The organism is Nonomuraea sp. NPDC054003 (genome assembly GCF_055585125.1).
Genome location: NZ_JBVJKR010000012.1, coordinates 230,172 through 285,529 on the forward strand (window position 1 = coordinate 230,172; position 55,358 = coordinate 285,529).

Annotated in this window: 52 protein-coding genes (2 of these 52 cut by a window edge); 36 read left to right on the plus strand and 16 right to left on the minus strand. The window is 71.2% G+C overall.

Annotated elements, in window-relative coordinates; translation table 11 throughout:
- The 3 genes in view from ACZ6YG_RS30035 to ACZ6YG_RS30045 are tightly spaced (at most 27 nt apart) and all read left to right on the plus strand, a layout consistent with a single transcriptional unit that may run on beyond the window.
- On the plus strand, positions 1–612 hold the 3' portion of the coding sequence (locus tag ACZ6YG_RS30035) for an ABC transporter ATP-binding protein (RefSeq protein ID WP_466019843.1). Its footprint begins 294 nt before the window's first position; 612 of the gene's 906 nt are visible here — the last part of the coding sequence; the start codon falls outside the window, past its left edge; its stop codon occupies positions 610–612.
- 27 nt (positions 613–639) lie between these two features.
- Complete coding sequence (locus ACZ6YG_RS30040; protein ID WP_466019844.1) at positions 640–1,425, plus strand: ABC transporter permease; 786 nt, start codon at positions 640–642, stop codon at positions 1,423–1,425.
- The gene (locus tag ACZ6YG_RS30045) at positions 1,422–1,979 is read left to right on the plus strand and encodes a TetR/AcrR family transcriptional regulator (protein WP_466019845.1); all 558 of its coding nucleotides are present in this window, start codon (positions 1,422–1,424) and stop codon (positions 1,977–1,979) included. The genes ACZ6YG_RS30040 and ACZ6YG_RS30045 overlap by 4 nt, the downstream gene beginning before the upstream one ends.
- 373 nt (positions 1,980–2,352) lie before the next feature.
- On the opposite strand, the gene ACZ6YG_RS30050 is transcribed toward ACZ6YG_RS30045, so the two are convergent.
- The 5 genes from ACZ6YG_RS30050 to ACZ6YG_RS30070 form a co-directional block, all read right to left on the minus strand.
- Complete coding sequence (locus tag ACZ6YG_RS30050; protein WP_466019846.1) at positions 2,353–3,948, minus strand: ATP-binding protein; 1,596 nt, start codon at positions 3,946–3,948, stop codon at positions 2,353–2,355.
- A gap of 186 nt (positions 3,949–4,134) precedes the next feature.
- A complete protein-coding gene (locus tag ACZ6YG_RS30055; protein ID WP_466019847.1) occupies positions 4,135–4,470 on the minus strand; it encodes a hypothetical protein in 336 nt (111 codons plus the stop codon).
- A complete protein-coding gene (locus ACZ6YG_RS30060) occupies positions 4,470–5,516 on the minus strand; it encodes an MFS transporter (RefSeq protein WP_466019848.1) in 1,047 nt (348 codons plus the stop codon). Before ACZ6YG_RS30060 ends, ACZ6YG_RS30055 begins: the two co-directional genes overlap by 1 nt.
- A 14-nt stretch (positions 5,517–5,530) precedes the next feature.
- Positions 5,531–6,211: an esterase/lipase family protein gene (locus ACZ6YG_RS30065; protein WP_466019849.1), complete on the minus strand. Its 681-nt coding sequence runs from the start codon at positions 6,209–6,211 to the stop codon at positions 5,531–5,533.
- 157 nt (positions 6,212–6,368) lie between these two features.
- A complete protein-coding gene (locus ACZ6YG_RS30070) occupies positions 6,369–7,022 on the minus strand; it encodes a TetR/AcrR family transcriptional regulator (protein WP_466019850.1) in 654 nt (217 codons plus the stop codon).
- 46 nt (positions 7,023–7,068) lie between these two features.
- Between ACZ6YG_RS30070 and ACZ6YG_RS30075 the strand changes: the two genes are divergently transcribed.
- The 3 genes from ACZ6YG_RS30075 to ACZ6YG_RS30085 all read left to right on the plus strand — a co-directional run bounded on the left by ACZ6YG_RS30075 (position 7,069) and on the right by ACZ6YG_RS30085 (position 9,955).
- Positions 7,069–8,166: a DUF1214 domain-containing protein gene (locus tag ACZ6YG_RS30075; RefSeq protein ID WP_466019851.1), complete on the plus strand. Its 1,098-nt coding sequence runs from the start codon at positions 7,069–7,071 to the stop codon at positions 8,164–8,166.
- Positions 8,163–9,482 carry a DUF1254 domain-containing protein gene (locus ACZ6YG_RS30080; protein ID WP_187281283.1) on the plus strand — a complete coding sequence of 440 codons (1,320 nt, stop codon included), beginning with the start codon at positions 8,163–8,165 and terminating at the stop codon, positions 9,480–9,482. Before ACZ6YG_RS30075 ends, ACZ6YG_RS30080 begins: the two co-directional genes overlap by 4 nt.
- 119 nt (positions 9,483–9,601) lie before the next feature.
- Positions 9,602–9,955: a hypothetical protein gene (locus tag ACZ6YG_RS30085; protein WP_148033030.1), complete on the plus strand. Its 354-nt coding sequence runs from the start codon at positions 9,602–9,604 to the stop codon at positions 9,953–9,955.
- Positions 9,956–10,010: 55 nt separating this feature from the next.
- Here ACZ6YG_RS30085 and ACZ6YG_RS30090 read toward each other — a convergent pair whose 3' ends face one another.
- Together ACZ6YG_RS30090 and ACZ6YG_RS30095 are read right to left on the minus strand one after the other, a co-directional pair.
- Positions 10,011–10,385 (minus strand): helix-turn-helix transcriptional regulator, encoded by a 375-nt coding sequence (locus tag ACZ6YG_RS30090; RefSeq protein WP_396989693.1) that lies wholly within the window; start codon positions 10,383–10,385, stop codon positions 10,011–10,013.
- A 76-nt stretch (positions 10,386–10,461) separates the two neighbouring features.
- Positions 10,462–11,415 carry a TerC family protein gene (locus tag ACZ6YG_RS30095; protein WP_466019852.1) on the minus strand — a complete coding sequence of 318 codons (954 nt, stop codon included), beginning with the start codon at positions 11,413–11,415 and terminating at the stop codon, positions 10,462–10,464.
- Positions 11,416–11,850: 435 nt separating this feature from the next.
- Between ACZ6YG_RS30095 and ACZ6YG_RS30100 the strand changes: the two genes are divergently transcribed.
- Positions 11,851–12,423 carry a helix-turn-helix domain-containing protein gene (locus ACZ6YG_RS30100; protein WP_187281282.1) on the plus strand — a complete coding sequence of 191 codons (573 nt, stop codon included), beginning with the start codon at positions 11,851–11,853 and terminating at the stop codon, positions 12,421–12,423.
- Between the two features lie 14 nt (positions 12,424–12,437).
- Here ACZ6YG_RS30100 and ACZ6YG_RS30105 read toward each other — a convergent pair whose 3' ends face one another.
- Together ACZ6YG_RS30105 and ACZ6YG_RS30110 are read right to left on the minus strand one after the other, a co-directional pair.
- On the minus strand, positions 12,438–13,463 hold the full coding sequence (locus tag ACZ6YG_RS30105; RefSeq protein ID WP_466019853.1) for a RidA family protein: 1,026 nt from the start codon (positions 13,461–13,463) through the stop codon (positions 12,438–12,440).
- Positions 13,464–13,507: 44 nt separating this feature from the next.
- A complete protein-coding gene (locus tag ACZ6YG_RS30110) occupies positions 13,508–15,133 on the minus strand; it encodes an amidohydrolase (protein WP_148033025.1) in 1,626 nt (541 codons plus the stop codon).
- Positions 15,134–15,224: 91 nt separating this feature from the next.
- Between ACZ6YG_RS30110 and ACZ6YG_RS30115 the strand changes: the two genes are divergently transcribed.
- From ACZ6YG_RS30115 to ACZ6YG_RS30145, 7 genes are all read left to right on the plus strand, one after another.
- A complete protein-coding gene (locus ACZ6YG_RS30115) occupies positions 15,225–16,742 on the plus strand; it encodes a PucR family transcriptional regulator ligand-binding domain-containing protein (protein ID WP_466019854.1) in 1,518 nt (505 codons plus the stop codon).
- 249 nt (positions 16,743–16,991) lie between these two features.
- Complete coding sequence (locus ACZ6YG_RS30120) at positions 16,992–17,963, plus strand: L-2-amino-thiazoline-4-carboxylic acid hydrolase (RefSeq protein ID WP_466019855.1); 972 nt, start codon at positions 16,992–16,994, stop codon at positions 17,961–17,963.
- An 86-nt stretch (positions 17,964–18,049) separates the two neighbouring features.
- Positions 18,050–19,108 carry an extracellular solute-binding protein gene (locus ACZ6YG_RS30125; RefSeq protein ID WP_148033022.1) on the plus strand — a complete coding sequence of 353 codons (1,059 nt, stop codon included), beginning with the start codon at positions 18,050–18,052 and terminating at the stop codon, positions 19,106–19,108.
- A gap of 118 nt (positions 19,109–19,226) precedes the next feature.
- The gene (locus ACZ6YG_RS30130; protein ID WP_148033021.1) at positions 19,227–20,090 is read left to right on the plus strand and encodes an ABC transporter permease; all 864 of its coding nucleotides are present in this window, start codon (positions 19,227–19,229) and stop codon (positions 20,088–20,090) included.
- A complete protein-coding gene (locus tag ACZ6YG_RS30135; protein WP_466019856.1) occupies positions 20,087–20,899 on the plus strand; it encodes an ABC transporter permease in 813 nt (270 codons plus the stop codon). Before ACZ6YG_RS30130 ends, ACZ6YG_RS30135 begins: the two co-directional genes overlap by 4 nt.
- Entirely contained in the window at positions 20,896–21,999 is a 1,104-nt protein-coding gene (locus tag ACZ6YG_RS30140) for an ABC transporter ATP-binding protein (protein WP_148033020.1), read from the plus strand. Before ACZ6YG_RS30135 ends, ACZ6YG_RS30140 begins: the two co-directional genes overlap by 4 nt.
- Positions 21,975–23,603 carry an amidohydrolase gene (locus tag ACZ6YG_RS30145; protein WP_466019857.1) on the plus strand — a complete coding sequence of 543 codons (1,629 nt, stop codon included), beginning with the start codon at positions 21,975–21,977 and terminating at the stop codon, positions 23,601–23,603. Before ACZ6YG_RS30140 ends, ACZ6YG_RS30145 begins: the two co-directional genes overlap by 25 nt.
- On the opposite strand, the gene speB is transcribed toward ACZ6YG_RS30145, so the two are convergent.
- Positions 23,578–24,549 carry an agmatinase gene (speB, locus tag ACZ6YG_RS30150; protein ID WP_466019858.1) on the minus strand — a complete coding sequence of 324 codons (972 nt, stop codon included), beginning with the start codon at positions 24,547–24,549 and terminating at the stop codon, positions 23,578–23,580. The genes ACZ6YG_RS30145 and speB overlap by 26 nt on opposite strands.
- Positions 24,550–24,647: 98 nt before the next feature.
- Between speB and ACZ6YG_RS30155 the strand changes: the two genes are divergently transcribed.
- The 6 genes from ACZ6YG_RS30155 to ACZ6YG_RS30180 are packed head-to-tail and all read left to right on the plus strand — an operon-like array spanning position 24,648 to position 31,536.
- Positions 24,648–25,235: a flavin reductase family protein gene (locus tag ACZ6YG_RS30155; RefSeq protein WP_466019859.1), complete on the plus strand. Its 588-nt coding sequence runs from the start codon at positions 24,648–24,650 to the stop codon at positions 25,233–25,235.
- 5 nt (positions 25,236–25,240) lie between these two features.
- Positions 25,241–26,674 (plus strand): 4-hydroxyphenylacetate 3-hydroxylase N-terminal domain-containing protein, encoded by a 1,434-nt coding sequence (locus ACZ6YG_RS30160; protein WP_466019860.1) that lies wholly within the window; start codon positions 25,241–25,243, stop codon positions 26,672–26,674.
- Positions 26,671–27,897 carry a M20 family metallopeptidase gene (locus ACZ6YG_RS30165; protein WP_148033015.1) on the plus strand — a complete coding sequence of 409 codons (1,227 nt, stop codon included), beginning with the start codon at positions 26,671–26,673 and terminating at the stop codon, positions 27,895–27,897. The genes ACZ6YG_RS30160 and ACZ6YG_RS30165 overlap by 4 nt, the downstream gene beginning before the upstream one ends.
- The gene (locus ACZ6YG_RS30170; RefSeq protein WP_148033014.1) at positions 27,894–28,748 is read left to right on the plus strand and encodes a polysaccharide deacetylase family protein; all 855 of its coding nucleotides are present in this window, start codon (positions 27,894–27,896) and stop codon (positions 28,746–28,748) included. Before ACZ6YG_RS30165 ends, ACZ6YG_RS30170 begins: the two co-directional genes overlap by 4 nt.
- Positions 28,724–30,343 carry an amidohydrolase gene (locus tag ACZ6YG_RS30175; protein ID WP_466019861.1) on the plus strand — a complete coding sequence of 540 codons (1,620 nt, stop codon included), beginning with the start codon at positions 28,724–28,726 and terminating at the stop codon, positions 30,341–30,343. Before ACZ6YG_RS30170 ends, ACZ6YG_RS30175 begins: the two co-directional genes overlap by 25 nt.
- 38 nt (positions 30,344–30,381) lie before the next feature.
- On the plus strand, positions 30,382–31,536 hold the full coding sequence (locus tag ACZ6YG_RS30180; protein ID WP_466019862.1) for a C45 family autoproteolytic acyltransferase/hydolase: 1,155 nt from the start codon (positions 30,382–30,384) through the stop codon (positions 31,534–31,536).
- 14 nt (positions 31,537–31,550) lie between these two features.
- On the opposite strand, the gene ACZ6YG_RS30185 is transcribed toward ACZ6YG_RS30180, so the two are convergent.
- A complete protein-coding gene (locus tag ACZ6YG_RS30185) occupies positions 31,551–32,486 on the minus strand; it encodes an RNA polymerase sigma-70 factor (RefSeq protein ID WP_466019863.1) in 936 nt (311 codons plus the stop codon).
- Positions 32,487–32,661: 175 nt separating this feature from the next.
- Here ACZ6YG_RS30185 and ACZ6YG_RS30190 point away from each other — a divergent pair, with 175 nt between their 5' ends.
- The gene (locus tag ACZ6YG_RS30190) at positions 32,662–33,156 is read left to right on the plus strand and encodes a carboxymuconolactone decarboxylase family protein (RefSeq protein WP_466019864.1); all 495 of its coding nucleotides are present in this window, start codon (positions 32,662–32,664) and stop codon (positions 33,154–33,156) included.
- Positions 33,157–33,170: 14 nt separating this feature from the next.
- Positions 33,171–33,923 (plus strand): SDR family oxidoreductase, encoded by a 753-nt coding sequence (locus tag ACZ6YG_RS30195; RefSeq protein ID WP_466019865.1) that lies wholly within the window; start codon positions 33,171–33,173, stop codon positions 33,921–33,923.
- A gap of 49 nt (positions 33,924–33,972) precedes the next feature.
- On the opposite strand, the gene ACZ6YG_RS30200 is transcribed toward ACZ6YG_RS30195, so the two are convergent.
- The gene (locus ACZ6YG_RS30200) at positions 33,973–35,019 is read right to left on the minus strand and encodes an aldo/keto reductase (RefSeq protein ID WP_466019866.1); all 1,047 of its coding nucleotides are present in this window, start codon (positions 35,017–35,019) and stop codon (positions 33,973–33,975) included.
- A 49-nt stretch (positions 35,020–35,068) separates the two neighbouring features.
- Here ACZ6YG_RS30200 and ACZ6YG_RS30205 point away from each other — a divergent pair, with 49 nt between their 5' ends.
- Positions 35,069–35,464, plus strand: a complete 396-nt coding sequence (locus ACZ6YG_RS30205; protein ID WP_148033007.1) for a MerR family transcriptional regulator — start codon at positions 35,069–35,071, stop codon at positions 35,462–35,464.
- A 3-nt stretch (positions 35,465–35,467) separates the two neighbouring features.
- On the opposite strand, the gene ACZ6YG_RS30210 is transcribed toward ACZ6YG_RS30205, so the two are convergent.
- Complete coding sequence (locus ACZ6YG_RS30210) at positions 35,468–36,283, minus strand: CPBP family glutamic-type intramembrane protease (RefSeq protein WP_466019867.1); 816 nt, start codon at positions 36,281–36,283, stop codon at positions 35,468–35,470.
- Between the two features lie 374 nt (positions 36,284–36,657).
- Here ACZ6YG_RS30210 and ACZ6YG_RS30215 point away from each other — a divergent pair, with 374 nt between their 5' ends.
- Both ACZ6YG_RS30215 and ACZ6YG_RS30220 read left to right on the plus strand, forming a co-directional pair.
- A complete protein-coding gene (locus tag ACZ6YG_RS30215; protein WP_466019868.1) occupies positions 36,658–37,008 on the plus strand; it encodes an ArsR/SmtB family transcription factor in 351 nt (116 codons plus the stop codon).
- 375 nt (positions 37,009–37,383) lie between these two features.
- A complete protein-coding gene (locus ACZ6YG_RS30220) occupies positions 37,384–37,689 on the plus strand; it encodes a hypothetical protein (RefSeq protein WP_466019869.1) in 306 nt (101 codons plus the stop codon).
- 110 nt (positions 37,690–37,799) lie between these two features.
- Here ACZ6YG_RS30220 and ACZ6YG_RS30225 read toward each other — a convergent pair whose 3' ends face one another.
- On the minus strand, positions 37,800–39,491 hold the full coding sequence (locus tag ACZ6YG_RS30225) for a carbohydrate binding domain-containing protein (RefSeq protein ID WP_466019870.1): 1,692 nt from the start codon (positions 39,489–39,491) through the stop codon (positions 37,800–37,802).
- 343 nt (positions 39,492–39,834) lie between these two features.
- Here ACZ6YG_RS30225 and ACZ6YG_RS30230 point away from each other — a divergent pair, with 343 nt between their 5' ends.
- The 6 genes from ACZ6YG_RS30230 (at position 39,835) to ACZ6YG_RS30255 (ending at position 46,900) form a co-directional block, all read left to right on the plus strand.
- Entirely contained in the window at positions 39,835–40,863 is a 1,029-nt protein-coding gene (locus ACZ6YG_RS30230; protein ID WP_466019871.1) for a LacI family DNA-binding transcriptional regulator, read from the plus strand.
- A gap of 237 nt (positions 40,864–41,100) precedes the next feature.
- Positions 41,101–42,393: an extracellular solute-binding protein gene (locus ACZ6YG_RS30235; RefSeq protein WP_148033003.1), complete on the plus strand. Its 1,293-nt coding sequence runs from the start codon at positions 41,101–41,103 to the stop codon at positions 42,391–42,393.
- Between the two features lie 2 nt (positions 42,394–42,395).
- Positions 42,396–43,397 (plus strand): carbohydrate ABC transporter permease, encoded by a 1,002-nt coding sequence (locus ACZ6YG_RS30240; RefSeq protein ID WP_148033002.1) that lies wholly within the window; start codon positions 42,396–42,398, stop codon positions 43,395–43,397.
- Positions 43,394–44,257: a sugar ABC transporter permease gene (locus ACZ6YG_RS30245; protein WP_261808710.1), complete on the plus strand. Its 864-nt coding sequence runs from the start codon at positions 43,394–43,396 to the stop codon at positions 44,255–44,257. The genes ACZ6YG_RS30240 and ACZ6YG_RS30245 overlap by 4 nt, the downstream gene beginning before the upstream one ends.
- Positions 44,258–44,306: 49 nt before the next feature.
- Complete coding sequence (locus tag ACZ6YG_RS30250) at positions 44,307–45,866, plus strand: glycoside hydrolase family 13 protein (protein ID WP_466019872.1); 1,560 nt, start codon at positions 44,307–44,309, stop codon at positions 45,864–45,866.
- 2 nt (positions 45,867–45,868) lie between these two features.
- Positions 45,869–46,900, plus strand: a complete 1,032-nt coding sequence (locus ACZ6YG_RS30255; RefSeq protein ID WP_148033000.1) for a LacI family DNA-binding transcriptional regulator — start codon at positions 45,869–45,871, stop codon at positions 46,898–46,900.
- Between the two features lie 42 nt (positions 46,901–46,942).
- Here the strand turns inward: ACZ6YG_RS30255 and ACZ6YG_RS30260 are convergent, their stop codons facing one another.
- A complete protein-coding gene (locus ACZ6YG_RS30260; protein ID WP_466019873.1) occupies positions 46,943–49,759 on the minus strand; it encodes an AfsR/SARP family transcriptional regulator in 2,817 nt (938 codons plus the stop codon).
- 180 nt (positions 49,760–49,939) lie between these two features.
- On the opposite strand from ACZ6YG_RS30260, the gene ACZ6YG_RS30265 reads away from it, so the two are divergent.
- The 5 genes from ACZ6YG_RS30265 (at position 49,940) to ACZ6YG_RS30285 (ending at position 53,567) form a co-directional block, all read left to right on the plus strand.
- Positions 49,940–50,242, plus strand: a complete 303-nt coding sequence (locus tag ACZ6YG_RS30265; RefSeq protein ID WP_148032998.1) for a hypothetical protein — start codon at positions 49,940–49,942, stop codon at positions 50,240–50,242.
- Between the two features lie 334 nt (positions 50,243–50,576).
- Entirely contained in the window at positions 50,577–51,920 is a 1,344-nt protein-coding gene (locus ACZ6YG_RS30270) for an MFS transporter (protein WP_466019874.1), read from the plus strand.
- 89 nt (positions 51,921–52,009) lie between these two features.
- Positions 52,010–52,333, plus strand: coding sequence for a hypothetical protein (locus ACZ6YG_RS30275; RefSeq protein ID WP_466019918.1), 324 nt, complete (start codon positions 52,010–52,012; stop codon positions 52,331–52,333).
- Entirely contained in the window at positions 52,252–53,121 is an 870-nt protein-coding gene (locus ACZ6YG_RS30280; RefSeq protein ID WP_466019916.1) for a C1 family peptidase, read from the plus strand. The genes ACZ6YG_RS30275 and ACZ6YG_RS30280 overlap by 82 nt, the downstream gene beginning before the upstream one ends.
- A gap of 8 nt (positions 53,122–53,129) precedes the next feature.
- Positions 53,130–53,567, plus strand: a complete 438-nt coding sequence (locus ACZ6YG_RS30285) for a hypothetical protein (protein ID WP_466019875.1) — start codon at positions 53,130–53,132, stop codon at positions 53,565–53,567.
- A 155-nt stretch (positions 53,568–53,722) separates the two neighbouring features.
- Here the strand turns inward: ACZ6YG_RS30285 and ACZ6YG_RS30290 are convergent, their stop codons facing one another.
- Positions 53,723–55,358, minus strand: the 3' portion of a protein-coding gene (locus tag ACZ6YG_RS30290; RefSeq protein ID WP_466019876.1) for a hypothetical protein. It continues 1,736 nt past the right edge of the window; only the last 1,636 of its 3,372 coding nucleotides appear in the window; its start codon lies off the right edge, out of view; the stop codon is at positions 53,723–53,725.

A 55,358-nucleotide genomic window follows, 5' to 3' on the forward strand; every position in this document is an offset into this window, starting at 1 on the left:
CTCGGTATGAGCCGGACGGACAGGGTGCGCCGCCGGAACGAACTGCTCGAACTCTTCGGCCTGGACGAACACCGCAAGACCAGGACCGCCCAACTCTCTGGTGGCACCCGCCGCAAGGTCGATCTCGCTGTGGCGCTCGTCGCGCAACCTCGGATCGTGATCCTCGACGAGCCGACGACCGGGCTTGACCCCATGAGCAGGCTGGACTTCTGGAATGAGTTGAAGCGCCTGAACGACGACGGGCGAACCCTCATCGTCTCGACGCAGGACCTCCACGAAGCGGACGTGCTCGCCACCGACATCGTGGTGCTGCGCCAGGGCGAGGTCGCGGCGCACGACACCCCGGCCGCGCTCAAACAGCGAGTCGGAGAACGCACCCTCATCCTCGGGCTGGCCGGCGAGGACGCCGCCCGTTCGCTGGTGCGCTCGTCCACCGCACCGTTCCGGCCTGACCCGGAGGACGCCGGCGTGGTGCGCCTCGCGCTGAGCGACGCGCCCGACGCCCTGAAGGCCGCGCTCGAGAACGTGAGCGAGTTCGGTTGGGCCATCGAAGAACTCCGGCTTTCCGAGCCCTCGCTCGACGACGTGTTCGTCGCTCTGGCCGCCCGCTGACCGAACCTCGACCTGAAAGATCTCCCCATGGCGACCACCGCTGTATCCGTCTCGCGTGCGCTGCCGGTGACTCTCGCGGCGATCGGCCGGTCCACCCGGATGATCCTGCGTTCTCCGGCACTGCTGATCGCACCGCTCGCGCAATCGCTCTTCTTCCTCGTCGTCTACGCCGGGCAACTCGGCGCCGTCGGCGGCGGCTACCTTCCCGGCGGCAGCTTCATCGCGTTCCTGCTCCCGCTGATCCTGCTCACGGGAGCCGCGACCGGTGCGGGTGCCGCAGGGAAGCTCCTTCTCAGCGACATCACCAGCGGGTACCTCGACCGGCTGCGTCTCGCTCACGGCAGCACCGGCCCGTTCCTTTCCGGCATGGTCGTCGCCGCCCTCGTGGGAGTCGCCATTCAGACGACGGTGACTGTCGCCGGTGCGGCGCTCATCGGGTTCCGGCCGGGTGACTGGGCCGGCCTCGGCGGCATGATCCTGGTGCTGATCACGCTCAGTCTCGGGATCGCCCTGCTGAGCATCGCCGTCGCCATCCGGACCGGATCCTCCGCCGGCACCGGCCTCGTCCCGCTGGCGGTGTTCGGGCTCTCGTTCTTCACCGGGTTCTTCGCCCCCGTCGATGAGCTCTCGCCCTGGATGCGAACCGTGGCGACGGTCAACCCCCTGAGTTATGTGATCGACACGGCCCGTCAGCTGGAGAGCGGCAGTGCGCTCACGGCGTTGCCTGTCGCGCTCACCGTCCTCGCTACGCTGGTTGCCGCCGGGACGGCCGCCTGCGCACTCGCCTCCAACCACGCACGGAGAAACCGATGAGCCCTGCCCCCGACACCCGGACGCAGATCATGGACGCCTTCGCGAGGCAGTTGGCGACCTCCGGTTACCTCGGCGCGTCGCTGCTCGACGTCGGCCGCGCGGTCTCCATCCGCCGGCCCTCGATCTACCACCACTTCCCGGACGGCAAGGAAGAGGTGTACGTCGCGGTCGCCACGAGGTTCATCGAGGAGGCGCACGAGCGCATCACCACGGCGATCGCGACCGAAGGCACCCTGAGCGACAAGCTCGCCGCCCTCGTGGCGGCCTCGGCTGACCACGCGCACTCCGTCTCGTTCGAGCAGCGCGTCTACGAGGCGCTGGACCACGTGTCCGACGAGACCAGGGCCGCCGTCTCCAGCCTGTACGTCGCCCGGCTCCTCGACCCGGTCGTCGCCCTGTTCGCCGGCGCCGTCGCAGCGGGCGAGGTGACCGGCGATCCGGGGTTCCTGATGAACGCATTCTTGCACCTCGCCCGGGCGACCGACCTCATGGAGACCCCGGACCGAGCCTCCCGCATCGTCGAACTGTTCCTGAACGGCGCCAGAGTCCGGTAAGCCGTCTCGCGAGCGTGGCCACGACAGGCGGCGGCGAAGGGCGTCAGCCGATACAGATTGCTCGCGCCATGAACGGGACGGCATGAAAGCGAACGAAACCACCCTTCGCAAGCTCATTCAGGGCGACCAACGATTACTGGTCCCTCTTCATCAGCGCCAATACATTCCGACAGTCTGATCGGCAACACCTACCAGTTCTCCCCCCATCAAGAACACCCAGTTGGCGAACGTCGCCGTGTTCGACGTGGTCGTCGCGGCGCTCGACTGGTTCATGGCCATGGTGACCGCGCCCGAGCATGTCGGGGATTCGCCGTAGTCCTCCCCGGCCTCCGTCGGGGCTGCATGACAGGACGTTCACCGCCCCGAAACACCCTCACACCCGCAGGAGAGTGACCTGGCGGCCGGACGGTGTGGTCGCCTGGTGGAAGCTGCCGCGCTCCTTCCAGGGCGGGGCTTGGGGGCGGCGGTCGAAGATGACCAGGACGCCGGTGGTGAGGGTCAGGCGGTCGAGGTAGCGGTCGAGCTGGGCCAGGCCCGCAGGCTCTGGGTCGTCCGCGCCGGGTCGCCACACCTTCAGTTCCATGGCCTCGCGCTGCGTCAGCCGTTCGCCGCCGGGGCCGGTGTACGGCCAGCGGATGTAGACGTCCATGCGTTTGCGGCCGGCGGCGTATTCGCGGTCGAGGTGGCCGCCGCCGTTGACCAGGCGGTGCAGGAAGGCCATGAGGATGATCTGGCACGCCGCCTCGTGGTAGCCCTCCTGCTGGATGAGGACTTCGCCGTGCTCGCGCCAGAACACGACGAACTCCTCCAGCAGGCGCGGCAGGTCGAACCGGCCGTCGGGGAGCACGAAGCTGTGCGGATCGGCGTGGACGTTCTGCTCCGTGAGGTCGCCCAGCACGCGCAGGATGACCTCCCGGTAGATCGGGTTGGCCACCTGGGGCGGAGGTTGCTGGGTGATCAGGCCCAGATCGCGGGCGTAGGACAGGTCCTCGGAGTTGCCGCGGTCGGTGTAGGGGCCGCCGGCCACGATCGGCTCCATCACCCGCTTGACCCGGGGCTCGTACAGCCGAGCCGCCAGGGAGTCCAGGTGGGTGGCGCGCTTGCGGATGAGCCGCTCCTTTGCCTCCTCGATTCGCTCGCAGGTGATGGTGCCGGTCACTCTCATCTGGAAGGTGATCTCGTAGGCGAGGGCGTTGACCAGCCAGGGTTGTCCCTGGGTGAGCTCGAAGGCGCGGTCCACCGCGTCCTTGGTGAACTCCTGGCCGGTCGCCTGGGTGTGTTGGTCGTACAGTTCGGCGATGTCGTCGGCGGTGAAGTCGCCCAGGCGCAGTGAGTCGGCGAGGATGTTGAACGGGCTGGCCGCATTGAACCGCTCAGGGGCGCCGCCGGCGGCTACCTTGTAGTCACGCAGGTCGCGCAACCCGCACAGCACCACCGACGCGGGGAACGGATAGCCCTTCGATCGCTTGTTGTGCCCGTCGCGGAGCTGGCCGAGGACGCTGACCAGGCTGTTGCCCTGCAAGGCGTCGATCTCGTCGAGGAACAGCACGACCCGGCGCGGGCAGCGTCGGCACCACTCCCGCAGCGCCGCACCGAACCGGCTACCGGGCGTGACCCGCGGCCGGGAAGGTGGCGGTAGCAGCTTCTTCGGCCAGCCCGACAGCTCGGCGGACTCGCGGAGGGAATCCAGCAGAAGCGACTCGGCGGCGCCGTAGTCGTCGCCCGCCGCCTTGGCACGTTCGCAGGAGAACATGAGGGCGGCGGTGCCGCCTTCGGCGGTCAGGCCGGAGGCCAGAGCGTCCAGGACGGTGGTTTTCCCGGTCTGCCGGGGGGCGTGCAGGACGAAGTAGCGGTCCATCTCGGTGAGCGTCCGCGCTTCGGGAAGCCGGGGTATGGGGGGCAGCATGTAGTGGAGCCGCGGGTCGCAGGGGCCGGTGGTGTTGAAGTATTTCGCTCCGCGCGTTCGCATGGTCACAGCCTGCCACCTTCTTGGGTGTCGCACCGGGGACAAGCCCTCTCTGACGCCGGCGACTCGTTCATGGGGGCCTGCCGCCCCTTGCAGACGAATCAGACGATCTCGCCAACCGGCGCCGGATCGACATCCCATCGTTCGGAGCAGGCCGCGACGGCAGCCGGCCCGCGTCCGTGCTCCTCGTCAGGCCCCGCTGGTCGGTGGCGTGTCGTGGGCGGAGGTCAGGACGCGGGCGGCGTCGCGCTCGTACGGGCCGCGCGCCGTCACGGTGAGCAGCCCTCCGGCCAGTACGGGCAGGGTCATGACGAGCAGGGCGCTGGTGAGGGAGCCGGTCCGGTCGGAGAGGATGCCCACGATCAGCGGTCCGACGGCGATGGCGCCCCCGGCGACGAGCTGGGCGAGGGCGAAGGCGATGCCTCGGGAGGAGGCTCCGATCACGTCGGCGAGTGACGCGGTCAGGTTGGGGGTGGCCATCGACATCAGGATGACCGCGGCGGCCGTCAGCAGGGCGAACGGCATCAAGGCGCGGGGGCGGCGAGCAGCGCGACGGCCATGACGACCGCGCCGGCGACGACGCCGCAGCCCCCGACGAGCACCCGGCCGCCCTTGCGGGTGACGTGCGCGCGGCGGCCCAGCCACGCCCCGACGAGGGTGCCGGTGACCACTCCGATGACGGTGACCAGGCCGCCCAGCGCTCCGGCCTGCCCGGGGGGCAGGGCGAAGGTGCGGCCGATCAGCGTGGGCATCCAGTAGAAGAGCCCGGCGACGCCCATGCCCAGCGTGGCCAGGCCGACGGTGACGATGACCAGCGTGCGTACGGCGAGCACGTCCCGCACCTGCCGCCCGAGCCGCGGCGGCGTCGCCCGGCGCGACCCGGCGCCGTCCGCGACGGCACCGCCGGCGGCGGCCCCGGCGGTGACCTGGTCGAGGAGGCCGCGGGCCGGCTCGCGGAGCCGCAGGCAGATCAGGGCGGTCAGCAGGCCGGGGATCGCCATCAGCAGGAACGCCGCCCGCCAGCCGAACGCCTGCCCCAGCACCGCGCCCAGCACCGTGCCGATCCCGCCCAGGTGCGCCGACATCCGCGTCCAGCCGAACGCCCTGGCCCGGCTGATCGGCGGGTAGTAGTCGGCCAGCAGGCTGCCGGTCGCCGGGTTGTCGACGTGCTCGGCCGCGGCCAGGGCCATGCGGGTAAGGAAGAAGATGGCGAATCCCGGGGCGAGGCCGCTGCCCGTGGTGGCCACGGCCCAGAGGAAGACCATGACGGTGATGACGCGGGTCCGGCTGAAACGGTCGGCGAGGTATCCGGCGGGGATGGCGACCGCCGCCGCCGCGATCGCCGAGCCGGTCGGGATCGCTCCGGCGACGGTGTCGCCGATGCCCCACTCGGCCTGGATCAGCGGGAGGAGGCCGCTGAGCAGGCCGGCCTCGACCCGGTCCACCAGGCCGACCAGGAACAGGATGACGAGCGGCGCCCAGCCGTAGGGGGCCGGGTCACCGGCGCGGATGCCGCCGGGAGGAGGCGCCCCCCAGCGGCGCCGCGGCACGGGGCGGACGTCGTCACGCATGACACACCGGCCGGTCAGGACACAAAGTCGCGCACCTTCGCGTAGACGGAGGCGTCGGTCAGGAACGCGGCGTGCGACAGGCATCCGGCGTACGTGTTGACGGCCCCGGCGAGGGACACGCTCGAGTCGGGGTTGACCACCGTGTCGCAGTCGGACCAGAACGTGCCGTACGCGACGTCGCCCGGGGTCTCGTCACCGCTGTTGAGCTCGGTCAGGAACGGCGAGTCGATCCGCATCTCCTGGCAGGTGAGCCGCTCCTCCGAGCAGAGGCGGGTCGCGGTCGTGCCGTGGTTGGGGCCCGCCAGGGAGACCCAGGTCCTGACGGCCGCCGTGCCGCCGAGGAACTTGAGGTAGTGGCGGCTGTTCAGCGAGCCCATCGACATCGCGACGATCGTCACCTTCGCCGCGCCCGTGGAAGATCGGATGGCGTCGACCCTGGCCCGGATGTCGGCGGCGATGTCGACGTTGGACTTGGTGCTGTCGTAGTCGACGGTGAACAGGCGGTCGGCGGGCCACCCGTCCGCCTCGAAGCGGTCGATCATCGTGCTCCAGCGGCTGCCGTCGCCGCCGTAGCCGTGCACGAACAGGATCGGCCCGGTGTCCGCCCGCGCGGGCGGGGTGCCGGGGATCAGCGCGGCCAGACACGTCAGCAGCGCCGCTGTAAGGGCGGTCCCGGCGCGAGCCATGGCGTTCATGGGGCGACCTCCTCGGGGAGTCCGACGAATGCCACCTGATTGTGCGCGACAGGGAAGTTAATGGCAACAATTAAATTGCTTTCTCCGGCGGACGCCGAATGCTTGACCGGGTCGCCGTCTGCCCTCTATGCTCCGGCCGTCTAATGGTGACCCTTAACTATTCCGCGGGGATCGCCGCGAGCGTCTCCGTCGAGGCCGGGGCGGTCAGTCCGGCGACGAGCATGTCGAGCAGATTGCCGAAGAACAGCTCCCCCGTCACCGGCGGCTCGCCGGGAGCCGACTCGTCGAGGAGCTGGGCGCGCAGGCCGAACAGGCTGATGAGCTGGGACCGCAGCATGGCGAGCCGCTCCAGCCGGAGGGGGCGGGGGAGCGGTTCGAGCGTCGCGTGCAGCCATCGCACGACCGCGAGCCCCGCCGGCGCGTCCACGATCCGGAACGGCCGCCGGTAGGCGAGCGAGGGATAGCTCAGCCTGGCCACGATGCGCAGGTGGGCCCGGCCCAGCTCGGTGCCGAGGTCCTCGTCCATGGGGGCGGCGAGCGCGTGGACCAGGGCCCGCGGGTCCGCGGTCAGGTCGTCGGCGGCGACGGCGGCGACCAGCGGCGCGCGGCGCGCCTCGACGGCCTCCAGATGCCCGCGCAGGATGGCCTCCACCAGGCCGTCCTTGCCGCCGAAGTGGTAATGCAGCGCCGACTCGTTACGCGCCCCGATGGCCTCGTGCAGCTGACGGGTGGTCACGTCGGCGACCCCGTGCCGGGCGAACATCAGCGCGCCCTGCCGGAGCAGGGCGTCACGGGTACTTGATCTGGACACTTCGCCATACTATCGTCCCGACAGACATTAATGAGATCCATTACTCATGGAGGAGATCGAACGCATGGCGGACGCCGTGGAGGCCTGGAGGCGGTTCGTGCGCGCGCTGGACGAGGCGGGGGAGACCGTGGCCGGCCTGGCCGGGCCGGACGCGGGCGTCGACGTCGCGGAAGGCTTCCGCTATGTGCTCCACGTCCTGGCCGACCAGGTCGACCGGGCCGGCACCCGCGACTCCGGCCGCCCGCTGTTCCTGCCGGGCGTCACTCCGGTGCGCAAGCTGTTCTTCGACAACCCCGACACCGAGTACGACATCGCGCTCATCTCCAGCCGGCGCTCGTACCGCATCCGAGGAGACCGCGGCACCGTGCCGTACCTCGCCTTCTGCGTCTACGGCGCGAACACCGGCGACGGCCGGCCGACCCGCGTGACCAACCTCAACGACGAGCGGATCGCCTTCGGCCCCGACGGCTCGTTCGAGATCACGCTCTCCCCGGAGGCGCGGCCGGGCACCTGGATCCCGCTCGCGCCGGGAGCGCACACGGTCATCGCCCGCCAGTACTTCCTCGACCGCGCCCGCGACAGGCCCGCGCGGTTCACGATCGAGGCGCTCGACGATCCGGGGCCGGATCCGGTGTTCGACGACGCCCGCTTCGTCGCCTCCACCCGGTCCGCCGCCGCGTTCGTCACGGCCGCGACGCGCGTGGCACGGCAGCGCGCCGAGCAGGCCGAGGCCACGCCCAACCGGTTCGCCGAACACCGGGGCCACGGCCTGTACGGGACACCCGACGCCGGCTATGTCATCTGCTGGTACTCCCTCGAACCGGACCAGGCCCTGGTCGTCGAGGCCCGGCCGCCGCGATGCCGCTACTGGGGCGTCCATCTCGCCAACCGGTGGGGCCAGTCGCTCGACCATCGCAGCCGCTCCACCGCGCTCAACGCCCGCAGCGCCACGCTCGCGCCCGACGGGACCCTGCGCGTCGTCGTCGCCCACGCCGACCCGGGCGAGCCCAACTGGCTCGACACCGCCGGTCACCCGCGCGGCTGGGTGCTGTTCCGATGGCTGCTCACCGACGACGTGGTGATCCCCGAAGCACGGGTGGTCCCGCACCCCGCACGACGCACCGGCCCCGGAGGACCGACATGAGCTCACCCGTCTGGCACGACGACGCGGCACCGGTCCCCGAGGCCGCGGATCCCCGCGTCACGGCGGCCAAGAACGCCTTCCTCGCCGGCTTCCCCCTGGTGGCCACCGCGCGCATCATGCAGGGCATGGCGCAGCGGCTGGGCGTCAACACCATGTGGGCCTCACGGCGGCTGTCGGGCCCCGGCAGCCGGGCCATCGTCGCGCCGAACCTGGACACCGTCTACGCGCTCGCCGTCCTGGACCTGCGGGCGGGCCCTCTGACGCTGACCCTCCCCGACATCCGCGACCGCTACCACAGCGTGCAGCTCCTCGACGCCTGGATGGGCGGCTTCGGGCTGCTCGGGACGCGGACCACCGGCGGCCGGGGCGGCTCCTGGGCCATCCTTCCCCCCGGCCACTCCGGCCCTATCCCCGACGGCCTCGAACCGATACCGTGCCCCACCGGTCACGCCTTCCTCCTCTGCCGGATCCGCGCCCTCGACGCCGCCGACGCCGCCGAGGCCGGCGCCCTCGCCGCCCGGATCGAGCTGCGCGCCCTCGCCGGAACCGCCGGAGGCACGACCCTGCCGCCCCCCGCCGGCCGCGCGCACGACACCGGACGCGACGGCATCGGCTTCTTCGACGAGCTCTGCGCCGCGCTGCCTGCCAACCCGCCCGTCACCGCCGAGCAGCGCCGGGCGCTCGACGCCGTGGCGGCCCTCGGCGTCGCCGCCGGCCGGCGCCCCGGCGCCGAACTGGACGAGTCCGGCAGAGCGGTCCTCGCCGCGGCCGTCGCGGCGGGCATGCGCGAGCTGGAGCCACCCGCCATCGCCCCCCGCACCGTCAACGGCTGGACCACCAACCTCGGCCTCGGCACGCAGGACACCCGCGGCGGGCTCCGCGAACGGGCGACGGTCGCCAGATACTTCTGGGGCCCCGTCCCGGCGGAGGAGGCGATCTACCCGCGGACCTCGACCAGCGCGGACGGCCTGCCCCTGGACGGCTCCAAGCGCTACCGCATCCGCTTCCCCGGGGGCGGCCTGCCCCCGGTCGACGCCTTCTGGTCCCTGACCGCGTACGGCCCGGACATGTTCCTCGTCCCCAACGAGTCCGGCCGCTACTCCATCAGCGGCGACGACCCGGGCCTCGTCACCGGCGCGGACGGCTCGCTCGACCTGCACCTGTGCCACGAACCGCCGGCGGGCTCCGAGAGCAACTGGCTGCCGGTCCCGGCCGGTCGGTTCAACCTGATCCTGCGTCTCTACCTGCCCCGCCGGCCGGTCCTCGACGGCGCGTACGCGTACCCGCCCGTGACCGTGCTCCCGCCCGGTACGTGAGGCTGATCCTGGCGGAATGTCCTGTCGCTGCCCTCGTCCTGTCCCTTCCTGGAGGCGAGGCTTCAGTGAGCCCGTTCTCGGGCCACCAGAAGCCACGCAGTCGAAAGAAGGGGACAACCATGCGTACGAAGATCCTGCGGGTCGGGCAAGTAGCCATCGCCGCGGCCGCGACGGCCCTGGCCATGACCGCCCCCGCGCAAGCCCACTCGTTCCGCGTGGGAAACGACTGGGGCTTCGCGGAGATCAACTCCAACCACACGAGGCTGAACGTCTGCCGGGTTCTCGGAAGCTGGCCCGATTCGGACGTCTGGGGCACGGTGCGGTACAGCGGCGGCACCCTCATCCGATATGACGCGCCCATTTACAGCGGCGTGTGTTACCTCCACACCCTGAGGTCCAACCCCACCGACGTCAGGTTCTGCTGGCGGCCTTCGGGGACGAACAACCAGTGCACGGGGTGGCGGGCCGTCTGATCCTCCCGCTGCTCCCCGCAGGCGGAACCCCGCGTCGCCATCCTGGCCGACCTGGTCAGCCGCCTCGGGCGAGCTCTTCCGGAACGGCTGCTGTCACGCTGTCTTGGCCGGCGCCGGCCGGCGGCGCCTCGCTTCTGGAGGGTGCGGTGTAAGGGAGAGCAGGTTGGAACACCGCGAGGATCTCGCCGATCTGATGGTCCTGTTCGAGAGGGTGCCGCAGCGGCAGGGTGGGGTTGAGCCGGTAGCGGTTGCGGCGGCCTTCCCGGCTGGCGGTGAGGTATCCCGCGGCGGTGAGGTCGGCCAGGATGCGTTGCGCGGCGCGCTCGGTGATCTGGACGCGGGCGGCCACATCGCGGATGCGCACGCCGGGGTCGCGGGCGATGCACAACAGCACGTGGGCGTGGTTGGTCAGGAAGGTCCAGTCCGGCACGTCCACCATTTTACGAGCACGATTTCGTTGTCATGAATCGAAAGTGACGAATCGCGAGTCAGGCGGGGAGAGCGGGTCACCCCTCCCGTGCCATCCGGCCGTCGGTGGCGGCGCCGGAGGCACGGGTGGCGATCAAGCTCCAGACGATCGAGACGGCGATGGCGACGACGATGACGCCCAGCGTCAGCGGGATCGGCAGTTTGCCGACCGGGGTCTCCGAGAGGATCAGCTTGACGCCGGCGAAGGCCAGCAGCACGGCCAGGCCGTAGTGCAGGTGGACGAACCGGCGGAGCAGCCCGGCCAGGCAGAAGTACAGGCTGCGCAGCCCGAGAATCGCGAACGCGTTGGCGGTCCAGACGATGAAGGCGCTGGTGGTGATCGCCAGGATCGCGGCGACGGAGTCGATCGCGAAGACCAGGTCGGTCGCCTCGACGGCGATGAGCACCACGAGCAGCAGCGTGGCCACCCGCCGGCCACCGGTGCGGACGAAGAAGCGGCCGCCGTGGTAGCGGGGGTCGGTGGGGATCACCCGGCGCACCAGACGCACCACCGGGTTGCGGTCGGGCGGGGTCTGCTCGCCGTGCCGGAAGGCCATCTTGTAACCGGTGTAGACGAGGAACGCGCCGAACACGTACGCGGTCCAGAAGAACGTCTCCAGCAGTTCCACGCCGACGAAGATGAACGCGAGCCGGAAGACCAGCGCTCCGATGACCCCCCAGAACAGCACCTTGTGCTGGAGCGTGGCGGGAACCGCGAAGGCGGTGAAGATCAGCGCGAAGACGAACACGTTGTCGATCGACAGCGCCTTCTCGATCAGGTAGCCGGCGAAGTAGGCGCCCGCCACCTCCCCGCCCTGCCACCACCACAGGATCGCCCCGAACAGCACGCCGGCGGCGATCCAGACGCCGGACCAGACGGCAGCCTCGCGAAAGCCGATGACGTGGTTGTCGCGGTGCAGGAACAGATCGACGGCCAGCATCGCCGCGACCACCAGCATCACCGCGACCCACGCCCACCAGGCGACAGACACAGCGGACCCCCTCGACCCGGCCGCCCGCGCGGGCGGCGTCGGCTGGTCGACGGTCTCCCCAGGCCGCCTCGGCGGGCGACCGCACCACCGGGCCCCGGATCCACCGGGTCCGTCCTGACGGCGATGCGTCGATCGTCGGGTACTCCCCCTCGATTTAGGAACAAGTATTCACGACACAAAAGACGTGTGTCAAGCCCGCCTCGCGGAGTCCGTACTCCGGTGGCGGGCGGGCGCCGAGATGACCGCGGGCGAGCCTTCCGCCGAATATCCTCTTCTCGTGATCACGGGTCGCGCGCTGCCGGGCCGCTCTTCCCGGGCAGGTGCGAAGGACCGATGTACTGCAGACCCTGCAGTCCTACTGTAAGGACCGGTATCCTTGCGGTTGTCGCGCTCGGGCCGCCCCCTTCGCCGACGGCCCGTCTGGAGGAGATACGGATGTCAAACGAGATTGCGGAGCCACTGGACGTCGCGGAGATAGGCCGGCGCCTGCGCGAGGCCAGAGCGTCCAGGAACCTGTCCCTGGACGTGGTGTCCGCCGAGTGCGGGATCAGCCCGAGCCTGCTCAGCCAGGTCGAGCGGGGGAAGGTGACCCCGTCGCTGGCCACGCTGCACAGCATCACCCAGGTGCTCAACATCGCGATGTTCGACCTGTTCGGTTCCCCGGCCGACCGGCCGGCCCTGATCCGGGAGGGCTCCCGCAACGTCATCCGCCCGCCCGACAGCGGCGGGGTGTCCTACGAACTGCTCTCGTCAGGGCAACTGCGCAACCTGCAGATGATCGAGATGCACCTGAGCGCGGAGACGGGCAGGTTCAACCACGCCCTGTCCCACGCGGGCGAGGAATGCCTGATCGTCAGGCGCGGGTCGGCCGTCATCAAGGTCGGCGCCGAGGAGCTGACGCTGAGCGAGGGCGACTCGCTCTCCTACGTCGCCCGCCTGCCCCACCAGTTCCGGGGGCTGGAGGACGACACGCGGCTGATCATCTCCATGACCCCTCCGGCGTTCTGAGCGGCGCCGCCGTCTCAGCCGACCAGGGCCTGCACCTCGATCTCGACGTCCATGCCGGGGTAGGCGAGCACCGGGAGGGGCACCGGCACGAGAGCGGGGGAGGAGTCGCCGAAGAACGCGCCGACCTCGGCCTGGAGAGCGGCCAGCTTGCCCGGCCCGCTGCCGGCGTCGGCGGCCACGAAGGCGGTGAGCCGCCGGACCGCGGACCGGGGCACGTCGAGTTCGTCCAGCACCCGCGCGATGTAGTCGAGCGACCGGCGCACCTGCGCGGGGAAGTCGCCGACGTCCAGTGAGCGGGCCCGCTCGTCGAGGGGCACCTGCCCGCCGACGAAGGCCAGGCCGCCCGAGCGGTTCCCGTGCTTGTACGGCAGATGGAACGGCCAGTCCCAGTGACCCTCCGGCCAGGAGTGCCGGCGGGCCGGACGGGCGCCCCGCAGCGCCAGCACCTGCATGGCGATCAGCACGCCGGGCTCGTCGAACCGGGGCACCGGGATCCCCGTCGTCGCCGGCCCGGGTTCGGTGAAGTACCCGGCGCGGACGCGCGCGGCGACGGCCCAGTCCTCCTGGGTCCCCTCGCCCCGGTAGAAGATGTTGAACTTCACCACGTCGTCGGTGCCCAGGCCCTGCTCGGCGAGGAGGTCCTGGATGGTCCGCAGGATGGCGTGGGACTGCTCGACGATGTCCCCGGCCTCCGGCGCCGTGATCAGCCGGGTCGCGACCGCCGGGCCGCCGGCCGCGTACCGTCCGCCCGCCTCGCGGGCAGCGGCCACGCCGGAGGGCAGGGCCGTGGCCTGCACCCGGGTCAGGTCCCCGCCGAGCACCCCGACGGAGGCCGGGATCGCCGACACCGGAAGGTCGCCGTCGGGGTTCAGCTCCCGCACCGACTCCCGTGCCTGCTCGGCGCTGAGCCGGGTGTGGTCGTAGAACACCTCGACGGCGAGCAGTTCTTCAGGGCGGACGCCCTGCCCGGCGAGGGTCGCCGCGGCCGTGCCGCCGGGACCGGCGTCGAGGAAGCGCAGGACGGGAGTGGGAGAAGACATATCGGGACTCGCCATCGGTGAGGTGGGACGGGTTTCCAGCAGGTTCAGGAGGTCCACGCCGGGACGCCTCCGACCCAGGTCTGCGTGACGGGTATCTGGTCCAGCTCGTCGGGCGGGACCTCGAACGGGTCCGCCGCCAGGACGACCAGGTCGGCGAGGTAGCCGGGGGCGAGCCGGCCCTTGTGGCCCTCCTCTCCGGCCGCCGCCGCGGCGCCGGTGCCGAACAGGGTGAGCGCCTCGCCCGTGCTGATGCGCTGGTGAGCGCCGAGCACGCGGCCCGCGCGGGTGCGCCGGGTGACGCAGCTCTTCACGCCGAACAGCGGCTCGTACGGCCCGCACGGGTAGTCGGACGACCCGGCGACGGTGATGCCGGCGTCCAGCATGCGGCGGTGGGCGAACATCCGCCCGAGACGTTCCTCGCCGTAGGCGTCCACGAGCGCGTCGCCGTGGAAGGTGACGTAGCCGGCGAACGGGACGGGGATCAGGTCCAGCGCCGCGATCCGCTTCACGATCGCCTCGTCGACGACGGAGCAGTGCTCGATGCGATGGCGGGTCGTGATGTCCGGCCTCCGCCGGCGGGCGTGCTCGACCGCGTCCAGCAGGAGCGCGATGGCGCGGTCGCCGTTGGCGTGCACGGCCAGGCGCAGCCCGGCGGAGTGCACGCGCACCGCGAGGTCCGTCAGCTCCTCCGGGCTCACGACAGGCATGCCGTGGTCGTCCGTGCCGCGGAACGGCTCCGACAGCCAGCAGGTGAGCCCGGCCACCGCGCCGTCGACGAACGCCTTGATGCCGCCCAGGCGCAGCCACTCGTCCCCGAACCCGTCCTGGATCCCGGCGGCGATCAGGTGGTCCGCGTGCGGGTACGTCACCAGGGCGGTGACCCGCTGCCGGAGCCGGTCGCGGGCCCGGGCGGTCTGCAGCAGCCGCAGCTCGTCCGGGCCGACCATCGCGTCCCCGATCGAGGTGATCCCCGCCGACAGGAACCTGGCCGAAGCGGTGTCCAGCCCGGCGAGCAGCTCGTCCTCGCCCGGCGGCGGGATCACGGGCGGGCGGCGAGCAAGGGACGGGTAGGCCAGGTCGAACAGCGCCTGCTCGTACAGCACCCCGGTCAACCGGCCGGCCCCGTCCCGGCCGAGCGAGCCGCCGCGCGGATCGGGGGAATCGTCGGTGAGCCCGGCGGCGGCCAGCGCCGCGGAGTTGACCACGCCCCAGTGGGCGCCCACATGGGTGACGAGGACCGGCCGGTCGGGCACCCAACGGTCCAGGTCGTGCCGGTCGACGACCCGCCCGCCGGTGGTCCGTACGTGGTCGTACCGGCCGGCTCGCAGCCAGGCACCCGCCGGCAGTGTCGCGGCGGCGGCCCGCAGGCGCTCCGCCAGCCGATCCGCGGACGGGGTCACGTCCGCGGAGACGTCGGCGCCGACGGAGTCGCGCGCCGCCATCGTCAGGTGCAGGTGCGCGTCGACGAACCCCGGCAGCGCGCAGCCGCCGCCCAGATCGGTCTCCGGCGCCTCGGGGAACCGCTCGCGCAGCCCGGCCAGCGGCCCGGCGGCGACGACGCGGTCACCGGCGACCGCGAGCGCGTCCACCACCTGAGGAGCGCCGGTCGGAGCCATGGTGCGGATCCGTTCGCAGCGCAGCAGCCGCACCGGCATGTCGTTGACGGCCATGCTGCAGTCTTCCCGAACCGGCGCGCAGGTCGGCAATCGTCGGATCCTCCGGACGCCGGGGCAGGAACCTGGAGATTGCTACAGTACCGGCGTGTACCTGCACGAACTCGTGGCCACGGAGGGCCTCGGCCTGCGGTTCGTGCTGCGCCCCGGCCGGCCGGTCCCCGTGAGCTGGGTGCACTCCACGGACATGGCCGACCCGAGCGGCTACCTCGGCGGCGGCGAGCTGATCCTGACGATCGGGCTGTGGCGGCAGGCCGAGGGCGACGCCGAGCGCTTCGTCCAGGCACTCCACCGTTCCGGCGCCGCGGCCCTCGGCTACGGCGTCGAGGCTCCCGGCGCGGACGTCCCCGCCGACGTGCTGGACGCGTGCCGGTCCATCGGCCTCCCGCTGGTCCGGGTGCCGCACGAGGTGCCGTTCATCGAGGTCGCGCGCGCCTTCCACGCCGCCGCGAACGCCGAGCGCCACGACCTGCGCCGGCTGGTGCGGCACCACGAGGCGCTGGCCGCCGCGGTCTCCGGCGGAGGCATGCCCGAGCTGGTCCGCGTCCTCGCGGCGCAGCTCGCGGGCGACGTCTGGGTGGCGGACGGCCCCGAGGTGGTCTGGGCGAGCCCGGCCGCGCCGCCCGGCGCCGCCGCGGTGACCTGTCAGCGCGGCAGCCAGGCCGTCGCCTTCCCCGTCCAGGCCGCGCTCGCCGACTCGACGGCGGTCACCGTCATGCGGGTGGACGAGGTCGCGCCGGCCCGGTGCTTCCTCGGCTACGCGCGGCCTGTCGCCGCCATGACGGCGGCCGAGCGCCGCGTGCTGGACAACGCGCTGCCCTACCTGCGCGGCGAGCTGGTCCGGGTGCGGGAGCGGCGCGGCCACGCCGCGTCACGCCGGCGCGAGCAGCTCGCCCTGGCCGAGAGCGGCCGCCCGGCAGGCCCGCCGCTGGCGGGGCCCGCTCCGGCCGTGGCGGTGCTCGCCTACCCCGCCGTCCCAGGACCGGTCGCGGACAGCCTGCTCGACGCCGTGCCCCCGGCGGCGCGGGACTGCGGGGCCGACGAGGTCGAGGTCATCCCGGACGTACGCGAAAGCGTCCTGATCCTGCGGCCGGGAGCGGCGGTCGGCGACCAGACCGTGGCGTGCCTGCTGAAATGTGTGGAACGCCAGCTCGACCGGGAGGTCCACGCCGGCTGGACGCTGGCCCGCGACGGGGAGTCCGACCTGCCGCGCGCCGTGACCGCGGCCCGGCGCGCCGCCCGGCTCGCCGCCACCGGCGCCGGGCGCGAGCGGGTAGCCAGGTACGAGCGCCTCGGCACCCACGAGGTCCTGCTCGCGCTGGACGAGGAGATCGTCGGCGGGTTCGAGGACCTGGTGCTGGGCCCGCTGGTGGAGTACGACTCCCGGCACGGGTCCCAGCTGGAGGCGACGCTCAGGGAGTTCCTCGACCGCAACGGCGCCTACCAGGCGAGCGCCGAGGCCCTCGGGATCCACGTCAACACGTTGCGGTACCGCCTGGTGACGATCGAGCAGGTCACGGGGCGCGACCTGCGCCGGATGGCGGACAAGGTCGACTTCTATCTCGCCCTGAGATCCCGGCGGTCGCCGGAGGACCCCGCGGCCTGAGCGGGTCAGGGGCGCTTTGTTGCGCTCAGGTAAAAGGCTCAGACGTTCGCCAAGGTTTTGGTTGACCTTTTCCGACATCGCTACCTATGTTTGTACCCACTCTGCAGCACCACTGCAGCCTCTTGCAGTCACGCTCTAGGGCAAACCAGTGCCACCGAGCGGTCCCTGCCCCCCATCCGCCGATCGTCGACGTCTGCCGGAGCAGTGTCCGACAGGAGGTACGAAATGTCCCATGAATCAAGTGACCTGATGACGCCCCTGGTCACGACCATGACGCACGAGGCACGGATCATCCGGCACGCCGGGCTCGCGTACACCAGGGCGCGGCAGGAGGCCGGTCTCGCCACCGTCGAGCGCGCCCTGCGCGGCTACTACGACTGGCGCGCGGAGGCCGCCGCCGGCCGCGGCGGCGACGGCCTGCCGGGCGTCGTGCGGGCCTGGGGGACGGCCGAACTGCTGTCCGTCAACGCCGAGAAGTGGGGTGAGCTGCGCGTCGGCGAGGCAGGGCTCCGGCTGGAGCTGCACGGCACGCCGGAGCTCCTGCACTACCGGGCCTCCGGGGTGCCGGCGTTCGCGCTGATCCACTACCGGGCGCTGGTGTCGGCCCTCATGCGCGCCGCCGACCTGCCGGACGACGTCGAGGCCGGATGGCAGGGCGCCTCGCTCGTCCTGGAGGCGGGACAGGCGCCGCCCTCGGGTGAGGGGACGCTCCCCGGCGTCCCGCTGACCGGAGAGGAGGGCCTGGCCCTGCTCAGGGCGACCACCGAGAACCGCGGCGCGCTGCTCGTGTACCTCGGCCGCGAGGCCGAGCAGGCCTTCGGCGCCGACGGCGACCTGATGTTCCGCGAGGCCGTCCGCGCCTTCGGCGCCGAGCGCGGCGCCGCCATGCGCCTGGACCACCTGAGCAAGGGTCTCACCCTCGACCTGGTGAACATGATGGAGCTGTACGACTCCGGCGGCAACGAGGACGTCTGGCAGTACCGCGACGAGGGCACCCTGACCCCCGTCGAATGGTCGCAGGACTGCACCTTCTGCCCGTTCGTCCAGCCCTGGCACGACCTCGACGGCCTCCGGTACGGGGAGATCTACGACTACGAGTTCCACGTCTCCCAGTTCAAGGCCTACCGCGAGGACATCGAGGTGAAGTGGGGCGAGTTGATGTCGCGCGGTGACGCGACCTGCGAGTTCCGTTTCTCCATCCCGGGACCCGTCCCCGCCTGAGCGGCGTTCCACCCCTCAACGTCCCAGGGACGCGTGACCACGCGCCCCTGGATCGTTCCATCGCCAAACGAACAGTAGGAAGAATCATGGGTTGGTCGAGAAGGCCCGTCACGGTGGCAGCCGCCACGTCGGTGCTGGCGCTGCTCCTGGCGGCGTGCGGCGGCGGAGGAGACGGTTCAAGCGCAGGTGGCGGCGACAAGCAGCTCACCTTCGTGTCCTGGGGCGGTGGCTACCAGGAGACGCAGGAGAGCCTCATCGTCAAGCCGTGGGGTGAGAAGAACGGCGTCCGCACCCTCTCGGACGGTCCGACGGACTACGCCAAGCTGAAGGCGCAGGTGGACTCCGGCAACACCCAGTGGGACGTGATCACGCTGGAGCCCTTCTGGGCGATCTCGCAGTGCGGCACCATGCTGGAGAAGATCAAGGACAAGGTCGACACGTCCAAGCTGCCCGCCGAGGCGGTCACCGACTGCGGCATCCCGTTCGACATCCTGTCCTACGTCCTGGTGTACGACTCCGCGAAGTTCGGTGACAACCCGCCGACCTCGTGGGCGGACTTCTTCGACACGGCGAAGTATCCGGGCAAGCGCGGCGTGTGGAACTACGCTCCCGGCGGCGCGCTGGAAGCCGCGCTGCTCGCCGACGGCGTCGCCCTCGACGGCCTGTACCCCCTCGACACGGCCAGGGCGATGAAGAAGCTCGACGCGATCCGCGGCGACATCGCCTTCTACGACACCGGCGCGCAGCAGGTGCAGCAGTTGCAGAGCCAGGAGGTCGTGATGTCGATCGCCTGGAGCGGCCGAGCGCTCGACGCCGTCCGCGCGGGCGCCACGTACGAGCCGGTGTGGAAGGACAACCTGATGCTCGTCGACTCCCTCGCGATCGTGAAGGGCTCGAAGAACATCGACCAGGGCGTCAGCCTGATCAACGAGATGACGTCGGCCGCCGGCCAGAAGGCGTTCGTCGAGAAGTACACCTACGGGGTCGTCAACTCCGACGCCAAGCCGGAGCTCGACGAGACCGCGCGGAAGTTCTCCCCCACCGAGAACGGCCAGGGTGAGCAGGGCCGCTACATGGACCAGCAGTGGTGGGCGGACAACTTCGACAAGGTGAGCGCCGACTGGACGAAGTGGGCGTCCGGCTGATCGGAGCGTCCACCACCACCTCGATGCACGCGGGCGCCGTCCGGAGGCGGCACCCGCGTCATCGGCCCATCCCATGTCCCATGGCCGACCGAAGCACGACAGGAGCGGGAACCACGGCATGCTGAAGCTCGCCCAGCAGACGGCCCGGCGACTACGGGGGATCCACCTGGCGATCCCCCTGCTCGTCCTGCTCGTCGCATTCTTCGCCATCCCGGTCCTGGAACTGGTCCGGCGCTCGTTCCTCGACGCGGACGGCGCGCTGACGTTGCAGAGCTACGGGGACTTCCTCGGCACGCCCGCCTACCGCACGATCCTGTTCCGCACGTTCTTCGTCGCGGTCATCTGCACCGTGGCGTGCCTCCTGTTCGCGTATCCGTACGCGTACCTCATGACCCTGGCCGGCCCGCGGCTGCGCCGGGCGCTGCTCGTGCTCGTGCTGCTGCCGTTCTGGACCAGCCTCATGGTGCGTACGTACGCGTGGCTGGTGCTCCTGCAGGACACCGGACCGTTCAAGGCGGTCCTGGCCGCGATCGGGCTCGGGCAGGTGGACCTGATCCGCAACACCACGGGCGTGGTCATCGGCATGGCGCAGATCCTGCTGCCCTTCATGGTGCTGCCGCTCTACAACAACCTCCAGAAGATCGAGCGTTCCGACCTGCTGGCCGCCCAGTCGATGGGGGCGACGCCCTTCCGGGCCTTCTGGCGGGTGTACTTCCCGCAGAGCCTGCCGGGGCTGTTCGCCGGCAGCGTCCTCGTCTTCATCCTCGCGCTCGGCTTCTACATCACGCCGGTGATCCTCGGCTCGCCGCAGAACTCGATGATGTCCCAGTTGATCGTCCGGCAGGTCACCGAGCGGCTCGACTGGGCCAGCGGCGGCGCCATGGCCGTGGTGCTCGCCGTGCTGACCCTCGTCTTCGTCGGCCTCATGAGCCGGGTCGTCAACGTCCAGCAGGCCTTCGGCGGAACGGTGGACAAGAAATGACCAGCACGGAGACCAGGAGCCGGCCGCGCTGGCTCTACCTCATGGCCGCCATCGTGGCCATCTGGATGACGGCGCCGCCGCTCGTCGTCATCCCGATGAGCTTCGCCTCCGAGCGCACGCTGACCTTCCCGCCGTCCGGCTACTCGCTCCGCTGGTACCAGGAGTTCTTCCAGAACCCGGTCTGGATCGACGCGCTCCGGTCGTCCCTCCTGATCGCCGTCCTGGTGATGGTCATCTCCGTGGTGATCGGGACGCTCGGTGCGTTCGCCGTGGTCCGCGGGCGGTTCCGGGGCCGCGGACTGCTGGAGATGGTGGGGATCGCCCCGCTGGTCGTCCCGATCGTGGTGCTGGGCATCGGGGTCTACGCGATGTTCCTGCGCTGGGGGCTGATCGGCACGGTGCCCGGCTTCGTCGCCGCGCACTGCGTCCTCGCGGTCCCGTACGTGATGATCACGGTGGGCAGCGCGCTGCGCGTGGTGGACGGCCAGCTGGAGCGCGCCGCCCAGGTGCTGGGCGCCCGCCCGCACCGGGTGTTCCTGCGCGTGACGCTGCCGCTGATCGCCCCGGGCATGCTGGCCGGCGGGCTGTTCGCGTTCGTCACCTCGTTCGACGAGGTGGTCGTCTCTCTCTTCATCGTCAGCCCCGGCCTGCGGACGCTCCCGGTCGAGATGTACTCCAGCGTGACGCGGGACATCAACCCGACCATCGCCGCGGCCTCGACCCTGATCCTCCTGGTCAGCACCGCGCTCATCCTCGTCTCGACGAAGTTCCTCTTCTCCAGCAGCTCCGACGGAAGGTCAAAGCGATGACCGTTGCAGTGGACACCGACCTGGCCCTGGAGCTGCGCGGTGTCTCCAAGCAGTACCCCGGCACTGACACGGCGGCCGTCAGCGGCGTCGATCTCCAGATCCGCCGCGGCGAGTTCGTGACCTTCCTCGGTCCCAGCGGCTCGGGCAAGACCACGACCCTGAACATGATCGCCGGCTTCATCTCGCCGACGGCGGGGGAGATCGTCCTGCACGGCCGGAACATCGCCGACCTGCCCCCGCACCAGCGCAACCTCGGCATGGTCTTCCAGAACTACGCGCTGTTCCCGCACATGTCCGTCTGGGACAACGTCGCCTTCCCGCTGGTCGAGCGGAAGTACCCGAAGGACCAGATCCGCGAGCGGGTGCGCGCGGCCCTGGAGATGGTGAACCTCACCGGCTTCGAGAAGCGCCGTCCCCGGGAGCTGTCCGGCGGCCAGCAGCAGCGCGTCGCCCTGACCAGGGCGCTGGTCTTCGACCCGCCGATCCTGCTGATGGACGAGCCACTGAGCGCCCTCGACAAGAAGCTGCGCCAGCGGCTCCAGCTGGAGATCAAGCGCGTCCACCGCGAGGTCGGGATCACGTTCCTGTTCGTCACCCATGACCAGGAGGAGGCGATGGCGCTCTCGGACCGCGTGGTCGTCTTCGACCAGGGCCGGATCGAGCAGGTCGGTACGCCCGACGAGCTCTACCGCCGGCCCGCGACGCGGTTCGTCGCGGAGTTCCTCGGCGACAGCAACCTGATCAAGGGGAAGCTCGTCGAGCAGGACGGCGCCACCGCCCTGGCGACCCCGGAGTGCCGCATCCCGCTGCCGGACTGGCCGGGCGGCAAGCAAGCCCCGTCCGGGGACGAGCACTGCGTGATGTTCCGGCCGGAGGACGTCAAGGTCCTCCCCGCCGACGACGCGGAAGCGGCCTGCCGGGCCACCGTGCGCGAGGTCGTCTACCTGGGCTCCGAGCAGCGGGTGATCGTCACGACGGAGACCGGCCGCGACGTGACCGTGCGGACGGGCGGTGAGATGACCGGGATCCCCGGGGTGGGGGACACGGTCGGCCTGCGGTTCTCTGCGAGCAACGCATGGCTGATACCGACGGGCGGGTAAGCCTGTTCCGGGCCCGCGCCGTCCTGCCGGAGGCGGGCCGGCCGGGCCGCCCCGCGGACGCGCTCGCCGTGGCGGGCGGCAGGGTCGCGGCGGTCGGCCCGTTCGGCGAGCTGTCCGGCGCGTGGCCGGACGCCGACGTGGTCGACCTGGGCCGCCGCTGGGTGATCCCCGGTCTGGAGGACGCGCACTGCCATCCCACGATCGCCGCCGACGAGCTGTGCCACGTCAGCCTGTCACCGCGGGACCAGCGCGATCCCCTTCGGGTGGCCGCCGCGGTGGGCCGGGCGGGCCGCAGCAACGGCTGGGTGAAACTCGTGGGCTGGCTGGAGGAGCGGTGCGGCGGCGCCGCGGTGGACCGGCGCCTGCTCGACCGCTTGTGCCCGGCGGACCCGCTGGTCGTGGTGCACGCCAACGGCCACTGGGGCTACGCCAACACGGCCGGCCTGGCCCGCATGGGCTTCGCCGACGACACCGGCGCGGTGATCGAGGCGGCGGTGCCGGCGAACGGCTGGGTGGAGACCGGGGCCGACGGTCTGGCCACCGGCCGCGTCTTCGAGCAGGCGATGTTCGACATCATGGAGCCGGCCCTCGCCCGCCACCCCGGCCGGGTCGCCCTGGCCGGTTTCGAGGACCGCCTCGCGGCGCTGCGGCGGATCCAGCGGGACTACGTGAGCCGCGGCGTCACGGCGCTGACCGAGGCGCTGTGCGGCGAGACCGGATGGGACCTGCTCGAACGGATCCAGGCCGAGGGCGCCTCGCCGCGCTACTCGGCGCTGGCGCCCGTCGGCGATCCGGACCTGGCGCGCGGGCTGGCCGAGCGCGGCGGGCCCCGGCTGCGCCTGATCGGGCTGAAGTCGTTCGTGGACGGCGCGCTCAACGGCGGGACGTGCCTGCTGAGCGAGCCCGTGCCGGACGGAGACCCGCAACAGCTGCGCACCGCCGGCGAGGTCGCGCGGGAGCTGCGGCTGGCCGACTCCCTCGGCCTGCTCCTCGCCGTGCACGCCAACGGCGACGCGGCGATCGACGTGCTGCTGCGCGCGTCGGAGCGGACCGGGCTGCGCGGGCGGATCGAGCACGGCAGCGTCGTCCGCGACGACCAGGTGCCGGTGATCAGGCGCCAGGGCTGGGGCGTCGTGCCGTTCGGCTCGTACGTCCATGAGCACGGAGAGCGGCTCGCGGACACCTACGGGCGCGCCCGGATGGGGCGGCTCATCCGGCACCGGACCCTCGTCGAGGCCGGTGTCCCGGTGGGCGGCTCGTCGGACTACCCGTGCGCGGGCCCCGACCCCTGGCAGGGCATGTGGAGCTGCGTGACGCGACGGTCCAGGGAGGGGGAGGTGCTCGGTGAACAGGAGCGACTCACTCCGGTACAGGCGCTGCGCCTGTACACGCGGGGGTCGGCGTCGGTGCGCCCCGGGTCCGGCCCGGCCGGCACGCTGCGGCCGGGCACCCCGGCGGACTTCGCGGTGCTCGACGCCGACCCCCGGCGGCAGGAAGGACTCGAAGCCCGGCTCGGCGCGCCGGTCGCGGCCACGTTCGTGGCCGGCGCACCCGTGTACGCCGGCCACGACGTCGAGGTCAGCGGGCCGGAGTGGTGTCGCTGACGTGGCCGCCGGCCATCACGGTCAGCAGCTCGTACGTGACATGGCTGGCCGCGACGCCGGTCAGCTCCGCGTGGTCGTAGGCCGGCGCCACCTCGACGACGTCCGCGCCTACCACGTTGCGCCCGTCGAGGGCGCGCAGCAGCTCCAGCAGCTCCCGGCTGGACAGGCCGCCGGCCTCCGGGGTCCCGGTCCCGGGCGCGTGCGCCGGATCGAGCACGTCGATGTCCACCGAGACGTAGACCGGACGGTCGCCGAGCCGCCGCAGCATGACCTCGATCAGCGTGTCGAGCCGCTCGTGGGCGAACTGGCGGCTGGTCAGCTGCTGGAACCCGAGCCGGGCGTCGTCGGTGAGGTCCTCCTTGGCGTACACGGACCCCCGGATGCCGACGTGCAGGCACCCCTCGGGGTCCAGCAGCCCTTCCTCGGACGCCCGCCGGAACGGCGTGCCGTGGGTGACCGGCGCGCCGAAGTAGGTGTCCCAGGTGTCCAGATGCGCGTCGAAGTGCAGCACCGCCAGCTCGCCGTGGTGGCGGTGCAGGTCACGCAGCAGCGGCAGCGCGACCGTGTGGTCACCGCCGAGGGTCACCAGCCGCGTGCCGGCGCCGGTCAGCGCCCCGGCCTGCTCCTGGATCTGCCCGACGGCGTCCGTGATGTCGAACGGGTTGATGACCATGTCACCGGCGTCGGCGACCTGCACGATCCCGAACGGGGAACGGTCCAAAGCGGGGTTGTAGGGCCGCAGCAGCCGGGAGGACTGACGGATGTGGGAGGGGCCGAACCGCGCCCCCGGACGGTAGCTGACGCCGCTGTCGAACGGCGCGCCGACGACGGCGAGGTCGGCCTTGCCGACCTGGTCGGTACGGGGCAGGCGGGCGAAGGTGGCGGGCCCGGCGTAACGCGGGACCTCGGTGCCGGACACCGGCCCGACGGGGCGGTTGGTTTCCATTCCGTTCTTTCCGTTCAGGGAGAGCTGCTTCCGGTCCCGGCCGCGCTGCGGTGGCCGGGGACATTGCGCTCAGGATACGCGATCTGTAGTATCACTGCATGAGTTTCAGTCACACTGCAGAAACGGGTCTCCGCGACTCCGTCCGCAGCGTGCTGCGGCGGGTTCCCGCCACCGTCGTGGTCGTGACCTCGTTCGTGTCCGGCCGCCCTTGGGGCGTCACCGCGTCGAGCTTCTCGTCGGTGACCCTCGACCCGCCGATCGTGTCGATCTGCCTGTTCTCGCACACGGCGGTCATGCGGGCCGCGCGGCTGCACGGCCGCGTGGGCGTCTCGGTGCTGTCGGCCGACCAGGTCCACGTCGCCCGCGCGGCCGCCGCGCCCGGCGCCCCCAAGTTCCTGGAGTCCTTCTCCCCGGAGGCCGAGGGACTGGGGGAGACCGGCATCCCCCATCCGGCGCCGAACCGGCGCTGGGATCCGCACGACGGCGCCGCCGTCCCGCCGGCGCCGTCGGTGCACGGCGCGCTCGCCCACTTCGACTGCGCCATCTCGCAGGTCGTGACCGTGGGCGACCACGACGTGCTCTTCGCCCGGGTGGAGCGGATCCGCGAGGGCGACGCCGCCCTCCCGCCGCTCCTCTACTTCGACCGTGACTTCTACCGTCTCCCCGACGACCCCATCGAAGGTTGATGACCATGCTCAAGACCGGTGACGAGTACCGGGCGAGCCTGCGCGACGGCCGCGTCGTGCTGGCCTCCGACGGCTCACGGGTGTCCGACGTCACCACGCACCCGCAGTTCAGGGACGCCGTGGACACCGTCGCCGCCCTCTACGACATGCAGCACCGGCCGGGGACGGCCGAGATCGCCACGTACCAGGACGAGGAGACCGGGAAGCCGGCCAGCCGCGCCTGGCAGGTGCCCCGGACCAAGGACGACCTGGTCGCCCGGCGCGAGCTGGCCCGGCTGTCCACCTACCACACCTTCGGGGTGTTCGGCCGGCCGCCGGACTACGGCTCGTTCAACGCGCTGGGCCTGCTCTCGGTCGCCGACCGCATCGCCCCCAGCAGCGAGGAGTGGGCGCGCAACATCGACGCGTTCATCGACTGGGGCCGGGCCAACAACGCGATGAGCGCCGACATCGTCGCCGACGTCCAGTCGGACCGGTCGGTGCCGACCGCGCAGAAACCCGGCCGGCTCCGCTGCGTCGAGGAGCGCAAGGACGGACTGGTCCTGTACGGGGCCAAGCCGTGCGCCTCCGGGGCCGTCCACTCCCACGTCGGCACCGTCGTCACGCTGCTGACCCCGGGCGCCGACCCCGACGCGAACCTGTTCTGCTACGTGCCGCTCAACGCGCCGGGCATCACGATGGTGGCCAGGGAACCGGTGATCATGCCGGGCACCACCGACGAGCACCCGCTGGACGTGCGCGGCGAGGAGCCCGACTCCCTGCTCGTCTTCGACCGGGTCTTCGTGCCCAGCGAGCACGTGTTCTCCTTCCGCAACGAGGAGATGCTGGGCCTGTACCACGAGCTGGGCGCCCTCGCGCTCTGGCACATCCTGGCCCGGCTGTCCTACAAGTCCGAGATCCTCGCGGGCGCCGCCCAGGCGATCGTCGAGGTGCTGGGCACGGAGAACATCCCGCAGGTGCGCGACGCCGTCTCCGAGATCAGCGCCTACGCCACCGGGCTGCGCGCCCACGTGCTCGCCGCCGAGGACACCGCCGCCTACGCCAACGGCGTCCTCGTCCCGGCCGAGCGGTACGTCACCGCGGGGCGCCTGCACTCCGTCGAGAACTACCCGCGGATGCTGCAGCTGCTGCGGGAGATCTCCGGCCAGGGCCTGATCAGCCGCTTCTCCGAGCGGCAGTTCGCCGACGGCTCGGTGGGGGAGATGCTCACGGAGTTCCTCCCCGGCACGGGCGTCAGCGCCGAGGCCAAGAACCGGGTGTTCAACTTCGTCTGGGACCTGACCTGCGGCGCGAACGCCATGCGCGTCGCCCTGTTCGAGAACGTCAACGCCACGCCCCCGGCCGCCATGCGGGCCCGGATCTACGCTTCCCCGTACCGCAGGCCGTGGCGGGACTTCGTGCTCGACCACCTGGGCGTCGACATCAGCGCGGCCCGATGACCGCACCGCCGACGGCGGCGGGCGCGGCCCTCCGGGACGAGCTCGGCACGCTCGTCCTCGACCTGCTGGCCGCGCCCAGCCCGAACCCGCCCGGCGACGTGCGCGACGTCGCCGGGGTCGTGACCGCGTACTGCGACCGCGCCGGCCTGCCGCACCGGCTGGACCGGCCGGCCGCGCGCCGCCGCAACATCGTCGTGGACGTGCTCGGGACCACCGACTGGGACGGCCGGCACCTGGTGTGGAACGGGCACCTCGACACGTTCCCCGCCTCCGGCCCGCCGTCCCGCCCCCGGCGGGTCGCGGACCGGGTGCACGGCAGGGGAGCGGTCGACATGAAAGGCGGGGTCGCGGCGTTCCTCGTGGCCGCCCGCCGGCTGCGGGAGAGCGCCGGCGACCTGCCGGGACGGCTCTCCCTGGTCCTGGTGTGCGACGAGGAGACCTTCGGCCCGCTGGGCGCGCGCGGCCTGCTCAGGCGCCGGCCCGACCTGCTCGGCGACGCGCTGGTCAGCACCGAGCCGTCGTCTCTCGGCCTGGTGCGGGTGGCCGAACGCGGCTACCTCTGGCTCATGGTGCACGTGCCCGGCCAGAGCATGCACGCCGCGTACCCAGGCGCCGGGGAGGGCGCGATCCTGCGCGCCGCCGGATTCGCCCGGCGGGTGGCCGGCCTCGTCGCCGAGGTCAACCGCGGGCTCGCGGCCGCGCACCCGCCGCCGGGCGCCCGCGACGAGGCGATGGACCGGCTGCTGGGCGACGGCGCCGCCCGCATCGTCCGCGAGGTCTCGCTCAACCTGGGCACCGTCCGCGGCGGCCTGGCGGTCAACATGCGCCCGGCCGACTGCCGGCTCAGCGTCGACCTGCGCGTGCCCGAGACGGTCGACCCGCAGGACCTGCTCGGCCGCGTCGAGGAGCTGGCCCGTGAGGCCGGCGCCCGGGTCGAGGTCCTCGGCCGCGGACCGGCCAACTCCACCGGCGAGGACGCGGACATCGTCACCGCCGTGACCGAGGCCGTCACCCGGCGCACCGGCCACCGGCCCGTCCCCTCCACCGGGATCGGCTGCACCGACGCCCGGCTGTGGCGCCACGCGGGCGTGCCCGCCTGCGTGATCGGGCCCGACCCGGCCACGATGGGCACCGACGACGAGCACGTCCGGCTCGCCGAGCTGGAAGCGCTCGTGGACATCCTGTGCGATTCCGCACGCCAGTACCTCTCTGGAGAGTCATGACCGAGCGGAGCTCGCCCGCGTACCCGCCCGGCCAGCGCAGCGCGCTGTGCCTGACCTTCGACCTGGACGCCCACACCATGTGGACCTCCAAGGACCCGGGGAACGCCGCCCGGCCGGCGGTGCTCTCCTCGGGCGACTACGACCTCGGCCAAGGGCTGGACCTCGTGCTCGGGCTGCTCGCCGAGCACGGGATCCGCACCACGTTCTTCGTGCCCTCCGACGTCGCGGCGGACGCGCCGGGGGCGATCGGGAAGATCGTCGCCGAGGGGCACGAGATCGCCATGCACGGCACCGACCACAACCCGCTGCCGGACCGCTCCCGTCCCGCCGAGGCGGCGCTGCTGCGTACCGTGAAGGACACGCTGGAGCAGGTGAGCGGCACGCCCGTGCGCGGCTACCGGGCGCCGCTGTACGACGTCACCGAGCACACCCGCGACGTCCTCGCCGAGATCGGCTGCACGTTCTCGTCCAACTTCATGGACGCCGTCCGCCCGTACGTCGTGCGCGGCGAGCACGGCCCGGTCGCCGAGATTCCGACGCACTGGGCTCTCGACGACGGCCCCCACCTGCTGTTCGCCAACAGCCCGCCGAACTACCGGCAGTTCCTCGCCAACGACCAGATCGCCCGCATCTGGACCGACGAGCTGCGGGCCATCCACGCTCTCGGCGGCGTGACGACCATGGTGCTCCACCCGCAGCTCGTGGGCCGGCCGTCCCGGGTGGCGCTGCTGACCCGGCTGATCGAGACCGCGGAGGAGCTCGGCGAGGTGTGGCTCCCCACGATGGGCGAACTGGCCGCCCATCTGCTCGACCAGGAGGTGACCCGATGGATGACGAGACGGTGCTGCTGACCGGCGCCTCGGTGGTGTCGCCGGAGGTGGCGGCAGGGACCGCCGACACGGTGGCCGTCCGCGGCTCGCGCATCGCGGCGGTCGGCACGCTGGAGGCGGTGCGCGCGGCGCTGCCCGGCGCCCGGTACGAGGTCGTCGACCTGGGCGGCGGCTGTCTGACCCCGGGCTTCGTCGACCCGCACAACCACCTGCTCGCCACCGGGGAGACCATGTCCGGGGTGGACGCCGGCTACCCGGCGGTCCGTTCCATCGCGGACCTGGCCCGCGCGGTGGGGGAGGCGGCCCTCGCCCAGCCGGCCGGGACATGGGTGCGCGGCTCCGGCATGGACGTCGCCAAGTATCCGGAGGGCCGCCTGCCCACGGCCGCGGACCTGGACGCGGTCAGCCCGAACCACCCCGTGATCGTCTTCCATAAGTCCGGGCACAGCGCGGTGGTCAACTCGGTCGCCCTCGCGATGGCCGGCGGCGCGACCGGGACCGATCCCACGGGAGGCTACTTCGACCGGGACGAGACGGGGCGCGCCCGCGGCTACTGCGTCGACGCCGCCCTGGACCTCGTCTTCCCCCGGGCCGTTGACATCGCCTGCCACGGCCCCAACTTCCACTTCGACGCCACCCCCGAGGACCTCGACCACGCGCTGGAGGTGGGCGTCCGCGCCTATCAGGCGGCCGGCATCACGACCGTCTGCGATCCGCAGGTGACCAGGCGCGAGATGAGCACGTACCTGCGGGCGCGGCGCGCCGGCCGGCTCGGGGTGCGCGTCGTGGCCATGCCGTTGTCGAGCAACCTCCCGGCGCTGAGCGAGGCGGGGCTGTCCAGCGGGATCGGCGACGACTGGTTCCGGATCGGCGCCATGAAGTTCTACTCCGACGGCGCGCTCACCAGCGGCACCGCCCTGTTCAGCGGCGGCTACTCGAACGACGCGCTGACCCGGGGACAGCTGTTCTGGCAGCCCGAGCAGCTCCGCGAGCTGGTGGCCGACGCGATGGCCAGGGGCTGGCAGGTCGGCATCCACGCCCAGGGCGACCTGGGCATCGAGTACGCCCTCCAGGCCATCGAGGCCGGCCGCGGCACCGGCCGGCACCGCGTCGAGCACTGCGGCGGGCCGACCCGGGAACAGCTGGGACGCATCGCCGACCTGGGCGTCATCCCGGTCAACCAGCCGAACTTCCTCACCGAGAGCGGCGACGAACTGCTCGCCACCCTCGGCGACCGCACGCACCGGCTGCAGCCCCTGCGCTCCGAGCTGGACCGGCAGATCCTGACCGTGCTGTCCAGCGACGCCTTCGTCTCCAACTACCGGCCCATCCGGACCATCGCCGCGGCCATGGGACGGCAGACGGAGTCAGGCACCGTGATCGGCGCCGACGAGCGGCTCGGCTTCGGCGACGCGCTGCGGATGCACACGCTGCTCGCCGCCGAGGCCCTGGGCCTGGACGGGGTCATCGGTTCGATCACCCCCGGCAAGTACGCCGACCTGGTCCACTTCACCACGGACCTGAGCGACCTGCGCCCGGCCGAGCTCGCGACGACCACGCCGAACGCCACGATGATCGCCGGCCGCTGGGTGACGGGCGCGCTCCCGAAGCCCTGACCCACCTCACCGACAGAGCCCGAAGCATGGAGCGCAAGATGCCCGAAACACCGCGATACCCCCGCATCCGGGTGAGCGGCGGCCCGTACGAGCGCGGCCGCATCTACGGAGACGCCGCCCGCGACCGCGTCCACCGCAGCAGAGTCGGCTACGAGACGGCCTTCGCGCGGGCGGCGGGCCTGAGCTGGGAGCAGGCGGTCGCGGCCGCCGCGCCGCTGGAGGCCGCGATCGCGGCGGTGTTCCCCGCGTACGCGGAGGAGATGCGCGGCATCGCCGACGGCGCCAGGCTCTCCTTCGCCGACGTCCTCACCATGAACGCGCGCACCGAGGTGATGTGGGCCGCCACCGCCCGCCAGGCCGCGTCGCTGCGGGCCGCGCACGCCCGCGAGTGCAGCTCCTTCGCGCTCCTGCCCAGCCGTACGGCCGACCGCCACACCCTGGCCGGGCAGAACTGGGACTGGCTCGTGCACGGCTTCGACACGGTGGTCGTCCTGGAGGTGGAGCAGGACGACGCCCCCAACTACGTCACCGTCGTGGAGGCCGGGCTGCTGGCCAAGACGAGCATGAACTCCTCGGGGCTCGCCATCGCCACCAACGCGCTGGTCACCTCGGCCGACCGCGGCGAGCCGGGCCTGCCGTACCACGTGGTGCTGCGCGCGCTGGCCGACTGCCACACGCTGACCGACGCGGCCAACGTGGTCCAGCGCCACTGGCGTTCCTCCTCCGCCAACTACCTGCTGGCCCACCGGGACGGCACCGCGATCAACCTGGAGACCGCCCCCGGCGACCACGGCCAGGTGTATCCCCTGCTGCCGGCCGACGGCGCCCTCGTCCACACCAACCACTTCCTGTCACCGCTCCGGGAGGTGACGGACGTCTCCCTCTACGCGATGGCCGATAGCCTGGTGCGTCTCCAGCGCGTCCAGGCCGCCATCTCCGCGGCCGACCGGCCGGCCACTGTCGACTCGCTGCGCGAAGCCCTCAGCGACCACGCCGACTATCCGTACTCCGTCTGCTCCCACCCGGACGTACGAGCCGGCGCGGATGAGCGGTGGGCGACCGTCACGTCCGTGATCATGGACCTGGACGAGCGGACCGTCTGGCTCAGCGACGGCAACCCCTGCCGGCACCCGCACCGCCCGCTCACCTTCGACGGCCTCCTCGACAAGCCGTCGCCGCTGCTCACGCCATAGGTCCATGGAGTCGCTCAGCGGGTCACGGCGGTCTCCCGCTCCACACGCGACAGCTTCTCGGGATTACGCACGTGGTAGGCGCCGGTGACGTAGCCGTTCTCCACGCGCACCGCCACCACCCCGTCGATCTCGCCGTCGACCCGTACGAGCAGCCCGGGCCCGCCATTGATCTGAACCAGCTCGACCGACCTCTCCGCGTCGCGTTTCCACCAGCCGGCGGCCAGCAGGCGAGCCACGTTGCCGATCCCCACAACCGGCCGCGGCAGGGCATGCCTGACTCCGCCGCCGTCGCTCAGGGCGACGACGTCCGGCGCGAGGACGTCGAGCAGGCTCTGCAACTCGCCGGTCTCGACCGCTCGCTTGAAGGCCTGGAGCGCGGCTCGGGTCTCGGCCGGGGAGGCGATGCCGCGGGGCCGGCGGGCCGCGACGTGCGCCCGCGCCCGGTAGGCGATCTGGCGGACCGCGTTCGGGCTCTTGCCGACGGCTTCGGCGATCTCGTCGTAGTCCAGTTGGAACACCTCGCGCAGCACGAACACCGCCCGCTCGGTCGGCTGAAGCGTCTCCAGCACCAGCAGCATCGCCATCGAGACGCTCTCGGCGAGCTCGACGTCCTCGGCCACGTCGGGCGAGGTGAGCAACGGCTCGGGCAGCCACGGCCCGACGTAGGACTCCTTGCGCCGACCGAGCGCACGCAGCCGGTCCAGCGCCTGCCGGGTGACGATCCGCACCAGGTAGGCACGCTGCTCCCGCACGGTGCCGAGATCGACGTCCACCCATCGCAGCCAGCTCTCCTGCAGGACGTCCTCGGCGTCCGCGGCCGAGCCGAGCATCTCGTAGACGACGGTGAACAGCAGGTTGCGATGGGCGACGAACGCCTCGGTGGCTGAGTCCACGCGGCCGGCCCGATCGAGCGGCCCGGCCGGGTCCGCCCTTCCTTCGCGCTCGCTCATGTCCGGCTCCTGCCCGGTCGTTCTCAGCGCTGCCACACGCACAAGACGTCGCTCCCCGTCGCTGCGTAACAGCCACGGCAGGTGTCCTACGTCACAGAGCCGCGCTGTTACGGGGATCAGGGCGCCGGCGTCTCGTGATCCGTACGGCACCACGACGAGAAGGGAAGTCTTCCCCATGTCCACGCCCACGACCGGCCGGCGGTCGCGCATGCCCAGCCCTCTGCCCTTCCTCCCCGAGCTGGCGGAAGTCGGCGAAGGTCTGCACAAGGCCCTCCGGAACAGCGCGATCTCGCAGACCACCATCCACCTGCTGCACCTTCGCGCCGGGCAGATCCTCGGCAGCACGTACTTCACCACCAGAGAGACCGGCGACCTGCGCAGGATCGGGGAACCGGAGGAGCGCATCACCGCCATGGCCACCTGGCACGACGCCACCTGCTTCACCGACGCCGAACGGGTCGCTCTGGAGCTCGTGGAGGCGGTCCTCACCCCGAACCCGTCCGGTGAGCGCGTCCCCGACGAGCTGTACGCCAGGGCGTCGGCGCACTACGACGACAAGGCGATGTGGTCGCTCATCATGGCGATCGCCCACATCGGCTTCTTCACCCCCGCCGCCCTCATCGCCAAGCCGATCCCCGGCATGCCCCCCCGCCAGAACTACAGCGAGTAAGAGAGGCGCCCAGCATGAGCATCACCACGTTCGCGGTGGCAGGGGCGACCGGGCGGCTGGGCCGCCACGTCGTCGACGTCCTTACGGAACGGGGGCACCAGGTCGTGCCGATGTCCCGCGCCACCGGCGTGGACGTCATCACCGGTCAGGGCCTGGCCGAGGCGCTCACCGGGGTGGACGTCATCATCGACGTCGCCTCGTGGCACGCCTCCGAGCAGGAGGCGGCGACGGAGTTCTTCCGCACCTCGGCCCGTAATCTCCACGAGTACGGTCAGCAGGCGGCCGTAGCCCGGATCGCCATGGCGTCCATCATCGGCGCCGACCAGGCCACCGCCGGTTTCCTCGCCGCCAAGAAGGCGCACGAGGAACTGCTGCTGTCCTGCCCGCTCCCCGTCCGCATCCTGCGGGCCGCGCAGTTCCACGAGTTCATCGGCCAGTTGCTGGACTGGCAGGAGCGCGACGTCGCCCACATCCCGGCCCTGCCCACCCAGCTCGTCGCCTGCCGCACCGTGGCCGAGGAACTGGCCGACCTGGCCACCGCCCCCGACGCCCCGGGAACACCGATCCCCGAGATCGCCGGACCCCGCAAGGAGACCATGGCGGAGGCGGCCCGGCTCCTCGGCGCCCGCCGGGGCGTCAAGGTCGTCGGCGTCGACGGGGCCGGCATGCCCGATGCCGGGCTCGCCGCCGACGGCGCCTTCCTGCCCGGCCCGCACGCCAAACTGGCCGGGCCCACCTTCCAGGAGTGGCTCGACATCCAGCCCTGAGCCGACCTCGACCTTGTGACCCGGTCCCGGCTTCCCCGGGACCGGAGGCTCAGCTCGCGGAGCGGTCGCCGGGCGGGCGGCGGCGCAGCGCGGGGTCGGTCAGGGGCGCGGGACTCCAGAGAGCGACAGGAGGGTAGACGTCGGTGCCGGGCGGCACGAGCTCGTCGATCCGGTCGAGCACGGTGTCGTCGAGCACCAGCGAGGCGCCCTTCAGCAAGCCCTCCAGTTGCTCCATCGTGCGCGGGCCGAGGATGACCGAGGTGACCGCCGGGTGTGACACGACGAAGGCGACGGCCAGCTGCGGCAGGGTGCGGCCGAGCTCGTCCGCCAGTTTCACCAGTTCCTCGACGACCTCCAGCTTGGCCGCGTTGACCGGGATGGACGGGTCGAACCGTTCCGGCGCGCGAGCGGCGCGGCCCTGCGACAGGTCGACCTGTCCCTTGCGGTAACGGCCGGTCAGGAACCCCCAGCCCAGCGGGCTGTAGGTGAGCACGCCCATACCGAGCCGCTGCGCCGTGGGCAGGACGTCGCCCTCGATGCCGCGGGCCAGGATGTTGTACGGCGGCTGCTCGGTGCGGAACCGGTACAGGCCGCGCTGCCGGGCCACATGGTAGGCCTCGACCGTCTCGTGCGCCGGGAAGGCCGAGCTGCCGAAGGCACGGATCTTGCCCTGCCGTACGAGATCGGTCAGCGCGGAGAGGGTCTCCTCGATGTCGGTCCGGTGGTCGGGGCGGTGGATCTGGTACAGGTCGATCCAGTCGGTGCGCAGCCGCTTGAGACTCGCCTCGACCGCGCGCATGATCCAGCGCCGCGAGTTGCCGCTCCGGTTGGGCCCTTCCCCCATCGGGAAGTGCACCTTGGTCGACAGCACCACGTCGTCCCGCCGGCCCTGCAGCGCCTTGCCCACGATCTCCTCGGACTCGCCCGCCGAGTACATGTCGGCGGTGTCGATGAAGTTGATCCCCTGGTCGAGGGCGGCGTGGATGATGCGGATGCTGTCATCGTGGTCGGGGTTGCCGGTCGAGCCGAACATCATGGTGCCGAGGCAGTGGGTGCTGACCTCTATGCCGGTGCCGCCGAGGATGCGATATCTCATACGTCGGAACCGTAGAAGCTAGAGCCGACTCTAGGGCAAACTGAGCCGCATGTCGGGATTGAGCATCGGCCAGGTCGCCGAACGCACCGGGCTCAGCGTGCACACCCTCCGGTTCTACGAGCGAGAAGGGCTGCTGGCCCAGCCGGTACGGCGGGGAACCGCGGGCCACCGGGTCTACGACGAGGGTGACGTCGACTGGCTGGGCGTGTGCGTCCGGCTGCGGGCCTCCGGCATGCCTTTGACCGACATCCGGCGCTACACCGAGCTCGTCAGAGCAGGCCAGGGCAACGAGGCGGAACGGCTGGAGGTGCTGCGCGGACATCGGGAACGGGTGCTCGCCCAGCTCCACGAACTCGACGAGTCACTCAAGCTGATAACCCACAAGGTGGCCATCTACGAGGGCCGGCTGGGCTTGCGCGACACCGTCCCCGACTGCGCGCCCTGAGGCTCAGACCAGCGCGCCGGCCAGCAGGAAGATCCCGGTTCCGTGGGCGAGGGCGGCGGCGGTCACGCCTGACCGCAGCCGCAGGAAGGCGCAGATCAGCCCCTCGTACAGGGTGAAGGCCAGTAGCGGCCAGCCGACGTCGGTCACGGTCGAGGCCAGGAAGACGTGGCAGGCGGCGAACAGCAGGGCCGACAGCAACGCCGCCCGGATGCCGTCGGTGTGCTGCTCCAGCCGGCCCTGCAGGAACCCGCGGAACAGCACCTCCTCGGCGAGGTTGCCCGCCAGGCTGAACAGCAGCAGCACCGGCAGCAGCGTGACCGCGACCGCGCCTCCCCGATCCGCCGGCGGTGTCGCCAAGGACAGCAGCAGCACCGGAGCGGCGGCCAGGACGCCGCCGCCGATCCCCAGGGCGAGCGCGGCCGGGGTGAACCGGCCCCACCGCACCAGCGAGCGCAGCTCGCCATCCAGGGTCAGCACGGCGGCGGTCAGCACCACCGTACCCACGGCGAACAGCAGCAGGATGCCCGCCTCGTCGGTGAAGCGCAGCCAGGGCGCCCCTCCCGCGACGCCGAGCCGCCAGAACCCGAGCGGTGTCATCGCATCCCTGATCAGCACGAAGCCGAGGACGAGGGTCACGATGCGCAGGAGCGGGTCCCGCTCGGCGCGCGCCAGCGCGAAGCACGCGCCGATCAGCAGCAGTCCGGGCAGGATCCGTACGCCGTAGGACAGAAGGTCGGACAGCACGAAGACGTCTCCGTTTCTCAGGGGGCCGTCGGCGAAGGCCCGTGCCCGCGCCAGGGAGAGGGCCGGGTCGGTCACCAACTGCTCGCCTTGGGGGAGCGGGCGTCGGCCGGCAGCCGCGACGTCGAGGTCTTCATGGTGCTGTCCGTGCCGCAGTTCGACGGCTGGGGCGGCTTGGTGGGAGCCAAGTGGAGGAGTCCTTCCCTGGCGGTGGACGACCCGGCCGGGACCCACGGGGAGACTCGGCCAGGCATGACTGCGTGGCCGAAGGTCTCGCCCACCGGCCGGTGACCGGTCCCCGCCGCCGGAGAACGCGAGGTTCTCAGCGTGTCGACGCGCGGGCGTCGCGGGCTACTCCCCTTCGGAGCGGCTTCACTCTTCCACACGTTTCGGAAATCGCGCAAGTGTCGAAACGTGGAGATAGGCCGTCGGCGCGGGACAATGGAGAGGCCATGCCGACCTCCACACCGGGTTCACCCGGCGCCGAGCACCCGACCCCCGCGCAGCTGAGGGCGGCGGCCGAGACGTTCGCCCTGATGGCCAGCCCGGTCCGGCTGCACCTGATGTGGCTGATCACCCACGGTTCCTACGACGTCAGCACGCTGGCCACGCACGTGGGCATCAGCATCGCCACGGTGTCCCAGCACCTGGCCAAGCTCCGCCTGGCCGGCCTCATCACCGCACGCCGGGACGGCCGCCGGACGCTGTACGCGGTGGAGGACCCCCATGTGGTCACCCTGATCCGCCAGATCTTCGATCACATCGCCCCCGACGGGAGTCTGGCTCCCGACCCTCCCCGGTAGCCGCGATCCCGGACTCCGCGCCGGAACGGTGGCAGGCGAGGCCCGCCACCGCCGTGGCTTGGAGACGACTGTTGGCCGGACTCCGGAACAGTCACTTCCGGCCGAGGATTTTCGCCCCGAACCTCACCGAATGCCCGACCCCGCCGCACGCCCGGCATTTGCCGAAAGCCCCCTTGAAAGTGGTCGAATGCGACTCTTTTGAGCGATTGCAGCGCGGACACTTCATATAGGGGTGGAAGTAGCAGGACCCCAGGTAGACGACGGCCATGACGATGGCGAACCACACCAGTAGTTGCATTCCGCCAGAGTGCACAGAAAGTGATGCTCCCGTCACAGGAATCCCAAGACGGGGTCATCACTTCATGCATCCGAAAGGTGACAGTACGCTCACTTCCGGCCGTACGGATGCCGCCGGTTCAGCCGCCGTCGGCTCGCGCCCGCTCCGGCTCGATGTCCTGCTCGCCGGTCACCGTCGAGGGGCGGCTCACCCGTACCGACGGCAAGGCGCTCGGGCTCAAGCCGCTCGCGGTGACCCGGCGCCTGGTCCACGGGACGAAAGAGCCGATCGCCGGCGTGACGACGCAGAAGAACGGCACGTTCACTTTCGAGGACACGCCGCCGGACCTCGGCGAGGTCATCTACTGGGCGGCCAAGGCCCTCCATCAGATCATGGTCGAGTGACCTGACGGCCGGTCAGCGCGTCGGCCTCCTGACCGGGTCAGACCCTGGTGTGGCGGGGGCAGCCTCGTCTGGGAGCCCCCGCCACACCCGTTCGCGGAACAGGCGGGGAATCAGCTTCCGCAGGGGTTGGCGGCGTTGGGGGTGATGACGCCGTCCTTGATGGTGGAGGTGCCGGTGGCGAGGGTGTAGTCGTTGCCGTTGTTGTTGTCCCAGGTTCCGGAGCCGTTGTTGAACGCGGCCTTGAGGCTGGTGGCGTTGGCGAGGTTGATGGTCTTCTTCTTCCAGCCGGCGCAGGCCGTTTCCATGGGTACGCCTGGGACGGTGGTCCAGGTGCCGTTGACGCTGTAGTGGATGTTGGCCGTGGCCCAGCCCGTCCTGTAGTAGACGGTGGCTTCCTTGTCACCCGGCTGGGGGGCCGAGCCGGTGTGGACGGCGACCGCGCTCTTGCCGGGCACGGTGACCGTCGCCCTGCCGCTGGAGTCGACCGTTACTGTGCCGCCGCCCGCCACGTTCGGATACGTCCCGGCGGGCAGGCCGGTGGTGAAGGTCCGGGTGATGGAGCCGCCCTCGTTGTTGATGGCGACCCAGCCCTTGTCGCCGCGGCTGAAGGCGATCAGGTTGTTCCCGTTGTCGGTCCAGTTGGCGACGCCGGTGCCCTTGACGGCGTTGTGGAAGCCCACCATGCCGGCGACCTGCCGGTTGAAGCAGGTCCACTGGCCGTTGGAGCAGTTGACGTCGGTGGCGTGGCCGCCGTTGGCCGAGGGCGGCCCTGCCTCGCTGTTGTTCCAGGTGTACGAGGCGTACACCTGGGGGGTGCCGAACGGCCAGGCCAGCATGAAGAGGTTGGCCAGCTTGTACGTGTCGCCGTTCTTGTAGGTGAGCGTGGAGCCGCCCCGCTCGGTGTCGTGGTTGTCGACGAACACCACGGCCTTGTCTCCGGGCACCGACAGACCCCAGCTCTCGCCGAAGGTCCGCAGGTTCTTGATCTGGCCGGTGAACTGTTCCCGCAGCTTGCGGCCGTACACGAACTCGTCGACGTCGCCGACGCCGGTGTAGTGGCTCGGCTGGACGGCCTCCTGGTCGCCTTGGATGACCTCCTGGTGGATGTAGGGCGATCCGACGAGCCTGGACTTGATCGCGGACAGGTCACCGGGGTGGATGTGCTTGGCGGCGTCGATGCGGAAGCCGGACACGCCGAGCGACGTCAGCTTGTTCAGGTAGTCCGCGATCTTGCCCCGGACGTACTCGGACCCGGTGTTCAGATCCGACAGGCTCACCAGCTCGCAGTTCTGGACCCGCCAGGCGTCGTTGCGGTAGTCGCCCTGGTTGATCTGGCAGGTGGGCTGGTGGAAGTCCTGGGAGGAGTAGAGCCCCGGATAGTTGTACTTGCTGAAGCCGTAGCCGCCGTAGCTGGTGGCGCCCTGGCCGGTCATGTGGTTGATGACCGCGTCCACCTGGACCTTCACGCCGGCGCCGTTGCAGGCGGCGACCATGCGCCTGAACGCGGCCTCGTCACCGAACTTGCTGGTCAGTTCGTAGCGGGCGGGCTGGTAGATGTCCCACCAGACCGTGCCGCCCTTGGTCATCGAGTCGTGCGGCGGTGAGACCTGCACCGCGCCGTACCCGGCCGGGCCGAGCACCTCCGTGCACTCCCTGGCCACCGAGTTCCAGTTCCAGCTCCACAGGTTGGCGATGACGCCGACGCCGGAGGCGGCGTGGGCGGGGGCTTGGCCCAGCACGGGCACGGCGATGCTGCTCGCCGCCGCTAATGCGGTGGCGACGATTGCTTTGTAGAGTTTCATGCGGGGATCTCCAGAAACGTGAGGATGGGGTTCCCGTCAACGGGCTGGGTGGGCCAACACCCGGCCCGTCTTGCTTTGAGGGCTGCTTTGTGGCGGACCGAGGGGCCCGGCGGTGCTCTGGCACGCCCATGGGGGAGAGGCACCATCAGAACCTCCGCGTTCGGGTTTCCTCGGTGTTGCCTGGAAGTTACTCGGCGGCCAAGGTCCTTGCAATAGTTTGCAGACTTTTCAAGAGTGACCTGCCTCCACGGCGAAGTGTCTGCAAGAGCTTGCAACGCATTGCTGGCCGAAGCGCCCGCAGCCACGGTCCTGGGAGGAGACGGAGAACGGTAAATTGGCTGCCATGACCATGCGCCTCGCCGACATCGCCGCCCAAGCGGGCGTGAGTGAGGCCACCGTGAGCCGGGTGCTCAACGACAAACCGGGCGTGGCGCCCGGCACCAGGCAAGCCGTCCTCACCGCACTCGACGTGCTCGGCTACGAGCGCCCGGCCAAGCTCCGGCAGATCCACACCGGCCTGATCGGCCTGATCCTCCCCGAGCTCAGCAATCCGATCTTTCCGGCGTTCGCGCAGGTCATCGAGAGCGCCCTGGTGCTGTCCGGCTACACCGCCGTGCTGTGCACGCAGACGCCGGGCGGCGTCACCGAGGACGACTACACCGCTTTGCTACTTGAGCGCGGTGTCGCGGGCATCATCTTCGTCAACGGGCTGCACGCCGACTCCCGCTCCAACGCCGCGCGTTACGTGCATCTGACCGAGCTGGGCCTGCCCATGGTGCTGATCAACGGTTACCGCCCCGACATCCAGGCTCACTTCATCTCCAACGACGACGTCGCCGCGCTCGACATGGCCGTCGCCCACCTGGTCTCCCTCGGCCACCGGCGCATCGGCCTGGCGATCGGCCAGGAGCGTTTCGTGCCCACCATGCGTAAGACGGAGGGCTACCGCCGTGCCATGGCCAACTACGCCGGCGTCTCCGACGTCTCCGACCTGGTCGTCAACACGCTCTACACCGTGGAGGGCGGCCAGTCCGCGGCCCAGCAACTGCTCGAGCGCGGGTGCACGGCCATCTGCTGCGGCAGCGACATCATGGCCATCGGCGCGATCAGGGGTGCCCGCAACCTGGGCCTGAGCGTGCCGGAGGAAGTGTCGGTGGTCGGCTTCGACGACACGCCGATGACGGCCTACCTCGACCCGCCGCTCACGACGATCCGGCAGCCCGTGCGCGAGATGGCGCTGAACGCGGTGAGCAGCCTGCTCGACGAGATCGGCGGCGTGCCCGCGCCCCGCGGCGAGCTGCTGCACCGCCCCGAGCTGGTCGTCCGCCGCTCGACGGCCCCCATCCGCACGCCCGTCGTCCCCACCTCCTGACTCCCGCGGCAGCCCTTCCTCCGGCAGGTGCTCGGATCAGGAGACCTGCTGTCCAGGTGTCGTCACCCAGAGTGACGGCTGGCTGCCTCCTTGCAAAGATAACGAAAAAGTGATCCTTCTTTGCAAAGTCTTTCAATGAAGCTTGCAGGCGCGTAACGTCCACCTCACTTCCGAGGACCCCGGCGGGCGAGGTCTCCCGCGGCGTGTCCCCCTTCGGCTTCCTACGAGGAGACAGAGATGCGGCAAGCCCTTTCGGCCGTGACGATGGTCGCGGCGCTCGCGCTCGCGGTCGGCGCGTGCGGCGGCGGCGACGGCACATCCTCCGCCGCGCCGACCGGCTCGGCCCCCGCCGACCCGAGCCAGATCAGCGGCGAGATCACGTGGTGGGACACCGTCCGCCCGGACAGCGAGGGCCCGACATTCCAGAAGCTGATCAAGGAGTTCGAGGCCAAGTACCCCAAGATCAAGATCAAGTACGTCAACGTCCCCTCCGACCAGGCGCAGAACCAGTTCCAGACAGCGGCCCAGGCCGGCACCGGCGCCCCTGACGTGATCCGCTCCGAGGTCGCCTGGACGTCCCAGTTCGCCGAACTCGGCTACCTCCAGCCGCTCGACGGCACCCGCGCCGTCGACGACGAGGCCGACTACCTCCCCGGCCCGCTGAGCAGCACCAAGTACAACGGCAAGACGTGGGCGGTCCCGCAGGTGACCGACACACTCGCCCTGCTGTACAACAAGCGGCTGCTGAAGGAGGCCGGCCACGACAAGCCGCCCGCGACCGTACCCGAGCTCAAGCAGGCGGCCCTGGACGTCAAGTCCAAGACCGGCGCCAACGGCCTGGCGCTCAACGTGGACGGCTACTTCCTGCTGCCCTTCATCTACGGCGAGGGCGGCGACCTCCTCGACGTGCGGAACAAGCAGGTCGTCGTCAACTCCCCGCAGAACGTCAAGGCCATGGCCACCCTGCAGGACCTCATCACCTCGGGTGCGGCGGCCAAGCCCGCGCTGCAGGACAGCTACGCCAACGCGATGACCGCGCTCAAGGACGGCAAGACCGCGATGATCTACAACGGCCCCTGGTCGCTGTCGGAGGTCTATCAGGGCAAGGAGTTCGCGGACAAGGAGAACCTCGGCATCGCCCCGGTGCCCGCAGGCTCCGCCAAGGCGGGCGCGCCCACGGGTGGCTGGAACCTCGCGATCTACGCCGGATCCAAGAACATCGAGGCGTCGTACGAGTTCCTGCGCTTCATGAGCTCGTCCTCCTCGCTCGCCACCGTCTCCGCCGAACTGGGCCTGCTGCCCGCCCGCACCTCCAGCTTCGAGGACCCGAGGGTGAAGGCCAACACCGACGTGTCGATCTTCAAGCCGATCATGGAGACCGCGGTGCCGCGCCCGTGGATCCCCGAAGGCGGCCAGCTCTTCCAGCCGCTGCTGGAGAGCTACCAGGAACTGGTCGGCGGCGCCACGCCCGAGGAGACGCTGACCAAGGCCGAGGAGAAGTTCCAGACGATCATGAAGGCCTGGAGCTGACCGTGGCCGTTTCGACTGGACGTGCGAGGAGCACGACCAGGGACAGCGCCGACCGCGGCCGCCGCCGGGCCGGCCGCGACCAAGGCCCGCTGCGGCGGGCCCTGTCCCGGCACTGGTACGCCTGGGCGATGGTCGCCCCGGTGATGATCGTCGTCACCGTGCTGATCGGCTGGCCGCTGCTGCGCGGCGTCTACCTGTCCCTGACGGACGCCACGGAGGCCAACGTCGGCCGGACGATCGGCGTCAACGTCATCCCGGCCACCTACGAGTTCGTCGGCCTGGACAACTACGTCGGCATCCTCTCCAGCGGCCTGTTCTGGGAGAAGCTCACCTGGACGGCGATCTGGACGGTGTCCTGCGTCGTCCTGCACTACGGCATCGGCCTGGGCCTGGCCATGCTGCTGCACCGCCGGCTGCGGTTCCGCTCGCTCTACCGGGTGCTGCTGATCCTGCCGTGGGCGATCCCCGGGTTCGTGGCCGCCTTCATCTGGCGCTACCTGTTCAACAGCGACTTCGGCGTCATCAACGCGATGCTCAGGGCGGCCGGGCTCGGCGCGGTCGGCTGGCTGGACGACCCGGTCACGGCCAAGCTCGCGGTGATCGCGGTCAACGTCTGGGTCGGCGTGCCGTTCATGATGGTGGCCCTGCTGGGCGGCCTGCAGTCGATCCCGTCCGAGCTGTACGAGGCCGCCGCGGTCGACGGCGCGACACCCTTCCAGCGCTTCCGTCACATCACGCTGCCCATGCTCCGGTCGGTCTCGGCGACGGTCGTGCTGCTGGGCACCATCTGGACGTTCAACATGTTCCCCGTGATCTTCCTGATAACGCGGGGCGGCCCCGGCAGCGAGACGGAGATCCTCGTCACCTACGCCTTCAGGGAGGCGTTCACCGGGGTGCGCAACTACTCCGGCTCGGCGGCCTGGGGCGTGATCATCCTGGCCCTGCTCGTCGTACTCGCCACCGTTTACCGCCGCGCGCTGCGCAGACAAGGGGAGGTCTGGTGACCGCGAACACCCGCCCGGTCGCGCCGGGCGCCGCCAGGCGCAGCCCGGCCGCGTCGGTGCTGCTGCACGTGACCCTCGTCGCGGCCTGTGCCGTCTCGCTGTTCCCCGTCGTCTGGCTGGTGCTGACGTCGCTGAAGCCCCGCGACGGATGGCTGTCCGCCGAGCTGGAGATCTTCAACCAGCCGTCGCTGACCAACTACGCGCGGGTGCTCGGCGAGACCGAGTTCCTGACGTGGCTGGTCAACTCGGTGCTGGCGGCGGGCCTCACCACCGTCCTCGGCGTCTTCCTCGCCTCGACCACCGGGTACGCGCTCAGCCGCCATGCCTTCCCCGGCCGGCGCGGGATCATGTGGATGCTGCTGATCACCCAGATGTTCCCCGTCGCCATCCTCATCGTCCCGCTGTACAACCTGATGGCCGCGCTCGGACTGCTGAACCAGATCCCCGGGCTGATCATCGCCTACATGACGATCGCGGTGCCGTTCTGCGCCTGGATGATGAAGAGCTACTTCGACTCCATCCCGCGCGAGATCGACCAGGCCGGGCTGATCGACGGGCTCACGCCCTTCGGCGCGTTCTGGCGGGTGGTGCTGCCGCTGGCCCGGCCCAGCCTGGCCGTCACCGCGTTCTACTGCTTCATGACCGCATGGGGCGAGGTCGCGTACGCCACCGTGTTCATGTCCCAGGAGGAGAAGCGCACGCTCGCCGTGGGCCTGCAACAGTTCGTCGGCCAGCACTGGTCCGACTGGGGACTGCTCACCGCCTCCGCCGTGCTGATCGCGGTGCCCGCCGCGGCGGTCTTCCTCGTCGTCCAGCGCCATCTGGTCGCCGGGCTGACCAGCGGCGCGACGAAGTCGTGAGCCGGCCTCGTCGCACCGGCCTTCCGACTCTGACTGATCGGGGAAACAGATGACCGAACTCGCCGAGGGCGCCGCGCAGCCGGTGACCGCCACCCGCTGGTGGCGGGACGCGGTGATCTACCAGGTCTACGTGCGCAGCTTCGCCGACGGGAACGCCGACGGCGTCGGCGACCTGCCGGGCGTGCGCCGGCGCCTGCCCTACCTGGCGGAACTGGGCGTGGACGCCGTCTGGCTGACGCCGTTCTACCCCTCGCCGATGGCCGACTTCGGCTACGACGTCGCCGACTACCGCGACGTGGACCCGCTGTTCGGCACGCTCGCCGACGCGCGGGCGATGATCGCCGACGCGCATGCCCTCGGCCTGCGCGTCATCGTCGACGTGGTGCCCAACCACACCTCCGACCGGCACCCATGGTTCGCCCGTGCCCTCAAGGGCGGTCCGGACCGGGAGCGCTACATCTTCCGTGACGGCCGCGGCGCACAGGGCGAGCTGCCGCCGAACGACTGGGAATCCATCTTCGGCGGCCCCGCCTGGACCAGAGTGGCCGACGGCCAGTGGTATCTGCACCTGTTCGCCCCCGAGCAACCCGACCTGAACTGGGAGCACCCGGAGGTGCACGCCGAGTTCGCCGGCGTGCTGCGCTTCTGGCTCGACCTGGGCGTGGACGGGTTCCGGGTGGACGTCGCGCACGGCATGGTCAAGGCGCCGGGGCTGCCCGACGTCGGCCGGACCGGCCAGGTCCGCATGATCGGCGCCGACGTGGTGCCGTACTTCGACCAGGACGGCGTGCACGAGATCCACCGGTCGTGGCGGCGCGTCCTCGACTCGTACCCGGGGGAGCGCATCGGCGTGGCCGAGGCGTGGGCGCCCACGGCCGAACGGCTGGCCCGCTACGTCCGGTCGGACGAGCTGCACCAGGCGTTCAACTTCCACTTCCTCAACACCCCGTGGCAGGCCGGGGCGCTGCGCGAGGTCATCGACGAGTCACTGGCCACGGCCGGCTCGGTCGGCGCGCCGTCCACCTGGGTGCTGTCCAACCATGACGTCAAGCGGCCCGTCACCCGCTACGGCAGCCTGGCCAGGGCTCGCGCCGCCGCGCTGCTGACGCTCGCCCTGCCCGGCTCCGCGTACGTCTACCAGGGCGAGGAGCTGGGCCTGCCCGAGGTGCTCGACCTGCCGGAAGAGGTCCTGCGGGACCCGCAGCGGCTGCGCGCCCCCGACAGCGGCCGCGACGGCTGCCGGGTGCCCATTCCCTGGACCCGCGAGACCGGCTGGAACGACCCGTGGCTCCCGATTCCCGGCACGTGGGCGGAGCTGAGCGTGGAAGCGCAGCGGGACGACCCCGGCTCGACGCTGGAGCTGTACCGGCAGGCGCTGCGGCTGCGCCGCGCACGCCCCGAGCTCGGCGACGGCGCGCTCACCTGGCTCGACTCGCCGTACGGGACGCTCGTCTTCACCCGCGGCGACGGCTTCACCTGCGCGGTCAACCTCAACGACCACGAGGTGGAGCTGCCGGTCTCGGGCGACCTGCTGCTGGCCAGCGCGTCCCTGGCAGGCGGTTCGCTCCCGCCCGACTCGGCCGCCTGGTGGGGGCGGCCCCTGTGGTAGGGATGCCCGCGAACGGGATGCCCCGGCTGACCGACATCGCCGCGCTCGCGGGGGTGAGCGAGGCGACGGTCAGCCGGGTGCTGAACGGCCGGCCGGGAGTCTCGAAGCCGACCCGGCACTCCGTGCTGACCGCGCTCGACCTCATCGGTTACGAGAGACCACCGCGCATCAGGCAACGCAGCCGCGGCCTGGTGGGCGTGGTGACACCCGAGCTGGACAACCCGATCTTCCCCGCCTTCGGCCAGGCGATCGAGAAGGCGCTCACCCAGCACGGCTACACGCCCGTACTGTGCACACAGCTGCCCGGCGGCGCGCCCGAGGACGAGTTCACCGAGCTGCTGCTCGAATGCGGCGTCAGCGCCATGATCTTCGTGTCGGGGCTGCACGCGGACACCACCGCGCGGGCCGACCGCTACATCCGGCTGGTGACGCAGAAGGTGCCGATGGTCCTGCTGAACGGGTACGCCGCGGACGTCGAAGCGCCGTTCCTGTCCACCGACGACCGCCTCGCCGCCCGGCTCGCGGTTCAGCACCTGCACGCCCTCGGGCACGAGCGGATCGGGCTGGCCGTGGGCCAGGCCAGGTTCGTCCCCGTGATCAGGAAGATCGACGGCTACCGGCAGGCCATGGCCGACCTGTGCCCCGGCGAGGACCCCGGCGCGCTGATCGCCCACTCCCTCTTCTCCGTGGAGGGCGGGCAGGCCGCGGCGGCCCAGCTCCTGGATCGCGGCTGCACCGGGATCGTCTGCGCGAGCGACCTCATGGCGATCGGCGCCATCAGGGCGTGCCGCGACAGAGGGCTGGACGTCCCCGGCGCGGTGTCCGTGGTCGGATACGACGACTCGGTGCTCATCCCCTACACCGACCCGCCGCTGACCACGGTGCGCCAGCCGGTACAGGTCATCGCCGCGGCCGCGGTCGACACGCTCCTGGAGCTGGTCGCCGGGGCGCCGTCCCGCCACCAGGAGCTGATCTTCCGGCCCGAACTCATCGTCCGCGCCTCCACCGGCTCGGGCCCGAAGATCATCCGATGACGGAGGCTCCGCGCGGCCGACCCGGGCTCGGCGTTCCGCGGCTCAGACGAGCCTGCGGCAACGACGGCGGTACTCCTCGTTGGCGCCGGCGAGATCGTCCAGATCCTCTTCTATCGTGGCCAGCCACTCGCTGAGCACCGCGCTCTGACGATGGCCGAGGTCGCGATAGATCGCCAGCGCCGCCCGCCAGTGCGCCCGGGCGGCCGGCAGGTCCTCCAGGAGCACGGTGGAGGCCAGCAGGTCGAGTGCCGCCGCCGTGCGCAGCGGGTCGCCGAGCTCCTCGGCGTGGGTCAACTGGGTCTCGGCGTGCCGCCTGGCCGCCTCCCGGTCTCCTCTGCGTAACGCGATCTCGGTGAGGTTGTGCAGGGAGAAGCAGATCTGTTGCACGTCATCGCAGGCGATCGCGTATCCGAGCGCCCGCCGCAGCGCCTCGTCCGCCTCCGGCAGGCTGCCCATCTCGATGAGGGCACAGCCCAGGTTGACGTGTCCCGCCGCGGCGTACTGCGGCACCTGTCCGTACTCGGGCACGGCCAGCGCGATCCGCAGATGCCGCATCCCTTCCTCCGGACGGCCCTGGGTGATGTACAGCCCGCCGAGGTTGGCGTGGGCCGAGCCGACCATGCGGTCACTGCCCGCCGCGGTCGCCAGGTCGATCGCCCGCAGGTAGTGCTCGACGGCCTCGGCGTAGCGCCCGGTCTGCTTGCAGACGATGCCCGACGAGTTGCTCATGTACGTCATGCCCTCCAGGTCGCCGCACCGCGTCGCGGACGCGTGGCCGATCCGCAGTGCCGCCGACCACTCCCGCCAGCGTCGCCGGATGATGAAGTACGCCAGCAGGTCGGAGGTGAGCCGCCAGGCGCGGTGATGCCGGCCGTGCCGGGCGGCGAGCTCGACGACACCCACGAAGCTCTCGCGCTCCGCGTCGTGCCAGGCCAGAGCCTCGGCCCGATCGGCGAACCGCAGCCGCTCCACCGGCGGGTGTGTCAGCTGACGCTCGCCCGGAGGCCGGCGCGGCTGCAACAGGGGATAGGCGGCGAAGACCGCGTCGGCGTAGAAGTCGACCAACCGCAGGGCCGCCTCGGTCCGTCCTTCGTCCGGTTCGTCACTGGCCAGCATCCGGATGGCATAGCTGCGCAGCAGATCGTGCATCGTGTAGCGGCCCGCCCGATGCTCATCGATCATGTGCGCCGTGGACAGCTCCTCCAGGGGACGCCGTGCCCCGGCGAGGGTGACGCCGAGCAGCGCCGCGGCCGCCTCCGGCGCGAAGTCCTGGCCGGGAGCCAGGCTCAACAGCCGGAACAACCGCCGCGCGACGTCCCCGAGCGCGCGGTAGGACAGCTCGAACGCGGAGTCGACCGGCCCCTTCAGGCCACCTTGGATGTCGAGCACCTCCAGCGCGTCATCGGTCGCGAGGCGCCTGGTGTACTCCACGATCGTCAGATGAGGACGGCAGATGAGCTGCGCCGCGGCCAGCCGCAGGGCCAGCGGCAGATACGCGCACCGCCGCGCCAGCTCGCGGATGGCCCGCTCGTCGTCGGCCGTCGAGCTCGTGATGGCCCCGCGCAGCAGCTCGTCCGCCTCGATCGCGGTGAGCGGATCGAGCCGCAGCAGCCGCGCCCCCTCGTTGGCGATCAGGCCGCGGAGCTGGTTACGGCTGGTGACCAGGACGACGCAGCTCGCCGAACCGGGTAGCAGCGGCCGGATCTGTTCGGCGTCGCGCGCGTTGTCCAGCAGGATCAGCACACGTTGCCGGGAGAGCCGCGAGCGCAGCAGCGCCGCCGCCTCGTCCACCTCGTCGGGGACCGCGTCGACTCCGACAGAGCGCAGGAACCTGTGCAGCACCTCAAGGGGCTCCAAGGGATCACGGCCGGGATCGAAGCCGCGCAGGTTCACGTAGAGCTGCCCGTCAGGAAACCGGTCGCGATGTCCGTGCGCCCAGTGCACAGCCAGCGCGCTCTTGCCCACCCCGGCCGTGCCGACCACCAGCACCGCGGGAGGCGGGTCGGCCGCGCACGCCATCGCGGTCAGCGTCTCCAGCTCCCGGACCCTTCCCGTGAAGCGGTGGACGTCATAGGGGAGCTGGGCGGGCCGCACCCAGGTCGCCGGAGCGAGGCTCAGGGATTGGTCCGCGGTGAGGATGGCCTGCTCAAGCCGGACGAACGCCTCTCCAGGGTCGAGCCCTTCCTCCTCGGCGAGCAGACCGCGCATCCGCCTGGCGGTCTCCAGCGCCTGAGAGCGAAGCCCCGCACGGTACTGCGCCAGCATCAGCCGGCACACCATCGGCTCACGCAGCGGGTGTGCCTCGACGAGGCCGCTCAGCTTGGGGATCAGCGCGTCGTGATCGCCGAGCGCCAGCCGGGCATCAGCGAGCGACTCCAGAGCGCTCAGCCGCTGCTCATGCAGCCGGTGGCGGGCCGCGTCCGCGTACGCCGCGGTGATGTCCGCCAGCGCCTGCCCTCGCCACAGCGCGGCGGCCGCGTCCAGTTCGCGGGCCGCCTCCTCGTGCGCGCCGCGTTCGAGCAGCCTGCGGCCCGCCTTGACGCGGCCGGCGAAGACGTCGGCGTCCAGCGCACCGTACGCCAGCTCCAGGCGGTAGCCGCCGGGGCAGGTGACGATGACGTCGTCCAGCCCGCGCTCACGCAGCGCCTTGCGCAGTCCCGAGATCGCCACGTGGACCTGTGTCCGCGCGGACGCCGGCTCCGCGCCGCCCCAGATGGCCTCGATCACCTGATCGGGCGTCACCACCCGGTTGGCGTGCAGCAACAGATACGCCAGGAAAGCCCGGTGCCTGGGCTGGGCGGCGGATACCGGCCCGCTGTCCGTGATGATCTCAACCGGTCCAAGAATGCCGAACAGCACCTGCGGCCCCCCTGATCGCTGATGGCGAGCGTAGGCACACTGCCGAAGTGCCGCAAGCGGGTAATAGCCGCCGACAAGCGGATGGATAGCCCCTCCTGCCTACGCTGTGCCGTAGATCAACGGCGTTCCAGCCGAGTCCTGTCACGGTGATAAGACCCTGTGAGGAGTGCAATGAAAAAGGTGACGAAGACGCTGCAGGTGGCCGCGGTCGGCGCATTGCTGGCGGCCGGCACAGTGGTCGCTTCGGCGGGGGCCGCACACGCGGCTCCCTCCAACTGTTCCGACACGTACACGACGTTCACCTACGAAGTGTTCTGCGGCAAGGGGGACGGGGAGTTCCAGGCCGTGGTCAGGTGTTACAGGATCGGCTCCAGCAACTACACGACCCGGTACGGACAGTGGAGGCGCCCCAACACCGTGAGGTCCGTGGCCAAGTGCACGACCAGCGAAGAGCCGGCGAGCGGCTACTGGCGCTTCCGCTGAGGGCCGATCGTCATCCCCGATCAAGGCATCGTGGGACCGACGGGACACAGGGTGCGGTGCCGGGGCGGCTGCCAGGTCCGGCAGAGTGATCAATCTGCCGTCGGCTCCGCTAGCATCGGTGACATGTCTGGCGCTTCGTGCGCGGCCGTCTGTGCCGCGGTGACAAGGACGCTCCGCTAAGCGGCGGGGCGTTCTTCTCACCATCCGCTGAACGTCCTGTCGCTTCGTGGTCCAACCGGAGCGGCACGTTCGTGCTGCCCGGAACCTCCTCTGGGCAACGGAGCACTCGATGCTTTCAGGCATTCTCCTTTCGCTCCGGGACGGATCGTCCCCGGTGCGTGCGTGGCTGGTGCTGTGCGGCATGGCCACGCTGCAGTTCTTCATCGCGCTTGACATGACCGTGGTCAATGTCGCGCTGCCCTCGATCGGCGCCGACTTCGGCGTCGACGATCACGCGCTGACCTGGGTCGTGGTCGGCTACACCATCACCGGCGGCGGGCTGCTGATGCTCGGCGGCCGGCTGGGCGACGTGCTCGGCAGGCGCCGCATCCTCCTGCTCGGCACGACGCTCTTCGGCGCCGCGTCCGTGCTGGCCGGGCTCGCGCCGTCCTTCGCCCTGCTGGTGACAGCCCGGCTGCTGCAGGGCGCCGGTGAAGCGGTCGCGCTTCCGGCATCCATGGCGGTGATCGTGCTCATGTTCCCCGAGGGACCGCGCAGGTCGCGGGCGCTGAGCGTGTGGGCGGCCGTGGCGAGCTGCGGCCTCGTCGTCGGGTTCGTGGCCTCCGGGATCATCACCGAGCTGCTCGGCTGGCGGTGGATCTTCCTGGTGTCCGTACCCTTCATCCTGGTCGTGCTCGCCACGGTCGTCCTCCTCGTGCCGGGCGGACGGGCTGCCGAGCGCGCTCCGCTGGACCTCCCCGGTGCGCTCCTGCTGGTCGCGGCTCCGCTGCTGTTCACCCTCGGGGTCGTCGAGGCAGGAGGGGCGGACGGCACGCTGCCGTGGCTGCCGCCGGTGGCGCTGGCCGGCGCGGTGGTGGCCGGGGCGCTGTTCGTCAGGGTCGAGCGCCGCGCACGGCGACCGCTCGTGCCGCCGCGGTTCTTCCGCAACCGGCCGCGCGTCCTCGCCAACCTCGCCACCGCCCTGCTGAGCGCGGCGCTGTCCACCTCGTTCCTGCTGTTCACCTACTACCTGCAGGATCGGCTGGGCGCCGGCCCGCTCCAGGCCGGCCTGACGATGCTGCCCTTGGCGGTGTCCCTGATCGCGGCCTCGCTGCTGATTCCCCGGCTGTTCGGACGGTGGGGCGCCCGCGTCTGCGTCCTGGCCGGGATCGGCTGCACCATGCTGGCGATGGCCGCCATCGCGCTGGTCTCCCGTCTCGGGGCCACCGGTCCGGCGATGATTCCGGCCATGATGCTCGTCGCCGCCGGGATAGGGTTCGGGATCGTCGGACTGCAGTACGTGGCGGTGACCGGCGTTACCGAAGACGACGCCGGCATCGCCTCCGGCGTCCAGCGAGCCGCCGACCAACTGGGCGGTGCTACCGGGGTCACCGTGTACGTCGGCATCGGGTTCGCTCCCGCCTTGGACGGCATCGACCCGTTCCTCACCAGTAGCCTTCTGGCCCTCGCCGGGCTCGCCGCGGCCGCGTTCGTCGCCTGGCGGATCTCTCTCAGGTGAGCCCTGACTGGGGAAGCCCCTAGGCCATCCCCCGGGGCGCCAGGGGACCGGCACGGCGACGCTTGGAGCCACGCGACCTAGGAGGGGACATGCCAGTGAACAGTCCGCTCGACCTGGGCCGGCTCCAGACGGAGCTGGAACAGGCCGAGCAGCCATGGAGCATGGCGTACACGTCCATGACGGGGCTCACCGAAGAGAGCAGGGTCCTGCGCCTCGGGGTTCCGCCGACCCCGGGCGTGAGCGTCGCCGAGCTCGACGACGACCTCGACGAGCGGACCGCGGCGGCCCACGCGGCCGGCGCGGAGTCGGTGGGGCCCCCGCCGCCTTCGACCTGCGCGACCACGGCGGTGCCGACTACACCACACCGGTCAAGGACCAGGGGGACTGCGGGTCGTGCGTCGCCTTCGCGGTGATCTCGACGATGGAGCACGTCGCCCGCTTCACCAACCGGACGCCGGGCCTCACAGTGGACCTCTCCGAGGCCCACCTGTTCTACTGCCACGGCGGCCAGGATGGAGCGAGCTGCGTGGCGGGCTGGTGGCCGGCGCAGGCCCTGCCCTACTGCCGCGACGCGGGGGTCACGTTCGACGACTACTTCCCCTACGTGGCCGGGGACCAGGACTGCTCCCGGCTGAACGCCGACTGGCCCAACCGCATGGCGAAGGTCGCGCGGTTCCAGGACATCAGCGGCGACGCCGCGGCCATGAAGGAGCACATCGCCGCGTACGGCGCCGTCTCCGCGTGCCTGGACGTCTACCAGGACTTCTTCAGCTACGGCGGCGGCGTCTATCGGCACGTCACCGGCGCGTACGCCGGCGGTCACTGCGTCAGCCTGGTCGGGTACGACGATGCCGCCGGATGCTGGATCGCCAAGAACAGCTGGGGTCGTCACTGGGGCGACCAGGGCTTCTTCAAGATCGCCTACGGTCAGTGCCGTATCGAGACCTACCAGACCTGCTCCGTCTCCGGGGTGACACTGCGCGGCTGGCTGCCCGACCAGCGGATCCTGGGCCTGTGGAGCAACGAGGCCGACGGCAACGTGTGGGCCTACGGCAGTGTCCGCGGCTGGCTCAAGCTCGACGGCGCCGACGCGACCACCGGCGAGGCGATGCTGCTCGAACTGGCGGCCTCCAAGGCGCTCGGCACGCCCGTCGGCCTGTACGAGGACGGCGGAACCGTCCACCAGATCTACGCGTGGTAGGGGGAGAGATGACGACGAAGGAGTACGACGAGATCACCGTTTCCCGGCCGGTGCTGATCCCGCCGTCCGTGCGGCCGGTCGCCGCCGATGGCCAAGGCACCGCCAAGCCGGCCGGTGACGAGATGGTCGCCCGGTTCGCGCAGCTACCGGACGGCGAGATGCGGCCGACGCTGACCGTCTCCCCGGAAGCGGCCGAGGAGACCGTCGCGGAGAATGGCGGAGCCGGTGGGTGGATCTCCGGCGCCACCGTCACCGCCACCTGGTCGATCGCCCAGACCCGCAACGCCTGGATCCTGGTGCAGGGCGTCTGGAAGAAGATCTACAACGGCGGCGACGGGGCGTTCACGGCGCTGCTGACGCTGGCCACGCAGGCCAGGCAGACCGGGTCCCCGATCACCTATCGGGAGGAGCCGGACGGCCTGGTCCACGAGATCTACCTGTGGTGACGGCGTTTCCGGAAACGGCGCGGACTTTCGGCAGGCACGGTGCCGCACCGGCTCGGGTGGGAATCCTTGGAGGGTGCGGCACCGCCCACGTGCGCCCCGGGGAACTGCCCCACCTCGAACGCCTCCGACGCGCCTGAATCCCATCGACGCGTGTCTCAGGTCCGGGTACGTGCGCGTATTCCGGCCGCCTGGCTGACCGTGGTGCGTGCCTCTTCTCCGCGGCCCAGGCGGTCGAGGATCTCGGCGAGCGTGTCCAGCATGATCACGAGGTTGGGTTCGTGCGTGGCGGGTTCGTCGCGGGCGAGCCGCTCCAGGATCCCGGTGGCCCGTCGCGCAGGTTCCAGAGCCTCGGCCGGGCTGGACCACTGCAGGTTGGACGCCAGGAGGTGCAGGGTCGCGGCGAGGGTGAGCCGGTCCGCGCCGGGGTCGTCCCGGGCGAGGAGGTCGTAGAGGTGGGCGGCCTCTCCCGCCGCGGCGGCCGCCTCTTCGTGGCGTCCGACACGTCCCAGCCTGTGTGCGTGGCGTTTCAGCGCGAGCGCGAGATGACCTCGGTGCTCGGCGGAACCGCCGCGGGCCAGCCGGCGGCGGATCTGGACGGCCTCGTCGCCGGCGGCCAGGGACTCCCACGGTTCGTCCTTGATCCACAGTGCTTCGGCCAGCGTCTTGAGCGTGACGGCCAGGCCTTGGTCGCGCTCCTGGGCGTCGCCGTGGGAACGCCGCCGGTAGGCCGCCGCTATCTGGTTCAGCATGGCGACGTTCTCGTCCCGCGACTCGCGCTCGTAGGCGCCGGCGGGCTGCTCGTCCGGCGACCGGCCCACGCTGCCCGTGGTCATCGCCGTCAGCCCTCCGTGAATGGCATACTCCAGCTCGGTGGCGGTGCCCTCCCGCAGGAGTTCCCGGGCGATCGCGCCGATCACGTCCAGGGTCTCGTCCCATCGCCCCAGCATCGCGAGGACGGTGCCGTGGGCGGCCAGCATGCCGAGCAGATCGGTCGCGTCGTCCCAGTGCCCGAGGAAGTCGATGGCGTCGCGCTGCCCGGCCAGGACGAGGTCCCATCGTTCCAGCCGGCGCAGCAGGAGGTCGAGCGAGAGGAAGGTGTGATAGAGCGCCACCCCGTCGGCGGTGGGGTTGGCCCGCGCCTCGTGGCGGAGCACCCGCGCGGCCGTTTCCAGGCCGGTCTCCACGTCGTCCTCGGTCCCTTGCACCCACACCAGGCCGAGCGCCCCGGCGAACGTGTCCTGCCAGGCGTCGCGGCCGTCCGAATCCTTCCGCCGGTCGAGGCGGCGACGGATCCGTACGGCCTCGTCGAGCACGGCGACGGCCGGTTCGGCGCGGCCCAGCCGCAGCAGCACCGCGGTCTGGAAGGCCAGCATTCCGTAGAGGCTGTCCTCGTGGGCGGGCTCGGCGGGGTTGTCGCGGGCGAGCCGGCGCAGGATCTCCATGGCCTCGTGGGCGAGCGCCGCGGCCTGCTCCGGTTCCGAGGCCACCAGGTTGCCCGCGAGGGCCATCAGCGCCGCCGCGACGTCGTCCGAGTAGTCCTTGCCCAGGTTCTCCTGGTCGCGTGCCAGCCGGCGGACCAGGTCGACGCCCTCGCGCGCGAGGGCCAGCGACTCCTCCGGCGCTCCCAGGTACGGCCCGCAGAGCGCGGCCACACAGATCACGGCGGCCAGGCGTTCCTGGTGTTCGGCGGGATCGTCGCGGGCGAGCCGGCGGAAGATCTCGACGGCCTCGCGGAACGCCGCCAGCGCCTCGTCCGGGCGGGCCATGCCGGGCCGCAGCGCGTCACCGCCG

Excerpts from the sequence above, each read along its gene's own strand:
- ACZ6YG_RS30040 (WP_466019844.1), top strand. The coding sequence starts at position 640 with ATGGCGACCACCGCTGTATCCGTCTCGCGTGCGCTGCCGGTGACTCTC.
- ACZ6YG_RS30045 (WP_466019845.1), top strand. The coding sequence starts at position 1,422 with ATGAGCCCTGCCCCCGACACCCGGACGCAGATCATGGACGCCTTCGCG.
- ACZ6YG_RS30050 (WP_466019846.1), bottom strand. The coding sequence starts at position 3,948 with ATGCGAACGCGCGGAGCGAAATACTTCAACACCACCGGCCCCTGCGAC.
- ACZ6YG_RS30055 (WP_466019847.1), bottom strand. The coding sequence starts at position 4,470 with ATGCCGTTCGCCCTGCTGACGGCCGCCGCGGTCATCCTGATGTCGATG.
- ACZ6YG_RS30060 (WP_466019848.1), bottom strand. The coding sequence starts at position 5,516 with ATGCGTGACGACGTCCGCCCCGTGCCGCGGCGCCGCTGGGGGGCGCCT.
- ACZ6YG_RS30065 (WP_466019849.1), bottom strand. The coding sequence starts at position 6,211 with ATGAACGCCATGGCTCGCGCCGGGACCGCCCTTACAGCGGCGCTGCTG.
- ACZ6YG_RS30075 (WP_466019851.1), top strand. The coding sequence starts at position 7,069 with ATGGAGGAGATCGAACGCATGGCGGACGCCGTGGAGGCCTGGAGGCGG.
- ACZ6YG_RS30080 (WP_187281283.1), top strand. The coding sequence starts at position 8,163 with ATGAGCTCACCCGTCTGGCACGACGACGCGGCACCGGTCCCCGAGGCC.
- ACZ6YG_RS30085 (WP_148033030.1), top strand. The coding sequence starts at position 9,602 with ATGCGTACGAAGATCCTGCGGGTCGGGCAAGTAGCCATCGCCGCGGCC.
- ACZ6YG_RS30100 (WP_187281282.1), top strand. The coding sequence starts at position 11,851 with ATGTCAAACGAGATTGCGGAGCCACTGGACGTCGCGGAGATAGGCCGG.
- ACZ6YG_RS30105 (WP_466019853.1), bottom strand. The coding sequence starts at position 13,463 with ATGTCTTCTCCCACTCCCGTCCTGCGCTTCCTCGACGCCGGTCCCGGC.
- ACZ6YG_RS30110 (WP_148033025.1), bottom strand. The coding sequence starts at position 15,133 with ATGGCCGTCAACGACATGCCGGTGCGGCTGCTGCGCTGCGAACGGATC.
- ACZ6YG_RS30120 (WP_466019855.1), top strand. The coding sequence starts at position 16,992 with ATGACGCCCCTGGTCACGACCATGACGCACGAGGCACGGATCATCCGG.
- ACZ6YG_RS30125 (WP_148033022.1), top strand. The coding sequence starts at position 18,050 with ATGGGTTGGTCGAGAAGGCCCGTCACGGTGGCAGCCGCCACGTCGGTG.
- ACZ6YG_RS30130 (WP_148033021.1), top strand. The coding sequence starts at position 19,227 with ATGCTGAAGCTCGCCCAGCAGACGGCCCGGCGACTACGGGGGATCCAC.
- ACZ6YG_RS30135 (WP_466019856.1), top strand. The coding sequence starts at position 20,087 with ATGACCAGCACGGAGACCAGGAGCCGGCCGCGCTGGCTCTACCTCATG.
- ACZ6YG_RS30140 (WP_148033020.1), top strand. The coding sequence starts at position 20,896 with ATGACCGTTGCAGTGGACACCGACCTGGCCCTGGAGCTGCGCGGTGTC.
- ACZ6YG_RS30145 (WP_466019857.1), top strand. The coding sequence starts at position 21,975 with ATGGCTGATACCGACGGGCGGGTAAGCCTGTTCCGGGCCCGCGCCGTC.
- speB (WP_466019858.1), bottom strand. The coding sequence starts at position 24,549 with ATGGAAACCAACCGCCCCGTCGGGCCGGTGTCCGGCACCGAGGTCCCG.
- ACZ6YG_RS30155 (WP_466019859.1), top strand. The coding sequence starts at position 24,648 with ATGAGTTTCAGTCACACTGCAGAAACGGGTCTCCGCGACTCCGTCCGC.
- ACZ6YG_RS30160 (WP_466019860.1), top strand. The coding sequence starts at position 25,241 with ATGCTCAAGACCGGTGACGAGTACCGGGCGAGCCTGCGCGACGGCCGC.
- ACZ6YG_RS30165 (WP_148033015.1), top strand. The coding sequence starts at position 26,671 with ATGACCGCACCGCCGACGGCGGCGGGCGCGGCCCTCCGGGACGAGCTC.
- ACZ6YG_RS30170 (WP_148033014.1), top strand. The coding sequence starts at position 27,894 with ATGACCGAGCGGAGCTCGCCCGCGTACCCGCCCGGCCAGCGCAGCGCG.
- ACZ6YG_RS30175 (WP_466019861.1), top strand. The coding sequence starts at position 28,724 with ATGGATGACGAGACGGTGCTGCTGACCGGCGCCTCGGTGGTGTCGCCG.
- ACZ6YG_RS30180 (WP_466019862.1), top strand. The coding sequence starts at position 30,382 with ATGCCCGAAACACCGCGATACCCCCGCATCCGGGTGAGCGGCGGCCCG.
- ACZ6YG_RS30185 (WP_466019863.1), bottom strand. The coding sequence starts at position 32,486 with ATGAGCGAGCGCGAAGGAAGGGCGGACCCGGCCGGGCCGCTCGATCGG.
- ACZ6YG_RS30190 (WP_466019864.1), top strand. The coding sequence starts at position 32,662 with ATGTCCACGCCCACGACCGGCCGGCGGTCGCGCATGCCCAGCCCTCTG.
- ACZ6YG_RS30195 (WP_466019865.1), top strand. The coding sequence starts at position 33,171 with ATGAGCATCACCACGTTCGCGGTGGCAGGGGCGACCGGGCGGCTGGGC.
- ACZ6YG_RS30200 (WP_466019866.1), bottom strand. The coding sequence starts at position 35,019 with ATGAGATATCGCATCCTCGGCGGCACCGGCATAGAGGTCAGCACCCAC.
- ACZ6YG_RS30205 (WP_148033007.1), top strand. The coding sequence starts at position 35,069 with ATGTCGGGATTGAGCATCGGCCAGGTCGCCGAACGCACCGGGCTCAGC.
- ACZ6YG_RS30215 (WP_466019868.1), top strand. The coding sequence starts at position 36,658 with ATGCCGACCTCCACACCGGGTTCACCCGGCGCCGAGCACCCGACCCCC.
- ACZ6YG_RS30225 (WP_466019870.1), bottom strand. The coding sequence starts at position 39,491 with ATGAAACTCTACAAAGCAATCGTCGCCACCGCATTAGCGGCGGCGAGC.
- ACZ6YG_RS30230 (WP_466019871.1), top strand. The coding sequence starts at position 39,835 with ATGACCATGCGCCTCGCCGACATCGCCGCCCAAGCGGGCGTGAGTGAG.
- ACZ6YG_RS30235 (WP_148033003.1), top strand. The coding sequence starts at position 41,101 with ATGCGGCAAGCCCTTTCGGCCGTGACGATGGTCGCGGCGCTCGCGCTC.
- ACZ6YG_RS30250 (WP_466019872.1), top strand. The coding sequence starts at position 44,307 with ATGACCGAACTCGCCGAGGGCGCCGCGCAGCCGGTGACCGCCACCCGC.
- ACZ6YG_RS30255 (WP_148033000.1), top strand. The coding sequence starts at position 45,869 with ATGCCCGCGAACGGGATGCCCCGGCTGACCGACATCGCCGCGCTCGCG.
- ACZ6YG_RS30275 (WP_466019918.1), top strand. The coding sequence starts at position 52,010 with ATGCCAGTGAACAGTCCGCTCGACCTGGGCCGGCTCCAGACGGAGCTG.
- ACZ6YG_RS30285 (WP_466019875.1), top strand. The coding sequence starts at position 53,130 with ATGACGACGAAGGAGTACGACGAGATCACCGTTTCCCGGCCGGTGCTG.